The organism is Dyadobacter sp. Leaf189, from assembly GCF_001424405.1.
Taxonomy (GTDB): domain Bacteria; phylum Bacteroidota; class Bacteroidia; order Cytophagales; family Spirosomataceae; genus Dyadobacter.
Genome location: NZ_LMPS01000008.1, coordinates 1 through 57,671, shown reverse-complemented (window position 1 = coordinate 57,671; position 57,671 = coordinate 1). Strand labels below are relative to the sequence as shown.

At 45.9% G+C, this 57,671-nt stretch carries 48 protein-coding genes; 24 read left to right on the top strand and 24 right to left on the bottom strand.

The features are described 5' to 3' along the window. Positions 1-99: 99 nt before the first annotated feature. Complete coding sequence (locus ASG33_RS23335) at positions 100-2,361, bottom strand: TonB-dependent receptor (RefSeq protein WP_056291296.1); 2,262 nt, start codon at positions 2,359-2,361, stop codon at positions 100-102. A 208-nt stretch (positions 2,362-2,569) separates the two neighbouring features. Between ASG33_RS23335 and ASG33_RS23330 the strand changes: the two genes are divergently transcribed. Further along, a complete protein-coding gene (locus tag ASG33_RS23330; protein WP_056291294.1) occupies positions 2,570-2,980 on the top strand; it encodes a DoxX family protein in 411 nt (136 codons plus the stop codon). A gap of 58 nt (positions 2,981-3,038) precedes the next feature. Here the strand turns inward: ASG33_RS23330 and ASG33_RS23325 are convergent, their stop codons facing one another. Next, entirely contained in the window at positions 3,039-4,010 is a 972-nt protein-coding gene (locus ASG33_RS23325) for an aldo/keto reductase (RefSeq protein WP_056291292.1), read from the bottom strand. 153 nt (positions 4,011-4,163) lie between these two features. Between ASG33_RS23325 and ASG33_RS23320 the strand changes: the two genes are divergently transcribed. From ASG33_RS23320 to ASG33_RS23295, 6 genes are all read left to right on the top strand, one after another. Then, a complete protein-coding gene (locus ASG33_RS23320; protein ID WP_056291699.1) occupies positions 4,164-4,928 on the top strand; it encodes a M23 family metallopeptidase in 765 nt (254 codons plus the stop codon). Positions 4,929-4,995: 67 nt separating this feature from the next. Further along, positions 4,996-6,282 carry an aminotransferase class V-fold PLP-dependent enzyme gene (locus ASG33_RS23315; protein WP_056291290.1) on the top strand — a complete coding sequence of 429 codons (1,287 nt, stop codon included), beginning with the start codon at positions 4,996-4,998 and terminating at the stop codon, positions 6,280-6,282. Between the two features lie 198 nt (positions 6,283-6,480). After that, positions 6,481-7,098: a hypothetical protein gene (locus tag ASG33_RS23310; protein WP_056291288.1), complete on the top strand. Its 618-nt coding sequence runs from the start codon at positions 6,481-6,483 to the stop codon at positions 7,096-7,098. Positions 7,099-7,108: 10 nt separating this feature from the next. Then, positions 7,109-8,281 carry a glutathionylspermidine synthase family protein gene (locus tag ASG33_RS23305; RefSeq protein WP_056291286.1) on the top strand — a complete coding sequence of 391 codons (1,173 nt, stop codon included), beginning with the start codon at positions 7,109-7,111 and terminating at the stop codon, positions 8,279-8,281. 244 nt (positions 8,282-8,525) lie between these two features. After that, complete coding sequence (locus ASG33_RS23300; RefSeq protein WP_056291284.1) at positions 8,526-8,858, top strand: hypothetical protein; 333 nt, start codon at positions 8,526-8,528, stop codon at positions 8,856-8,858. Between the two features lie 157 nt (positions 8,859-9,015). Next, positions 9,016-9,759, top strand: coding sequence for an SDR family NAD(P)-dependent oxidoreductase (locus tag ASG33_RS23295; protein WP_056291696.1), 744 nt, complete (start codon positions 9,016-9,018; stop codon positions 9,757-9,759). Here the strand turns inward: ASG33_RS23295 and ASG33_RS23290 are convergent. Beyond that, complete coding sequence (locus tag ASG33_RS23290; RefSeq protein ID WP_056291283.1) at positions 9,753-10,103, bottom strand: cupin domain-containing protein; 351 nt, start codon at positions 10,101-10,103, stop codon at positions 9,753-9,755. The genes ASG33_RS23295 and ASG33_RS23290 overlap by 7 nt on opposite strands. Positions 10,104-10,374: 271 nt before the next feature. On the opposite strand from ASG33_RS23290, the gene ASG33_RS23285 reads away from it, so the two are divergent. The 10 genes from ASG33_RS23285 (at position 10,375) to ASG33_RS23240 (ending at position 23,837) form a co-directional block, all read left to right on the top strand. Continuing rightward, a complete protein-coding gene (locus ASG33_RS23285) occupies positions 10,375-10,785 on the top strand; it encodes a hypothetical protein (protein WP_056291281.1) in 411 nt (136 codons plus the stop codon). A 120-nt stretch (positions 10,786-10,905) separates the two neighbouring features. Then, the gene (locus ASG33_RS23280; RefSeq protein WP_056291280.1) at positions 10,906-13,308 is read left to right on the top strand and encodes a TonB-dependent receptor; all 2,403 of its coding nucleotides are present in this window, start codon (positions 10,906-10,908) and stop codon (positions 13,306-13,308) included. A 3-nt stretch (positions 13,309-13,311) separates the two neighbouring features. Beyond that, positions 13,312-14,277 carry a DUF4249 domain-containing protein gene (locus ASG33_RS23275; protein WP_056291278.1) on the top strand — a complete coding sequence of 322 codons (966 nt, stop codon included), beginning with the start codon at positions 13,312-13,314 and terminating at the stop codon, positions 14,275-14,277. A gap of 90 nt (positions 14,278-14,367) precedes the next feature. Continuing rightward, positions 14,368-14,955: a hypothetical protein gene (locus tag ASG33_RS23270; RefSeq protein ID WP_229238824.1), complete on the top strand. Its 588-nt coding sequence runs from the start codon at positions 14,368-14,370 to the stop codon at positions 14,953-14,955. Positions 14,956-15,087: 132 nt separating this feature from the next. Next, a complete protein-coding gene (locus ASG33_RS23265) occupies positions 15,088-15,642 on the top strand; it encodes a carboxymuconolactone decarboxylase family protein (protein ID WP_056291276.1) in 555 nt (184 codons plus the stop codon). Positions 15,643-15,655: 13 nt separating this feature from the next. After that, positions 15,656-16,231, top strand: coding sequence for a carboxymuconolactone decarboxylase family protein (locus tag ASG33_RS23260; RefSeq protein ID WP_056291274.1), 576 nt, complete (start codon positions 15,656-15,658; stop codon positions 16,229-16,231). 18 nt (positions 16,232-16,249) lie between these two features. Beyond that, positions 16,250-19,021: a TonB-dependent receptor gene (locus tag ASG33_RS23255; protein WP_056291271.1), complete on the top strand. Its 2,772-nt coding sequence runs from the start codon at positions 16,250-16,252 to the stop codon at positions 19,019-19,021. Positions 19,022-19,032: 11 nt separating this feature from the next. Beyond that, complete coding sequence (locus ASG33_RS23250) at positions 19,033-20,250, top strand: MFS transporter (protein WP_056291270.1); 1,218 nt, start codon at positions 19,033-19,035, stop codon at positions 20,248-20,250. A 185-nt stretch (positions 20,251-20,435) separates the two neighbouring features. Continuing rightward, on the top strand, positions 20,436-21,578 hold the full coding sequence (locus tag ASG33_RS23245) for a DUF3179 domain-containing (seleno)protein (RefSeq protein ID WP_056291268.1): 1,143 nt from the start codon (positions 20,436-20,438) through the stop codon (positions 21,576-21,578). 39 nt (positions 21,579-21,617) lie between these two features. Next, positions 21,618-23,837 (top strand): TonB-dependent receptor domain-containing protein, encoded by a 2,220-nt coding sequence (locus tag ASG33_RS23240; protein ID WP_056291266.1) that lies wholly within the window; start codon positions 21,618-21,620, stop codon positions 23,835-23,837. 88 nt (positions 23,838-23,925) lie between these two features. Here ASG33_RS23240 and ASG33_RS23235 read toward each other — a convergent pair whose 3' ends face one another. The 11 genes from ASG33_RS23235 to ASG33_RS23180 form a co-directional block, all read right to left on the bottom strand. After that, positions 23,926-24,495 (bottom strand): hypothetical protein, encoded by a 570-nt coding sequence (locus ASG33_RS23235; RefSeq protein WP_056291264.1) that lies wholly within the window; start codon positions 24,493-24,495, stop codon positions 23,926-23,928. Positions 24,496-25,614: 1,119 nt separating this feature from the next. Beyond that, positions 25,615-26,151, bottom strand: coding sequence for a DUF3997 domain-containing protein (locus ASG33_RS23225; protein ID WP_082489389.1), 537 nt, complete (start codon positions 26,149-26,151; stop codon positions 25,615-25,617). A 101-nt stretch (positions 26,152-26,252) separates the two neighbouring features. Then, complete coding sequence (locus ASG33_RS23220; protein WP_157474934.1) at positions 26,253-26,912, bottom strand: hypothetical protein; 660 nt, start codon at positions 26,910-26,912, stop codon at positions 26,253-26,255. 153 nt (positions 26,913-27,065) lie between these two features. Next, positions 27,066-27,509, bottom strand: coding sequence for a hypothetical protein (locus tag ASG33_RS23215; protein ID WP_157474931.1), 444 nt, complete (start codon positions 27,507-27,509; stop codon positions 27,066-27,068). A 10-nt stretch (positions 27,510-27,519) separates the two neighbouring features. Next, positions 27,520-27,873 (bottom strand): DUF4258 domain-containing protein, encoded by a 354-nt coding sequence (locus tag ASG33_RS23210; RefSeq protein ID WP_056291254.1) that lies wholly within the window; start codon positions 27,871-27,873, stop codon positions 27,520-27,522. 285 nt (positions 27,874-28,158) lie between these two features. Further along, the gene (locus ASG33_RS23205) at positions 28,159-28,419 is read right to left on the bottom strand and encodes a hypothetical protein (protein WP_056291253.1); all 261 of its coding nucleotides are present in this window, start codon (positions 28,417-28,419) and stop codon (positions 28,159-28,161) included. A gap of 388 nt (positions 28,420-28,807) precedes the next feature. Then, the gene (locus ASG33_RS25660) at positions 28,808-29,101 is read right to left on the bottom strand and encodes a hypothetical protein (RefSeq protein ID WP_082489388.1); all 294 of its coding nucleotides are present in this window, start codon (positions 29,099-29,101) and stop codon (positions 28,808-28,810) included. Between the two features lie 6 nt (positions 29,102-29,107). Further along, on the bottom strand, positions 29,108-35,167 hold the full coding sequence (locus ASG33_RS23195) for an FG-GAP-like repeat-containing protein (protein ID WP_056291251.1): 6,060 nt from the start codon (positions 35,165-35,167) through the stop codon (positions 29,108-29,110). A gap of 121 nt (positions 35,168-35,288) precedes the next feature. Next, positions 35,289-36,800 (bottom strand): hypothetical protein, encoded by a 1,512-nt coding sequence (locus tag ASG33_RS23190; RefSeq protein ID WP_056291250.1) that lies wholly within the window; start codon positions 36,798-36,800, stop codon positions 35,289-35,291. Between the two features lie 6 nt (positions 36,801-36,806). After that, positions 36,807-37,379 carry an RNA polymerase sigma factor gene (locus ASG33_RS23185; protein ID WP_229238823.1) on the bottom strand — a complete coding sequence of 191 codons (573 nt, stop codon included), beginning with the start codon at positions 37,377-37,379 and terminating at the stop codon, positions 36,807-36,809. 8 nt (positions 37,380-37,387) lie between these two features. Then, positions 37,388-37,681, bottom strand: a complete 294-nt coding sequence (locus tag ASG33_RS23180) for a hypothetical protein (protein ID WP_056291248.1) — start codon at positions 37,679-37,681, stop codon at positions 37,388-37,390. Between the two features lie 143 nt (positions 37,682-37,824). Here ASG33_RS23180 and ASG33_RS23175 point away from each other — a divergent pair, with 143 nt between their 5' ends. The 4 genes from ASG33_RS23175 to ASG33_RS23160 all read left to right on the top strand — a co-directional run bounded on the left by ASG33_RS23175 (position 37,825) and on the right by ASG33_RS23160 (position 40,821). Beyond that, positions 37,825-38,241, top strand: coding sequence for a pyridoxamine 5'-phosphate oxidase family protein (locus tag ASG33_RS23175; RefSeq protein WP_056291246.1), 417 nt, complete (start codon positions 37,825-37,827; stop codon positions 38,239-38,241). A 62-nt stretch (positions 38,242-38,303) separates the two neighbouring features. After that, a complete protein-coding gene (locus ASG33_RS23170) occupies positions 38,304-39,479 on the top strand; it encodes a dienelactone hydrolase family protein (protein WP_056291684.1) in 1,176 nt (391 codons plus the stop codon). A gap of 64 nt (positions 39,480-39,543) precedes the next feature. After that, on the top strand, positions 39,544-40,581 hold the full coding sequence (locus tag ASG33_RS23165; RefSeq protein ID WP_056291244.1) for an SDR family oxidoreductase: 1,038 nt from the start codon (positions 39,544-39,546) through the stop codon (positions 40,579-40,581). A gap of 12 nt (positions 40,582-40,593) precedes the next feature. Beyond that, the gene (locus tag ASG33_RS23160) at positions 40,594-40,821 is read left to right on the top strand and encodes a hypothetical protein (protein ID WP_056291242.1); all 228 of its coding nucleotides are present in this window, start codon (positions 40,594-40,596) and stop codon (positions 40,819-40,821) included. A gap of 410 nt (positions 40,822-41,231) precedes the next feature. On the opposite strand, the gene ASG33_RS23155 is transcribed toward ASG33_RS23160, so the two are convergent. The 4 genes from ASG33_RS23155 to ASG33_RS23135 form a co-directional block, all read right to left on the bottom strand. Then, positions 41,232-42,866: a murein L,D-transpeptidase gene (locus tag ASG33_RS23155; RefSeq protein WP_056291240.1), complete on the bottom strand. Its 1,635-nt coding sequence runs from the start codon at positions 42,864-42,866 to the stop codon at positions 41,232-41,234. Between the two features lie 20 nt (positions 42,867-42,886). Continuing rightward, entirely contained in the window at positions 42,887-43,468 is a 582-nt protein-coding gene (locus ASG33_RS23150; RefSeq protein WP_056291238.1) for an HdeD family acid-resistance protein, read from the bottom strand. 10 nt (positions 43,469-43,478) lie between these two features. Then, positions 43,479-45,878: a phosphoketolase gene (locus ASG33_RS23145; protein WP_056291237.1), complete on the bottom strand. Its 2,400-nt coding sequence runs from the start codon at positions 45,876-45,878 to the stop codon at positions 43,479-43,481. 236 nt (positions 45,879-46,114) lie between these two features. After that, positions 46,115-48,775 carry a cation-transporting P-type ATPase gene (locus ASG33_RS23135; protein ID WP_229238820.1) on the bottom strand — a complete coding sequence of 887 codons (2,661 nt, stop codon included), beginning with the start codon at positions 48,773-48,775 and terminating at the stop codon, positions 46,115-46,117. A gap of 31 nt (positions 48,776-48,806) precedes the next feature. Here ASG33_RS23135 and ASG33_RS26335 point away from each other — a divergent pair, with 31 nt between their 5' ends. Further along, entirely contained in the window at positions 48,807-49,172 is a 366-nt protein-coding gene (locus ASG33_RS26335) for a DUF6544 family protein (RefSeq protein ID WP_409012547.1), read from the top strand. 167 nt (positions 49,173-49,339) lie between these two features. Here the strand turns inward: ASG33_RS26335 and ASG33_RS26330 are convergent, their stop codons facing one another. The 3 genes from ASG33_RS26330 to ASG33_RS23125 form a co-directional block, all read right to left on the bottom strand. Further along, the gene (locus tag ASG33_RS26330; RefSeq protein ID WP_162242770.1) at positions 49,340-49,558 is read right to left on the bottom strand and encodes a response regulator; all 219 of its coding nucleotides are present in this window, start codon (positions 49,556-49,558) and stop codon (positions 49,340-49,342) included. Between the two features lie 152 nt (positions 49,559-49,710). Then, a complete protein-coding gene (locus tag ASG33_RS23130) occupies positions 49,711-50,133 on the bottom strand; it encodes a response regulator (RefSeq protein WP_056291230.1) in 423 nt (140 codons plus the stop codon). Positions 50,134-50,234: 101 nt separating this feature from the next. Beyond that, positions 50,235-50,483, bottom strand: a complete 249-nt coding sequence (locus ASG33_RS23125; RefSeq protein ID WP_056291228.1) for a hypothetical protein — start codon at positions 50,481-50,483, stop codon at positions 50,235-50,237. A 207-nt stretch (positions 50,484-50,690) separates the two neighbouring features. On the opposite strand from ASG33_RS23125, the gene ASG33_RS23120 reads away from it, so the two are divergent. Beyond that, positions 50,691-50,894, top strand: a complete 204-nt coding sequence (locus ASG33_RS23120; RefSeq protein WP_056291226.1) for a hypothetical protein — start codon at positions 50,691-50,693, stop codon at positions 50,892-50,894. Between the two features lie 1,081 nt (positions 50,895-51,975). Beyond that, a complete protein-coding gene (locus tag ASG33_RS23110) occupies positions 51,976-53,457 on the top strand; it encodes a glycoside hydrolase family 130 protein (RefSeq protein WP_056291220.1) in 1,482 nt (493 codons plus the stop codon). Here the strand turns inward: ASG33_RS23110 and ASG33_RS23105 are convergent. From ASG33_RS23105 to ASG33_RS23095, 3 genes are all read right to left on the bottom strand, one after another. After that, positions 53,446-54,456, bottom strand: coding sequence for a glycosyltransferase family 4 protein (locus ASG33_RS23105; protein ID WP_056291218.1), 1,011 nt, complete (start codon positions 54,454-54,456; stop codon positions 53,446-53,448). The two genes, ASG33_RS23110 and ASG33_RS23105, sit on opposite strands and share 12 nt — an antisense overlap. Then, positions 54,453-56,696, bottom strand: a complete 2,244-nt coding sequence (locus ASG33_RS23100) for a glycosyltransferase family 4 protein (protein WP_056291216.1) — start codon at positions 56,694-56,696, stop codon at positions 54,453-54,455. The genes ASG33_RS23105 and ASG33_RS23100 overlap by 4 nt, the downstream gene beginning before the upstream one ends. Positions 56,697-57,472: 776 nt before the next feature. Next, the coding region (locus tag ASG33_RS23095; RefSeq protein ID WP_157474928.1) for a transposase at positions 57,473-57,671 on the bottom strand (199 nt) is incomplete at its 5' end.

Genomic DNA, 57,671 nt, shown 5'->3' with positions numbered 1-57,671 from the left:
TTCAAATCAATGAATATCAATACTGTATATGTTTTTACTCTTTGAAAAATCATAAACATGCCACTTCTTTCCATTTCCTGACGCGACCATTCAGGTGTTTCAATGCAATGTATAACGCATTCCAAGGAAGACCCTGCGCCCCTGATTCGGAGCGTAAACGTAAGAGGGATCAAAGGTAAGTCCATACGGATTTTCAGGTGTGGCAATCACTTGGCCCCGGTCGTTAAACTGTACTTTCTTGTCAAATGGATCATTGGATCGGGCAATGGAATTCGCAGGTGGCGTGAAGTTTAGCAGATTTTTGACACCTCCGTAAATTTCTATGCCATTGTCAAACTTCTTGGTGGCCTGGATATTTTGCAGAGACCACACCGGCGATCTCCGCGCCCGCGGGTCCATCTCGCTTAATACAGGCAAACGCATTGGTCCATACATGTTTCCGGTATAGTCGAACGAAATTCCCGCCTTCTGGATCTCGTAACTGACCGACCACACAGCCGTAAATTTTTCTGTTAAAACGGGACGGAATTTTGATCCGTTTTCAACCTGGTAATTGTCCATTAAAGTCCCACCCGCGATTATTTTCAGCGGGAACGAAAAGTTGAAGTCCAGGTTCAGGCTGATACCTTTTGACACGGCATACCCGTCCAGATTGTCGTAAATAATCTGGTTCGGATCGGTATCGTAGTCGGGTAAAATGCGGTTGGTGAAATGCGTGTAAAACAGCGACGCGTCAAGTCCGACAAATGAATTTCCCGTCACGATCTTTTTAACGAGGTTAAGATTGGCATTCCAACTCTGCTCCGGATTCAGTGCCTCTTTAACAATCACCTGCCGCGAGCCAGTCAATGCAGCATGATCTTCGGTAAATAAATTGACAATCCGGAAGCCCCGGCCCACATTGAGCCGGACCACGTCCGTCTGGTTAAACTTGAATTTGTAAGCTGCGCGCGGTGTGAAAATGCTTCCGTGGCGACTATTATAATCATACCGCGCTCCCAGCAGCAATGCATGGGCGCCCGCTTTGATTTCATCCTGGATAAAGAAACCCGGCAGGTAAATCTTGTCAGCGTGGTCCTGACCATCCAGGTACCTGGTTGCAGTGGTGTTATCATTATAAAAAGTGTATCGGAAAGGAGAGCCGATCAACAAATTATGCTTGCCGATTTCCTTATCCCAAAGCAGCTGCGCAAATGCGATTTTCTGATCGGCAAGAAAAGGTACATTCCCGTAAACCGAGTTCTGGTGATGCGAGCTGAATGAATATTGAAGTGTGATTTTCTCCTGTGTCGGAAGCTGATAATTGCCAAGTAACTCAAACCGGGAAGTATAAATGCTTTCGCCATATACCTCGTCGCCGCCGCGGTAGGACTTGTTCCAGTTCATCTGTCCACCCCAGCGGTCTTCATAGTAGTACCGCGCGGCAACATTGGCTTGTTTGTTGTTTTTGAGGTTAAAAGACCATTTGTTAAAAACCGAAATCCTGTTTTGCAGGGTAAGATCAGTAAATCCATCGCCATTATTGTCCAGCGGATTTTGATAATTGAAATAATTGAGCCCCAAAATCGCATTCACATTCTGAGCGGGGGAAAGTTTTACACCGAGGTCCAGATTGTAATCCAGCCAGCTGGTACTGAATGCATCTGCCGAAAATACAGGCGCTTTCGAAGGATTTTTCGTGATGATATTGATCAGCCCGCCTACTGCTTCCGAACCGTAAAGTGTTGACGCCGGACCCTTTACAATCTCAACCCTGTCAATCAGGCTGTTGGGGATACCGGACAGGCCGTATACCGTAGAAAGTCCGCTTACCATGGGCATACCGTCGATCAGTACCATTGTGTATGGACCTTCGAGCCCGTTCATGTGGATATCGCCGGTGTTGCACACGTTGCAGTTCAGTTGCGGACGTACGCCGTTTACATAGCTAAGTCCCTCAAAAATGCTTGGTACCGGGTTTTTGTAAATGAATTTGGCCGTAATAATATCCACTGGTACCGGACTATCCAGTTTGGAAACTTCCTTCATCGTGCCGCTTATTACAACTTCATCGAGCGAATTTGCACCGGATTTCAGCACAAAGTTCTTCACCAGGTCACGCTCGATCCGGACATTCTTCTCAACGACCGTCGACATTGAAATGTAGCTTACCCGAATGGAATATACGCCGGAAGGAATGTTGGGAATGCGAAAATTTCCGAGTGTATCGGCAGTAGTACCCGTTTTTAGCTGGTCAATGTAAACCGAAGCACCAAAGGCGGTTTCCTGCCCGTTTTCGAGTGAAATGTTTCCGCTCAATGTATTCTGCGCCCGGGCCGATACACTAAGTACAATGAAAATCAATAGTATGCGTAGCTTCATAAAGTATTCAAAATATTTATTTAACTATCCCTGATCTTAAATTTAGGTAAATCTAAAATTATTACTTGGCATATAAAAATTTGCTAACCAGGCTTCACGAAATTTTTTTAGAAACTAAGTAGTGCCTTTATTCCGTTATTTGGTTCCAAAAAGATATTGACAGCCGCAAAGGATAGCGGCTGTCCGTCATTCACTCAAAAAATTACTTATGCTGAAAAAATTTTTGAAACCCATTAAGCTGCCCGCATCTGCGGATTTCGGAGTATTGATCCTGCGCGTGGGTATCTCCTGTTTGATGTTGACGCACGGTTATGCCAAACTTTCGGGTTTTCTGGGCGGAGATCATTCTTTTGCCGACCCGATCGGGATAGGAGAGGAGCTGTCTTACATCCTGACCATTTTTGCGGAATTCGTATGTTCCATTCTAGTTATTCTGGGGCTGTTTACAAGAGCTGCATTGGTCCCGCTCATTTTTACGATGATAGTAGTTGTTTTCATCGTCCACGGTGCCGATCCTTTCGACAAGAAAGAACACGCAGTCTCCTTTTTGATCACTTACCTTACCCTGTTCTTCACAGGTCCGGGCAAATATTCGATTGACAGCAAATTGTATCGTTAATCCATTTGAATGCACATAAAAAAAACCGCCCTGATATCCGGGTCGGTTTTTTTATGTGCTATTGAGACCACTCTGTTGGCTTCCGGTCCCAGCGATGAATCTTCATTTTTTGGGCTACCTCTGGTGAAAGCAGGTTTCCGTCACTCACAGCTACATTAGAGCGCACGTGCGGCAGCTTCCGCATTCCCGGGATCGTCGTATGTACGTCCGGGTTGTTGAGGATAAATCGCAATGCAAGCTCAGGCATGCTCATTCCTTCCGGTATATCCGCTTTCAAAGCTTCTGCGTGTTCAACACTTGAATGGAGATTTTCGGGCACAAAGTAGGTAGCGCGCCAATCGTCGGCCGGGAATACAGTATCTTTTGTCAAAGTGCCTGTCAATGTACCCTCATCAAAAGGAACCCGCGCGATCACGGCAATATCCAGCTCGCGACAAAGCGGGAAAAGATTGTCTTCCGGTGCCTGGTCAAAGATATTGTAGATTACCTGCACTGCGTCGATCAGGCCGGTTTTCAAGGTTTCCAATGCATTATCCGGCTCCCAGCGGTTGATACTGATTCCCCAGTTTGCCACTTTCCCTTGCTGCGTAAGCTTTTGAACTGCTTCTTTCCATTCATCTTCCTGCGCCCAGGCATCTTCCCAGACGTGGAATTGCAGCAGGTCAATCTGCTCGGTACCGAGGTTTTGCAGGCTTTTTTCGGTATATTCAATAATGTAGTCGGCGGGAAAAACGTCGGCTAGCCTGAACTCAGGCCGGGAAGGCCACTGGCGGTTTTTAGGCGGAATTTTGGTGGCAGCATACAGCTTGCGACCTGCATTCCTTTTGATAAGCTCACCTAATATCCGCTCGCTCAAACCTTCGCCGTAGCCCCAGGCGGTATCAAAAAAGTTAACGCCCGATTCTACTGCCAGTTCAAGGGAATCATCAGTTTCCTTGCGGTCAGAGCCGGTCCAGCCTGCGAGGCCCCACATGCCGTAACCTATCTCACTCACCTGCCAGTTCGTGCGTCCAAAACGACGGTATTGCATTTGATTTCAGTTTTAGTGTTCCGGGTTTAAAGAAAAGCATAAATCCTTTTTAATGTAAATAGAAATACATTTGTAAGATATAATTTGTAAAAACAGGCAACTACCCAGTTGGCACAGGCAGCGGGGAAAGAATTCATGACAAAATTATTTTTGATGACAATAAAAAGAGCAGCGGGCTTGCTGTTGATCATCAGTGTTTCAGCTTTTATCAAAAAAAGTGAGTCTTCCGAAGACCTGGCAGCGTATTGCGCAGCATTTAACCAGATCCAGCTCGATATCAGGGACGGCGCCATTTCACCTGATTCGGCAAGAAAAGCATTTTCCGAAGTAATGGTCAATATCAGAAAGGCTGTGAAGCCGGATACCTGCCGGGGGATAGATTCCGCATATTTCGTTTATCCTGTCAAAGGATATTCCCCACGTGAGTCCATTGGTTCAAGAGGAAGAGGCTACCGGCCAAATGGATTTGATCTTTTCGACCGCGAAGTCGCAGGCAGTCACCCCGCACACGATTTGTTCGTGCGCGACAAGGACCAGGATAATCTCGATGACCGCACCTGGAAACCCATTGATATACTTTCATTTACCTCGGGCATTGTGCTGGCCACCGAAACGGGCTGGAAGTACGATAGTGAGCTGCGTGGCGGCAACTGGGTCTGGATCTATGATCCCTGCCTGGACGGACTCTTCTATTATGCCCACAATAATATCGTCGAAGTACAGCCCGGACAAAGCGTGAAGGCAGGCGACAAAATAGCCGAAATGGGCAGGAGCGGCTACAATGCATACAAACAAAGATCGCCTACGCACGTGCATTTGATGTACCTGCAATTGGATAGTATGGGTATGCCGGAGCCTTACAATACTTATGAATGGATGCTGCAATCTACCGTGAAGAGTGACCCGGAAATGGATTGATTGGGATTGCTGCATTTTATTAATAAATTGTAGCTGACTCAATTACTATTCCCCCTAAGCCACTTTTATGAACAATCGCCGGTCCTTTTTTAAAAAGAGCGCAGCCCTCGGTATGGGCGCTTTTGGTGTCGACAGCCTTTTCAACGAGATCCACGCCGAGCAGTTTAGCAATGCAGAACGGTTCTGGAAACCCGACAGCAACGATAACGAAGATTACTGGTCGGTGATCCAGGATGCTTATACTGCCAGTAAAAGCGAAATCATCATTCTGAACAATGGCGGCGTGTCGCCTTCTCCGATCGCGGTGCAGGAAGCTTTGGAAAAATACAACAAAGCGGCAGCGCAAGGCCCCTCTTACTACATGTGGCGCATTATGGATAAAGGCCGGGAGCCGCTGCGCCAGCGGCTTGCAGGGCTGGCAGGTTGTAATCCTGAAGAGATTGCGATCAACAGAAATGCGACGGAGGCACTGAATACCATCATCTTCGGATTGCCGCTCGAAAAGGGGGATGAGATTATCGGGACCATTCAGGACTATCCGAATATGATCCAGGCCTGGAAGCAGCGGCAAATGCGCGACGGGTTGGTTTACAAGCAACTATCTTTCGATTTTCCCATTGAAAATGACGATCAAATCGTAAAAGCATTCGCGGATGCGATTACCCCTAAAACCAAAATTATTCACGTTACCCACATTATTAACTGGGTCGGGCAGATTATGCCGGTGAAGAAGATCTGCCAGATGGCGCATGCAAAAGGCATTGAAGTGGTAGTGGACGGTGCACATACTTTCGGACTGCTCGACTATAAAATCCCTGATCTCGACTGCGATTACTTTGGTACAAGCCTGCATAAATTTTTGAGTGCGCCCGTCGGCAGCGGAATGATGTGGATCAAGAAGGATAAGATTGAAAAAATTTGGCCGCTGCTTTGCAACAGCCAGCCCAAAAGCGGCGATATCCGGAAATTTGAAACGCTGGGTACCAGAAGTTTTCCCATTGAACAGGCAATTGGCGAAGCGATCAATTTTCAGGAAGGAATTGGTTCAAAACGCAAGCAGGAGCGGGTGCATTATCTCAAAAAATACTGGGCAGAAAAGGCAGCACAGATCCCGGGTGTCAAAATCCATACTTCACTTAAACCCGAATTTTCATGTGCGATTGCCGGTGTGAGCGTCGACGGAATGAAGCCCGAAGAAGTTGACAGCAAGCTGATAAAAGATCACAAGATCCACACAGTGGGCATCAATTGGGAAAATATCCATTGTGTTCGGGTTACCCCCCACGTTTATACCAAATTAAGTGACCTGGACAGGCTGGTAGGCGCATTGGAAAAAATCGCCAAGAAGGCATAGTTCTTTACGTACAAACATGAGTGAGGCACGATCTGGTCACAGGTTGTGCCTTTGTTTTTAACAATAACAAACAGAACCGCTCGTAAAGTAATAGGGGATTTACACACACTCAATCACGCCACTCGCAAGATAATGCACACCGCGGGAGCAGTAAAAGCGTATTTTTAAGAATTGTCAGTAAAGAAACCAAAGGGTAATATGACACAAATCAAAAAAGGCTCTTTCATCAAGCATGTGAAAGATATCAGTATCGGCAGCGCGCTCGCTATCGCATTGCTGTCGGGAATGACATTGGGCAGCTGCTCTTCCAACCGGGATGACGAGGAGGCTTACAGCTATGAAGAGACAAGTTACACCAAAGGTATCCGGTCGCATATCAAGGAAGTAAAGCCCGGTGAGTTCAAGATAACCGATGAGGAAAACGTGGCACCCGACAGCTCAGGCGCGATCGTAACTTACCTTGACGGACATACGGATAAACTGAGCCCCGAAGCAGCGAAGGCACTTATCGATGAGGAAATCCGTACGAATCAGTCTTCCGTGGGGCATCATAGCGGGTTATCTTCCATGCTGCTTTATGGCGGAATGGGTTACCTGCTCGGTCGCAACTCCAGCAATGGGTATATGAACAATTACCGCGATGCAGGCGGGTCAGCGGCGCGGGGATTTTACAGCAATCCGTCTACCTATGACAAATCCCAGAGTACATTCAGGCAGGTCGACGCCTCACGCACCACGCGGACGGTAAGTTCGAGGCCGAGCAGCGGCAGAAAAGGATTTTTTGGAAGATCGTCGTCAGGCAGAAGCGGCGGGTGAAAATTTGATTATGGTTGAGATAAGAACATTGGTGGACGGACCCGAGCGGGCGTTCCAAAAAGCAGGCTGGGATTGGATGTTGGGTACCGACACAGTTCCTTATGTGGTGAATGCGGTAGCGGTAGTCAGTGAAGAGCAGGCTGCGCAGTACTATGCGGCGGCCAATACTTTATACGAAATGTTTGTGGAAGCCGGGCAGTACGTGATCGACAATCATTTATTCAAGGATCTCGGCATTCCTGAAAACCTGATCGAGCTGATCAAACTTTCGTGGGAGGATGAGCGGAACATTCACTTATACGGTCGGTTTGATCTTGCCGGCGGATTCGGGAACGATCAGGTGAAACTGATTGAATTCAATGCAGATACCGCAACCTGCATTCCGGAAACTGCGGTGGTACAATGGGCACATTTAAGAATGAACGGGCTTGACGAGGCACAGCAGTTCAATACTTTATATGAAAGCCTGGCAGATCAGTTCAGGTACCTTAAAGAAGTGAACCCTGACCTGACTCCTTCTATACTTTTTTCGACCATGCGGGATTATCCCGAGGACGAAACAAACGTGGCAGTACTTGCTGCCGCCGCACAGGAAGCAGGATTTGATACCGAATTTGCGTATATCGATGATGTTGAATTTTCAAATGGCGAGGGAATCTTTTTTCAGGATCCTACAACCGGCAATTTCATACGATTCGATTTTTGGTTTAAGCTGGTGCCCTGGGAGTACATTGGTTTCGATGAGCCCGAGCTGGCGACCATGCTGACTGAAATTGTCAGGAACCGGAAAGCAGTGGTACTGAACCCGGCGTATACATTGCTTTTTCAGTCCAAGTACATTTTGAAGGTGTTATGGGACCTGTATCCGTACCATCCTCATCTGTTGCAGACCGAACGCTATGCGATCCCGCACAAGCAGTCGGTAAGCAAGGTGTTGTTCGGCAGAGAGGGAGCGAATGTATCGATACTGGAAAAAGGCGGTGACGTGATAGAAACTGCGGCAGGCGAGTACGGCGAGCAGAAGAAAATCTACCAGGAGTATTTTCCATTCCCGACGGACGAGGAAGGAAAGAGTTACCAGGCGGGTGTTTTTCATGTGGGGGAAGCGTGCGGACTGGGCTTGCGGCGCGGTGGAAAAATCCTCGATAATACAGCGCAGTTTATAGGTCACATTGTTGAGTAAAAAATATTTTAGCGGCTGTCAGTCAATTTGTTGTGTATGTTTTTTAACCAAAACTTCCTGAAAATTTGCCGCTGGCTAACATATTCTACCGTTGGCTAAACTTTTTGATGGAAAACAGCATCGTGTGGTAATGTTTGTATTAAATATAATTCACTGGCTGGTACGGATATTTTGATAAAATATTTGGGTTTTTACGTCGCCGCCAGAACATTCAACCATTCCGAAATTCTTAAACGCAACCGTTATGATACACGAGAAGATTTTTTACCTTAAAAGTGGCAGAGAAGTTAAAGTAGTAGTGAAAGGGTACTTCCTTAATGACAATCCGCAATTCAACACTGAATACGAAGTTTTAATCAAAGAACCCAAAGAGAAGTTCTTTCGCACACCCATCGGAACAAATCATCCTCAGTACTGGAAAATGAAGCGTTCCACAGCCCAACAGGCAAAAATGCTGCTCCTGGAATATAGCGGTATCTCGCAACGGCAGGTGAATCAGGCGGTTTCAGAATTCAACAAAGTAGTGAGCTTCCCTTCTGCACAGATCGGATTGCAATACGAAAGCGAGCTGGTTTAATTAAGGAAAGTCGCATTTCATATATACCCCACCGGATCCAAAAACAGGAGCCGGTTTTTTTGTGCCAAATCTGGATTATACCAATAGGGGCGGGATAGTAAAAAAAGTGTTATTTGCACTTATAAAAGGTCTCCTAAAATTCAACATTACCCTCAACATGCTTCATTTCAAGTCACAAGTAGCTGTTATTACAGGCGCGGCCTCCGGTTTGGGGCTGGTAATTGCGCACAAACTCTTAAATGAGGGTGCCAATGTAGGGCTACTGGATATGAATGAAAGTGGACTTTTAGAACATTTTGTCGGAAATCAGGAGCAAGAGGAAGTAGTAGGAGTGGATGTGACCGACGAAATGCAGGTGCAGCAGGCCGTGGAGAAAGTAATAGCCCGTTTTGGAAAAATAGATATCCTGATTAACTGTGTCGGGATCACAGGGATAACCCAGGTGAAAAGTCACGAAGTGAGCAGCGAGAACCTGAGGAAAGTGATGGATGTGAATTTTATGAGCGCATTCTATACCTCAAAGGCGGTGTTACCCTATATGCTGGCCAGCAATTACGGCCGGATACTGCATGTTGCTTCCATTGCCGGGAAGGAAGGGAATGCAGGAATGCTGGCCTATTCTGCATCAAAAGCGGCAATAATCGGTATGACGAAAGTGCAGGGGAAAGAGTATGCCGAAACGGGTATTACGGTAAATGCACTGGCGCCGGCGGTAATTCAAACGCCCCTTGTAGCCGCGATGCCGGAGGCGCAGGTGCGGTATATGACAGATAAAATCCCGATGAAACGGTGCGGCACACTGGAAGAAGCTGCAAACATGGCTGCATTCATTGTTTCTCCTGAAAACAGTTTCACCACCGGCTTTACTTTCGATCTTTCAGGCGGACGTGCTACTTACTGATCCTGCTCCGTTTTTCTTTCCAGTTCAATAAAATCCTGGCGGGCAGGAGTGAAGCAGTCGATAACCTTGCATTGCGTATGTGCGACTGCGGAGTGGGGCGCATTCGAGGGAATGTAGGCCGTCATGCCGCTTTTCAGCAGTTTCTTTTCTCCGAGTATCTCAAATTCAAGTTCACCTTCGAGCACGTGGCACCACTGTTCGTGAAAATGGCTGTGCTCAGGCAGTACAGTCCCGCTGTCAATCGTGAAATGACCAAACGTTTGCTGTTCCGAGTGCGCCAGCGTCCCATAAATCCCATCCCATAATTTGACTACTCTTTTTGTGTTGAAATCGACGAAAGGCATGATTGTGAGCTGGATAGTTTCATTAAAGGTCACATAATGTACAGAACTTCACCTGATCGGGTAATTAGTTCAGCAGTGTAAATGTCAACAAAAATGGGTGATTTACCGATCGTTTGACGCGACCAACCTTTAAAAAATTGAGTCTGCAAATAGGTGAGCAAAGGCATAGGAATGTATGATAGAGCACCAAATCAAATCTGTTTTTTTAAGCTGTACTAGCAGAGAGAAATAGAAATGGTGGTTTTCTATTGTTCAACAAAACTAAAATGAAATGAAAGCAAAAAAGTTAATGCTCGCACTATCCGCTTCGATTTTGCTGGTTGCCGGCTGTAAAGACAATGAAATAGATGCTGAGGACTCACAGTACATCACGATGACTTCACCGATGAAAAATCAGGAGGTACAGGATAGTGACAGCATCCGCGTGGATGCGACTATCAAGCCAAATTCAGGAGCAGTCGCGAGCTACCAAGTTTATTTGCTTGATAAAAAGGGCAAGAGAATGCACGAGACAAAAATAATGTGCGGCTGTGCAGACAAGGGCAACGTTGCCATCGACCTAGCATTTATGTATGATGTTAAAAAGACAAGTGATATGTACATACAGGTACAGGCCGAGCTTGAAGACGGAACACGCATCCACGAAGAAATGCCATTCAGGCTGGTAGACACCAAGAAATAGAGAAATTTTCATACTCAATAAAGCACAGCCAATCTTCAATTGCCTGCCGGACAGCGCATGCACATAGGGTATGTGTTGACCGGCAAAAGCAACACTTTTTCATCAAACACACTCTCAATTATGAAGATACATACTGTTGTATGCTTGTTTTTCATTTCTCACTATGCACTTGCGCAGGAACGTATAACAATCAGCGGTTTTGTTAAAGAGCAGGGAAGTGAAGAATTGCTGACCGGAGTGAATGTTTATATACCCGGAACTTCGGCGAATGCAGTTACTAATAACTATGGTTTTTATTCACTGACTGTACCACCAACTGATTCCGTGACCATTTCCTATTCACTTGTTGGTTATGAAAAAACCGACCGCCGCATTCAGGCTGATCGGAATATGGAGGTTAACGTTTTTCTTTCCTCGGCCCGGCAGCTGGAAGAAGTAGTTATTTCGGCGAGGAAGCAGGAAGATTATGTCAGCAGGTCTGCACGGATGAGCTCGGTGGGAATTCCAATTGACCAGATCAAGAAAATGCCTGCGCTGTTTGGAGAAAAAGATGTTTTGAAGGGGCTCCAACTCATGCCAGGCGTTCAAAAAGGTACCGAGGGTCAAACAGGCTTGTACGTCCGTGGCGGCGGGCCGGATCAAAACCTGATCATACTTGACGACGCGGTTGTTTACAATGCAAGTCACCTGTTCGGCTTCTTTTCCGTATTCAATAGTGATGCGATTAAGAATGTCGAATTAACCAAGGGAGGTTTTCCCGCGCGCTATGGCGGCCGGTTGTCTTCCGTAGTCGAGATGAATATGAAAGAGGGCAGTAAGGACAAGCTGCACGGAGAAGGAGGAATAGGATTGATTGCATCGCGGGTCACATTGGAGGCGCCTTTGGCCAAAGGCAAATCGTCTTACATTATCTCTGCAAGAAGAACTTATATCGATATTCTGGCTGCTCCGGTGATCAAACATTTGAATAAAAAATCTGAGAACACCTTTCAGCCGGGTTACTACTTCTATGACCTGAATGCAAAGATCAATTATGATCTTGGGCCAAAAGACAAGGTTTACCTGAGCGGATACCTCGGGCGTGACAACTTCTTCGTCAAAGAAAAACTGCCGGACTTTCAAATGCGGGCAGATATGTCCTGGGGCAATGCGACAGCGACAATGCGCTGGAACCATATTCTGAATAGAAAACTGTTTGCGAATACATCGCTCATCTTCACCGATTTCTATTTTAATACAAGCAGCAATTTCAAGGAGTATACGGGACAAGAGCGGACGCTGAGCGAGTCAGGTGTTGCTTACAGCTCGCGCATCAGGGATTTAAGTTTCAAAACCGATTTCGATTACTATCCTGTCGCTGCCCACGCAATTAAATTCGGCTTGCAAGGTACCTTTCACAAGTCGATACCCTCAGCAATGAACGTGCAGGGGGCATTTGGCGACGAGCCGATTGCTCCGAAAAAAGAGCAGGTACATTCACTGGAAGGTGGTGCGTATATTGAAGATACCTGGCAGGCATTTGATGCTTTAAAGATGAATGCGGGTTTTCGTCTCAGCTACTTTCGGGCGCGTGAAAAGGATTATATCCGCCCCGAACCCCGCTTTTCAGCAGCTTTGAGGCTCGCGCCGGATTTTTCAGCGAAAGTGTCCTACGCCAGAATGAACCAGTATGTTCACCTTTTATCGAATACGGGGTTGGGATTGCCGACAGATCTTTGGGTAACAAGTACCGACCGCATTAAACCGCAACAATCCAGTCAGTTTGCATTCGGCTTTGCGAAGGATCTTGAAAAGCCAGCGCTCACATTTACGCTCGAAGGATTTTACAAGAATATGAATGACATTCTTGGATATAAAGAGGGAGCAACATTTATCGGAATCACTGGTGAGAATGCAACGGATGTCAAGTGGGAAGACAATGTGACATCTGGAAGCGGCTGGTCTTACGGCGCGGAATTCCTGGCGCAGAAAAAGAGCGGACGCTTTTCAGGCTGGGTAGGGTACACATTGTCATGGATTTACTGGAAGTTTCCCGAGCTGAATAATGGAAAGGTATTTCATCCGCGCTACGACCGGCGCCATGATTTATCCATTGTGGGCATTTACGAGCTGAGCAAACGGGTTACCTTATCTGCAACCTGGGTATATGGAACCGGCAATGCGCTCAGTGTGCCAGCATCTACATATAATGCGATGGAAATGAGTTTTTTCAGTCGGTATAACCCTTCCGAAACGGTGCTTAACCGCAACATAGACGGAATGAACATTTCGCAGTTCGACAGCAAAAATGATTTTCGGGCAGAAGCCTTTCACAGGCTTGACTTCTCTGTTCAGTTTCACAAGAAAAAAAGACGGTACGAACGAACCTGGGAGGTTAGCGTGTATAATGCATATAATCATAAAAATCCCTTTTTCTATGATTTAGCGCAAAATGTCACGCCTGCGGGAGTAACAGAGCGCAGCCTGAAAAAGTATTCCCTCTTTCCGGTCCTTCCTTCCGTAAGCTACAACTTCAAATTTTAGGCCATGAAAAATCTGAAATTATATCTCTGCCCGCTCTTGTTGGCTGCTGGGTGGCTATTGACAGCCTGTGAATCTTTTGTGAACGATATTCAGGATGCAAAGCTTCCAAAAAGTGAATCAAGGCTGGTAATCAGCTCTGTAATTGCTCCCCATTTATCTCATATCAATGTCATAGTTACGGAGTCTGTCCCTTTATTTTCTAAATCCGGAGCAACGGGAAAAAGGCTGGAAAATGCGGTTGTCAGGATTACCAACGGTGTGAAGGAAGCAACCATCCCTTATAATGCGGAAAACAACCTTTATAGTTTAGAGCAATCAAAGTTTCCCATTGAACCTGGGAAAACATATACATTGTTAGTTTCAGATGGGAAAAGAAGCGTGACGGCACAATGCACAGTGCCTGCCAAGGCGCCGCAAATAGCATCCTATGTTTTTGATACATTGGTCTTTGAAGAAGAGACTTACAAAGACACAGCCATCACATTGAGAATGACCTGGCGCGACATTCCCGGCGATACGAATCAGTATCGGGTTGATGCAGTAATGGACATCGAATATAGTGTTCTGATCAAAGAAGCCTCAGGAAAATTTACTGAAAAGCGGGTAGCTTATCCGTTTCAATTTAATTGGGAATGGCAGCAAGGTAAAAATGCGCTCCAAACTGATAAATACCAGGACGGAGCACTTTTTACATCACCGATTGGAAAATTAGATTTGCCAGAAGTCCGTGAGCGAGAGCAGGACGGTAAGAAGATAACATTCTACCCCAAAACCAAAATCAGCAATGTGGTTTTGGAGGTAATGAATGTAGATCAGCATTATTACAAATATCAACGATCATTGGAAGCAAGGAACAATGCAGACAACCCGTTTGCCGAACCTGCCACGGTATATACCAATGTAAAAGGTGGATTCGGCTTCTTTGCGGCATATAATTCTGCTCAAATCAAGCTGAGTAAGTATCAGTAAAGGGTTCATTGAAGATTCCTCACGCATTTGCATTAGAAATTTTGAAAAAATCCTCTGGTATATATAAATACTTCCAGAGGATTTTTAACTTTGCTAAGTTCAATCTTTCTTCCTATTCAAACATTGCGCGGGATTTTATCCATAATGCTGCTCGGGCTTTTGCTCTATAATATGGTGGGCTATTCGATAGTCTACCTGTTGGAAGAGCGGCATGAGATCAGTGCAGTGAATACGGATCTGATTCAGCAGTCGGCCAGCTCGGCGGATATTGTCATCAAAGTGCCTGTGGCTGTTCCTTATCAGACCAACTGGGAAACGCCGGAAGCTGTGGAAGGACAGATCCGGCATGAAGGCAGGTTTTACCAGATGAAAAGCCAGCAGCTGCTAAACGATACCATGTACGTGCATTGTGAGCTGGACCAAACCGCTCGTGACAGGTTTACCGATTTGGTTTCCAAGATCAATGATCAGGTTACCGGCCAACAGTCTGACAATGCCAAAGATCAGCATTCCAGCATTCTCAAAAATTTCCTTAAAGAATACATGGGCCAGGGTAGAAAGCACGTCTTTTATGTGCTGGAATGGACTCCCTCCCATTTGATTATTCCTTCATCAACACCTGCCTTTACATCCGACAGGCACTCTTCCATTCCCGCGCCGCCACCCGATCGCGCATAGTAAATCCATTTATCCCATTCCGAAGATCTGAGCCAAGATTTTGCACAAACGACCGCGTTTATGCACGATTGTTGATGTTGCGATCTGCCGGAAGGGACAAGTAACTATTTACTATAACCGATTCATCCGAAAATGGCACATATTACCCTGCCCGACGAATCACTTCCGGGCATTGTCGGACTTTTCAATTTCAGGCCGGAAACGGCAGCACCTTTGCAGCTATTAGCCGAAACTTTACTCAGGAGCAGCTCTTCACTGACCAGTGGCGAAAGAGAGCTGATCGCAGCTTACGTTTCACATCTTAACAATTGTCATTTCTGCCACACTTCCCACGCCGCTGCCGCCATGGCGCACCTGGAATGTGACCTGGCTTTGGTTGACGATATCAAAAATGATTTCAGACAAATCGAAGTATCTCCCAAACTGCGCGCTTTGCTCCGTATCGCTGCCAAAGTGCAGCAAAGCGGAAAAGAAGTGCGGGACGAAGATGTAGCAAATGCAAGAGCCGAGCAGGCGACAGACCAGGAAATCCACGATACCGTGCTGATCGCCGCAGCTTTTTGCATGTTTAACCGCTATGTCGACGGACTGGGTACCTGGGCACCTCAGGAAAACGAAGCCTACCGCGAAATGGGTCAACGTATGGCCCACACAGGTTACGTCAGGTTCCCGGTTCTTCAAGACTAAAAGCACTCTCAAAATGCCACATATACCACTGCCTGACCACTTGCCAGGCATTACCGGCTTGCTGGAATACAGCAAGGAAACGGCGCACCCGATCCGGTTACTGACCCAGTTTCTGCTTCGCGGAGAGAACAGTCTGAGCGAAGGCGAGCGTGAGTTGATCGCGACCATCGTGTCGCACAATAACGAATGTAAATTCTGCACGGCGGCACACACCGCCGCTGCGGATATTTTACTGGGCGAGAACGAAACCTGTGAAATGGTGAAACAGGATATTGATACTGCGCCGGTAAGTGAAAAGATGAAGGCGCTCCTGAAAATCGCCCGGCTGGTTCAGGTCAGCGGAAAGGCGGTGACGCCGGAAACGGTAACCTATGCACGCAATGCAGGCGCTACCGACTTGGAGATCCACGATACCGTACTGATTGCCGCCCTGTTTTGCCTGTACAACCGCTATGTGGACGGAACGGCGACTGTCGCTCCCACTGATCCTCAATTTTATCTTGGCCTTGGTCAGCGACTTAAAGACCATGGCTACAACAGATTGCCAAATGGTTACGATCATTTGAAAAAACAAAATCAACCTTCCTGACTATTTAAATAGACGTGTATGAAAAAACATTTACGCTTCGTAATGCTCCTGTTCTGCATTGCCGCTTCACAAATCGCAGTCGCGCAATCAGCTAAAATCAGGGGGCAAATTATTGACAATGAATCCCAAAAGCCGCTTTCCGGAGTGTCGGTTTCGGTGAAAGGAAAAAATACGGGTGCAGTCACCAACTCCGAAGGTTCATTTGAGCTGAATACTTCATTGCCTGCAACGCTGGTGATTTCACTGGTAGGCTATGCCCGCCAGGAAGTGGAAGCGGTTTCTGACCAGAACCTGAAAGTTAATCTGGCGCCCGCCATTGAAGAGTTGAGCCAGGTGGTTGTGACTGCGTCGCGGGTGGAAGAGAGTATCCTGCGGTCGCCGGTCAGTATTGAGAAAATGGATTCGCGCGCCATTCAGCAGACACCGTCGGCTAACTTTTACGACGGTCTGATCAATATGAAATCGCTGGATATGGTAACGAGCAGCCTTACTTACAAGCAGATCAACACCCGGGGATTCAACACAACAGGCAACAGCCGGTTCTTGCAGCTGGTCGACGGTGTGGACAACCAGCCTTCCGGACTTGGTTTTGCAATGGGCAATTTGTTTGGCCCTCACGACATTGATGTGGAAAGTGCAGAGTTAATTCCCGGCGCCGCATCTGCCTTGTACGGTCCGATCGCGTTCAATGGAATGCTGAACACACGTACCAAAAACCCGTTTGAATACCAGGGGCTCAGTGCACAGACCAAATTCGGAGTAAACCATATTGACGACGGCACCGGGCTGGGCGCCAAGCCGATGTACGATCTGGCAATCCGTTATGCCAAGGCGTTTAACAACAGGTTTGCCTTCAAAGTCAATGCATCTTACCTGAAAGGGACTGACTGGTATGCCAACGATTACACGGACATTGATCCTAATACTCCGGAAGCAAACCGAGGCCCGAATAACCCTGGAAAGAACCAGCTGAATATTTACGGGGATGAAGTGGCCCAGACACTTCCGAACATTGGGCGGGTATCGCGTACCGGCTATGAGGAGAAAGACCTCGCTACCTACGGGGTATACAGCCTCAAACTGAATGCGGCACTGCATTATCGCATCACCGACAAGCTGGAAGCCATTTATCAGGGAAATTTTAACCAGGGAACTGCGCAGTATACAGGCAGTAACCGTTTCGTTATCAATGATTTTAAATTTATCCAACACAAACTCGAACTCCGCGGAAGTAATTTTTACGTGAGAGCTTACACCAACCAGGAGCTTTCGACCAACTCATACAATACCCGCGCACTCGGCCAGCATATCAACCGCACCTGGGTTAAGGACCTGACGGGAGCAACCGTATCGCCGGATAAAGCCGACGCAGCCTGGTTTGAAAGGTATGCGGCAGCTTATAATGGAGCACTTGGGGGCATTGTTTCAAAAGATCACAATGCAGCCCGCACCTTTGCCGATCAGGGGCGTATTTTGCCGGGCAGCTCAGAATTTGATAGCGCGAAAGATGCATTGATCAAAACCAGAGGCTTGGCAGGCGCTGGTATCCTCAGCGAATGCAGCCTGCGCCACGTTGAGGGAATGTACGATTTCAGCTCTGCATTGAAGATCTTCAATTTGCAGGTTGGAGGAAATTACAGAAAGTACTTCCTGAAAACTGGTGGGACGCTTTTTGACGATAAAGATAAGAACCTGACGAATGAAGAATATGGCGTTTTTGCACAAGCTTCCAAATCGTTGTGGAAAGATCATTTGAAAATTACATTGTCAGGCCGGTATGACAAGAACGAGAACTTCGACGGTCGCTTTACGCCCCGTGCGTCCGCCGTTTTTTCCCCAACAGAAAATCACCATTTCCGCGCCTCATACCAGACCGGATTTCGAAACCCAACCGTCAGTGATCAGTTCATCAAGCTGAATGTCGGGCCGATCATCATTTTAGGTGGCGCGCCGGTCAATTCGCAGGGGCTCAACGCTTATGAGAATTCAGTTACCATTGCTTCATTCTCAGCGTTTGCAAATGCATTTGGTGCAGATATGCAGAAGGGTACGCCATTTCCTCAGGCAGTTGCGAACAACAAGGATAAGCTGGTAAAATCCGATGTGCCTTACATTAAATCTGAAAAAGTAAAAAGCTATGAGATTGGCTATAAAGGTTTGTTAAGCAAGAAGTTGTTGTTTGATGTCAACTATTATTACAGCCAGTATACCGATTTTATGATCAACACCGTGGTAGCTCGGGCAAAGTCGGATATCCTGCTGCCGGATGGATCGGTAAACCCTGCCGCGGCGGCCGAATTGCTGGGTGCCGACAGGCAGCTTTTTCAATTGTACACCAATGCGGCTGACCAGGTTTCCATCCAGGGTGTAAGTGCCGGACTTACTTATTCTCTGCCCCGGAACTTCAGGCTGAGCGGCAATGCAACCTGGATCGACTTCAATATCGGAGACGCCGACGCCAACAATATTCCCGCATTTAACACACCCGAATGGAAGTCGAATGTAGTTTTTGGCAACCCAAAACTGACCGATAAACTGGGCTTTAATATAGCCTGGCACTGGCAAAGCAGCTTTGACTGGTATGGTACATTCACCGAAATGCGCCCCGGCAAAGTGCAGGCTTACAACCTGCTCGATGCCCAGATTAGCTATCGCATTCCGTCGCTGAAAACCACTGTCAAAATCGGCGGGTCGAACGTCACAAACAAGTATATCGTGCAGGCTTACGGTTCGCCGGCTGTGGGCGGGCTGTACTATGTGAGTTTGAATTTCGATCAGCTATTCAGATAACCGCAGGAGCTATGCAAACTCTCGAAATAACAGGTACTAAATCGAAAAGCGTTTCCGGAAAATGGCTTGCATTCGCATTGTGTTTTGTGAGCTATACATTCAGCGGGACAGTTTCAACACTGATGTCCGTGTTCTTGCCGGTAGCTATTCCCGAATTGAATGGCGGCCCGGTAAGTGAATCCGCAATGGGAGAGATAGGCGCTTATATCAATGCATTGTACCTGTACGGCTGGATGTGCGGCGGTTTGTTTTTTGGCGTTGTGAGTGATCGCATTGGCCGGGTGAAATCACTTACGCTGGTCACCGCGCTTTACGGAATTTTCACCTGCCTGGTTACCATTGTTCCAAACTTATATGCCCTGATCGCATTCCGTTTCTTCGCAGGGATGGGCGTAGGCGGCGTTTTGCTGATCTCCACGGTTTACATTTCCGAGATTTGGGATGACAAAACAAGGGCTGTTATGCTAGGTATCCTGGCAGTTTGTTTCCCTGTCGGCATTGTTACAACCGGAAGCCTGAACCTGATTTTCTCTGATTGGCGGAACGCATTCGGCATTGGTATCATTCCCGTGCTAACCGCAGTGATCATTTTTATATTCGCTCCTGAATCCGCCAAATGGCGTGACCTCAAAGATGCAGGGAAGAAACCGCGGCAGTTGCTCTCTGGCGAAAACCGGCGGAACCTCATCTCAGGCTCTGTCATATTCGGATCGGTGCTGATTAGCCTCTGGGGTATATTCTCCTGGCTTCCTACCTGGGTGCAAACTTTAATTCCAGCCGGAGAAAACGGACAAAAGGAACGGGGGCTGATCATGATCCTGCTCGGTGCCGGCGGCATTCTCGGTGGTGTTTTTTCGGGTGTTCTGCTCAATCGTTTTGGTAAAAAGAAAACGTTGACCGCCGTGTTCACGGGCTGCCTGATTATGTGCTGTATTCTGTTTTTGACAAATGACACTTTTTCCAACATCGTCTATCTCGAAACAGCCGTGCTTTCATTTTGCTTCGGGATTAGCCAGGGTGCATTGTCAAGCTACATTCCAGAGCTGTTTCCTGTACAGGTACGCGGCACTGCAACGGGCTTTTGTTTTAACATAGGAAGGTTTTTTACCGCGACAGCCGTGTTTTTTATTGGCTCTCTGGTGAGTGTGCTGGGTGGTTTTGGAAATGCGTTGCTCGTCTTCACATTCCCATTCGTAATTGCATTGCTTTTTACAGCGCGCAGTAAGTAACAATTTAAAAGTGAATATCATAGGTTAATATATTAGGCAAACGGGTTTGCCATCTGGCGAACCCGTTTCTTTGTTAGTTGTCACCCTGAGCGCAGTCGAAGGGCGTTTCTTTGTTAATTGTCACCCTGAGCGCAGCCAAAGGGCGCTTCTTTGTTTCTTCTGTCAATCAAGAAATTTTTATATCAATGAAAAAGCTCTTCTATCTGGGTGTAATCGGGATTATAATTTACGAAATAGCCAAAGTTTACTTCATCATGCCAATGCCTGGCAGTCAACGCATGAACAGCATTGACCTGGCCTACTTTCTGCATACCTGGCGCTGGGTTTTCCGGATTACGTTCTGGGCGCTGATCCTGGTTGGTTCAGTTGCCGTTTTCAAGACTAAGATGAAGTGTCCGGCTGGCTTGCTGCTGCTGGTGGCATTCGGGGTTACTTATGCCGCTAACTATGAAATGGCAGCGGATACGATGTTTTATCAGCCGGGTACCTTGTTAATGCAAAATGCAGCCGCCAACAAAGTGAGTGCCGACAGGCTGGTGATCGGTGCGGTCGTCAATGGCGAAGCAAAAGCGTATCCCATTCAATTTATTGGTTATCACCATCAGGTACGCGATAGTTTGGGTGGGAAACCCGTGATGGTTACCTATTGCACGGTCTGCCGGACCGGAAGGGTTTTTGAGCCTGTTGTAAACGGTAAAACCGACAATTTCAGACTTGTGGGTATGGACCATTTCAATGCAATGTTTGAGGATGAAACAACAGGAAGCTGGTGGAGACAAGCCAATGGAGAGGCCATTGCGGGCGAGCTGAAAGGCAAAATGCTCCCTGAAATTGCCAGCTCACAAACTTCATTGCGACAGTGGCTGAAATTGCATCCAGACAGCAGGATCATGCAGCCAGACCCGGCTTACCAGGCTAAATACGATTCCATGAGCCGGTACGAAAGCGGGAAAAACAAGTCGATGCTGACCCGCAGCGATTCACTTTCATGGAAGGATAAATCGTGGGTAGTAGGTGTCAAAACCCGTGACGGAAGTAAGGCTTTTGACTGGAACCGGCTGAAAAAGGAGCAGCTTATCATGGATCAGGTCGGATCGGCTCCGGTAGTAGTCATGCTCGCTGCTGATAAAAGGAGCTTTTTCGCTTTTGAAAATCCGCATAAGGAGAATCTCCGGCTGCAAAACGATACGCTTTACAGCGACAAAGCAGCCTATAACTTACTCGGCAATCGCATTGCAGGTACCGGCGACGATCTGAAACCCGTCAACGCTTATCAGGAATATTGGCATAGCTGGAAAACTTTCCATCCCGAAACGGGGCAGTATTGACTTGCTCTTCCATTGATAACCAATTGTATATAGCTGATAATGAAATCTGGTTTTTACCTTCTGATCCTGTTTTTTACAACTCTTACTTTTCATGTAAATGGACAGGATGAAAAAAAGGATACAAAGGATTTTGAAAAAGTACTCGACCTGAAAGAAGTCACAATCGAGCAGCGCAGGAACATCATTCATACAGAGCAACTCCCGGATGTGCATAATACCTACATCATGGCCGGTAAGAAGAGTGAAGTGATCCGGATGGAAGGTGTGAACGGGAATATCACCGAGAAAACGGGCAGGCATATTTTTGCAAAAATACCTGGTGTTTTTGTGTATGATATGGACGGAAGCGGCAATCAGGTGAATATTTCAACGCGTGGCCTCGATCCGCACCGTTCCTGGGAATATAATATCAGGCAAAATGGCGTGATCACCAACTCCGATATGTATGGTTATCCGGCCAGTCATTACAGTCCTGCCATGGAATCCATCCAGCGGGTGGAGCTGGTGCGTGGTACTGCGTCGCTTCAATTCGGGGCACAGTTTGGCGGTATGATCAATTACATTACCAAAGATCCTGATACGACACGCGCTATCACATTTGAAACAATCAATTCAGCAGGCTCTTTCGGCCTTTTCAGCTCTTATAATGCAATCGGGGGCAAGGTAGGCAAGCTGACTTACCAGGCATATTATCAAAACCGGCATTCAAACGGATACCGGAAAAACGCGCGTTCTGATGCGCAGTCGCAGTTTGTCAGTCTATCCTACGAAGTAAGCCGCTCATTGCGGATCAAGGCGGAGTTGGGCAGGTCTAAGTACATTTACCAGATACCCGGTCCGCTGACGGACGCGATGTTCGGGGCGGATCCGCGGCAGTCAACACGTTCGCGTAACTATTTCAACCCGGATATATACATTCCTTCTTTCACGGTCGACTGGAAGATCAATCCCGCTACCCAGCTCAAATTCACGGCTTCCGGCGTTTACGGCGCACGGAACAGCGTCATGTTTGATGCATTCGCCAATGTACCCGATACGATCAGTTCCACCACCGGATCGTATCGCGCCAGACAGGTGGATATTGATAATTTCCGCAGTTTCACTTCCGAATTCCGGCTTTTGCACCAGTATCAGTTTGCCGGGATCAGCAATGTGTTTTCTGCGGGCGTGCAGTTTATGCACAATAACCTGCGGAGGCGGCAGCTGGGCAAAGGTACCACGGGCAGTGATTTCGATCTGACATTAACTGATCCGGTATTCGGCCGCGATCTTTACATGAAGACAAAAAATACAGCCGCATTCATTGAAAACCTCATTTTTATCACTCCGCGATGGACACTGTCGCCCGGCTTTCGGATTGAGAGCGGCGCAACGGATATGACAGGTAAGATCAGCTATTACGATCCGGGCAACCTTCCCAACAGCATCAGGCACAGGTTCCCGCTTTTCGGGATCAGCTCTCAGTACAGGATCAGCAGCAACAGCCGCGCCTATGCCGGATTTTCACAGGCTTACCGGCCGGTGGTTTTTAAAGATATCATCCCGGCTTCTGTGCTGGAAAGGGTAGACAAGAACCTCAAAGATGCGTACGGGTATAATCTGGAAGCCGGTATCAGCGGGAATGTAAAAGGTATTTTGAAGTACGATATCAGTGTGTTCCAGGTGTTGATCAACCACAGAATGGGGACCGTATCCATGCGTGATGAAAATGGAACAGCCTATCTGCTACGGACCACAACCGGCGACAGCCGCACCCGCGGTCTGGAAATGTATTTGGAAGCAACACCATTTAAAACAGATGATGAAGCTGCCTCCGCAGGACTACTTTCCTTTTTTACCTCAACTTCCTATTTCGACGCCAGGTATATCAAGGGAAATGCGGTGGTGAGTAATGAGAATAAAAGCGTGGCGGGCAACAGGGTTGAGGGTGTACCTGCGTGGATTTCGCGGAATGGGGTGCAGCTGGAATACAAAAAGCTGTCGTCTACATTGCAGTACAGTTATGTCAGTTCCAATTTTGCAAACCCGCTGAATACAGTCGAACCTTCGGCAAATGGAACCATTGGAAAAGTGCCGGGCTACGGACTTTTGGATCTGAATGCAACGCTCCGCCTTGGTAAAGCCTATACTTTGCGACTGGGGATCAACAACATGACCGATAAGCAATATTTTACCAAAAGACCGACTATGTATCCCGGAGCGGGTGTCTGGAGTTCTGACGGGCGGAGCTTTCTGCTTTCGGTGGGGATAAAGATTTAAATAAAAGGGAATTGAGCTATATCAGTAATTGATGAGGATAGCAAAATGAGTCCCGAAATTTTATGAGTGTAATAGTCGCTGCAATGTGCTAAAAGCAATCCTGTTCTAAATTCGGCTTGCGACCATCTACGTTACCTTCATCAGTGGCTTGGGTGGGGTAAAAACAGCCCTCTTTTGTTTTAAAAACAACCATTTCTTTCTTGCAGGGAATAGCGCAGGCCCAACCTTCAACAATGCTAAGTTTTCGCTCCTGATCCATTACCTCCATACCATATACGAAAGGGCCGCTGTAAACACTTCCATCATTCCAGTTTTTTCCATTCCAGGCATATTCACGCATCTGCGAAATGTCGAACTTAACAGTACGGTATAAAACAGTATCCTTCCCTGGTGTTAAAATTGTGAAGTTGATGAGCGTCAATACTTCCGAATTAACAAACGGCGCAAATGTATCATTGATACCATCTCCATTAGGCGTAAAAACATTAGGAACATAGATGCTTGTTTTCCGGCTATTAAAAACAACAGGCTCGATTCCGCAGCAGGATTTAAACTCTTCAGGAATCGGCTGCGCAGGTTCGGTTTGTGCAGTGCAGGATTCGAGCTTCAATATGAAGATCGACAGCAAGATGAATGGGAGGGTGTTTTTAAGATTCATGTAATGAAGCCGGTTTTATTGGGTAGTAATTAAAGTGTGTTTCCTGAAATGCCAGATTATATTTCTATGATCATCATTTTAGGTAAGTGTTTTCAGCTTCAATTTATAAGTGAGCTTGTAATTCACACCATAATCCCTTTTTAGCGGGTAGGGAGAATTTTTTAACGGTATGTAGGCAACCCACCCTAAGCCAATTTTGGTGAAAGTATTTCTTCAAGGTTCGGAGAAATAGGAGCCATGCTGTTCGAATTCATATAATCCTCGATCGATTGTAGCAAGTTGAGAATATAGGCGCCTTATGGTTATGTCACGGTGAACAAGCCCATCTGGCCGATGTGACAAACCTGTTTTTGAAAGTTCCTCCCTGTATTTAGGAGGTTGCTCCTCCAAATGCACCGTGGGCTGCGGCTTGCACTGCCAGGCGGACCAAACCACTGGAAATTCCGGCGGTTGCACCTCCAATTACGAAAGAAACGCCTGATGGTATAAACCTACCGCCACGGATACGCCAAACTCTCTCCAATCCCAATTTTTGAATCTACCATTGCTAAAACCAATACTAAGCGAAATGAGCTATTTTATTTGTTTTCTCCTTCCAACTTCAAACTAGCCGGCACTTTTAATTCTCTTCTCTTTGCCAGGTAATCAATTTTAGCTAACGGACCGTACACCTTTTTGTTCTTGTGAGATATAATCCAATAGTTTACCTCGTGTAAGAATATTTTTGATAGTACGGATCATGAATAATGATACTATCTGCAACTAATTCACTGTCAAGCATTTCTTTTTCCGAATTCGTTGGGTAACGTTTTCGATCGGCGCTTCGGAGTTTAAAAGAAATTTGAGATTCATGACCTTTTTTTGGTTGGTCGTTGAATTGCAATAATGAAATCATCATCATATGCGTAGCTCGTAACGTCGCCATAAATACTTTTAAATGAATTTATTGATGGAGATTGGATGATATTTAGTACACCGCCATTATTTACATAGATAAAACCTCCACTTAACTCTTCAGTGTAATTGGAAATGCCACCTCCGCAGCTTATACATGCCGTTTAAAAAAATAGTTTGAAGTTACTCATTCTACTTAAAGATACTCTTAATAAAAATGACATGTTATTCATTTCCCTCTTCCAACTTCAATTCATCTGGTACCTTTAATTCTTTTCTTTTTCGAAAGTATTCCTCTTTTGTTAATGGCCCGTACATTGTTTTATTCTGATGTGAAATGATCCAGTAGTTGGTCGTATTTGCGAAAATGCTTTTGTAGTAAGGGTCGTTCAAGATGAGACTATCAGCGACTCGCTCACTTTCTATCCTGTCATTCGTTGAGTTATATTTATACTTCACGCGATCAGCGTTTCGTAACTCGTACGCAATTGAACCGTGGTATATTTCTCTACTTGGTTGCTGAATAGCTAGTATGAAGTCTGCATTGAACTTATATTCCATAACTTTTCCATAGATGTTTTTTTGACCGCGTATTGGCGTCCGTATATTTTTGAATTCCTTTCCGGAGCTTTCATAGAGAAATCCGTTACCAAGATTTTCTGAATAATCAGACATACCCCCGCATCCTGTAGGTAGCATAGATGAAAAGGATAGGAAATAGATTTTAATTCTTCTAGCAAGGCTTGTGTAGTTCGTATTCATTTGTGGCTTTTTGTTAATATTTTACATTGTGTAGCTGCAATCACTGGGAATATTGAGTTCTTTTACCTGACAAAAATTAATGGGGTAACATCTGCTCAGGACTAGTAAGGTTTATATAATTTGTATAGATTTATCAAGGCTGCACCATTGTAATTTATCCAATAACTTCTACCTGCGGATGTTCCGAAATTGGAGGCAAACCATCCACCTATAACCGTAAAGGTGTTTCTTGAAAAATTGTCAAAATACTTTCGTATTTGTTCAAAATCGTAAAGTCCTCGCTCGATTGTTGCTCTCTGCGCATTAAAACGAGTCATTGTCATCTGACCATGCACCAACCCGTCTTCCGAGTTGTAAAGCGATTGGACCTGTTTAACTCCATTGACCCATCCCTCATCCTTAACCCATCCTAAATCCAGTTTACTAGCATCAATGGTCAATTCTCTACCGCCGCCTTTGCGAAACCACTCATTCGCCTCCCCTAAACTAAGCCTCCCATCCGCTAAAATACGTTTCTGTAATCTGGCCGCCGCACGCTCATCCAATGCATGTGCCGCATGGTTAAATCCTGCGATAATTCCAGCCTGTGCAGCTCCTTTCCAGAAATTACCACCACTCAATTCTGAGACAACGCCGCCAAAAGCTGCGGATGCGCCAATTTGCAGGCCGGTACCTAAACCGGCAGTTGCCGATCCCATTAATGAACCTGCGGCCCCGGTAATAAATCCGGTTTTGAAGGTTCCTCCCTGTGCGTAAGACATTGCTCCTCCAAAGGCGCCGTGTGCTGCGGCTTGCACTCCTGCGCGCACCAAATCAAATCACCCCGCTATCTTCTTATACCCCGCCATTTCAATAGTAGCGCATGTACGCAGAGTGCTACAGAACTAATGCTCCTAGAGGGCATTACTTTATTTTTATTCGGGCTGTATATTTGTTTTCGACTTTCCTAAAATTGGATATTGATCACGAATTTTGTTTACATCATTTATTAGATGGTCAATAAGTTGAGAATCACTTTCAACAGTGAATTTTAACTGGTTTTTAGGTCTTCCCACATTTGCTATTCCTTCCCATAATATCTGACCTGTGGTCTGTTTAGTTCCGATCAGGTACAATCCTTCTTCTATGGTATTGAATTCTATTGTGGCTCCTTGATCGATCGTCGCTATCCGTAGACTTTCATAGAAATACAGGAGATCATCTGTTCTTAAATAAGTTTTGTAAAGTGCCTGGAAGCCAGGTACTACTACTTTAACTTCTCCATCAAGCCAATCTATATCCGAATCATCATCACTTTCGGGATAGCTTCTTTTAAGAATTTTTATTTGAACAAATTTACTTTCGGATCCAATTTTCATATTCATTGTTTTAATTTCTTATAACGGTCATGACATCACCAATTTTATTTGTGATGACCTTTAGGTTATCTTTTATAAATACCGAAGTACCAGGTCTGTTTCCCGGAAATGTAGCTGACGGGTTTTTGATAACGTCAAGTACAGCAGTTGGAGATAGTACACCTCTTAATTGCATTTGATCTAGCGCATGCCCGGTAAATTTGGTTCCATTTATTGTTGCGGGCAAATTTTTGCTGATGATGTTTAATTCGAACCCTCCCCTTCCCACAGGAGTAGAGCCATAGGAGACAACATCTCCGGTACTAGCTCCCCCAAAAGAATTTACAACTGTACCATTCGCCAGCTCTGCATTTACAAAACTCAAATCACCTCCTGATCCGGCAAAAAGTCTCCATCCTTCCGGAGTTTTAACAAACTTTGTCTTTCAAAACCTTGGAAATGCACCCGTTAGACTATTATCGCCTGATCCATTTAAGACATTTTTGCCCTGTAGCTTTGCGGCTATTCCACCGGAAATCCCCCCGGTAATACCTCCAATTGCAGAAGAAACGCCGGATGATATAAACCCTACCGGTATACCTGAGTCCTGATGTTATACTAAATTAGTTGCGAGTCACTTATAAAGGCATTGTAAGTATAGTTTGCAAGTTTACTCTTTTAGGTATGCAATGATTTCTTGTAAACGCTCCTTTGTTAGCTCTCCATTTATTTCTGGATTAGCTAATTCAAATATCATCTCTTGCATCTCTGCTACTTCAAAATCTAAGTCATCCCTTGGCTCGATGATATTAGCCCGTTCTACCAAATTCTCAAAGTTCAGGTTCTCAATAAACCTTTTTAAGAGATTGGTGAAATTGAGCTTACTTATATTTAAAAGTGGCTCATCTGCGTCAGGAGAATATTGTAACAATTCCTTTTGAAACTCTGATAAATCTCCTTTTATGATAACTAAATCAGTTAAATTTATTTTTCTACTTCTCGTGCAACATTATTTAGGTTTAATGTGAATTATACTAACATCGAACGTAAAGGTGGTTTTCCACATCTTCAGTGTTTCCTATTGGATTAATCCGCTTTTGATGAACGTCACTTGACCCCGGTACTTCACCCGGTGATGTAGCTTGAAATAGATAATTTCCGTCGTCCAACAATTGATAGGTTGAACTGCCTTAGTTGAAGTTGTTAGATGCGCATAGGCAGTGAAATAATGACTTGGATAACTCATCCATACATATGTATTGATGATTTTTTTTTCTTTCAGGTCATCTAATGTAGGTAGGGTAAAGTGTACTTTTATTTTAGGTTATTTGATCTTTTGTCATTCTTGCATCAGAATAATATTCCATTTTCACATCTGACAACTCCTTTTTAATTTTATAAGCGATCTCTCTTCCCTCATTATCAAGCTCGGATATTAAAAGGTCATTTTTGAATCCGTCATAATGGGCTTCCTCATACTTTTTTAGCCATTTTCTGAGACTTTCTATAACTGTCGAACTCAATAATAGATCCTCTGGATCAATATAGCCACCACCATAATAATCTCTTATTCCTGTTCCATTCAGCGAAGCATCAACTAGTAGGTATTTCATAAATAATTATCTATTTGGTCTAAAAAATCTGTGATCAATAATACGGTTTGGTGTAAGGCCTATTTCAAAAGTTCCTGCTTTGCCATTCATAGATCCATCCATTTTGAATATTTGGTATCCATTAGTTTGTGTAGAGGGAGTAGTTGATAATATCGTATCATCGAAACTATAAGGGAAGTTATGACTGACGGGATCTTGCACACCTCTCATTCTCACTCTTGGGGCATATTTGAAATTATGTGAAAATGCTTTTATACTAAAGTTGCTTCCTGAGCTATTACTTCCATATCCAACAATCTCCCCCGAGTTAGCTCCCCCAAAAGAATTTACAACTATACCATTCGACAGCTCTGCATTTACAAAACTCAAATCACCTCCCGATCCGCCAAAAAGTTTCCATCCTTCCGGAGTTTTAACAAACTTTGTCTTTCCAAACCTTGGAAATGCACCCGTTAGACTATTATCGCCTGATCCATTTAAGATATTTTTGCCCTGTAGCTTTGCGGCTATTCCACCGGAAATCCCCCCGGTAATACCTCCAATTGCTACTCCAGTGGCCCAATCCTTAAAGGAATAAGGGTCATTAAAGTATGCTGCATTTCCAAGTCCTTGAACGAGTCCACCAGTCGCAGATCCTGCTATTCCCATCACTGCACCACCAGCTACTCCCGTCGAAGCTGCTGCAACCGCAGTAGAACTGAATGCCCCAGCCAGAGAACCAGTAGTTGCATAAACCGAAGCTGCTCCGCCGGTTGCTGCTGTAATAGCACCTGCCGCCGCTCCAATCCCAAATGCAACCAAACCATCCTTGAAGCTACCTATCTTTCCATTGAACGCTTTCAATCCCAGATTAATAGCTCCTCCAACAGCCGCGCCAATAACAATGTGTACCCACTGCCCATCCGGATCGCTATAGACCAGAGGATTATTCTTCGCATAAGAATACCTGTTATAATCCTGCGTACCAAATGCATCCTGCACATAATTATCAACACTCAAAACTCTCCCCACTACCGGATCATACATCCGCCCATTCATGTTGATCAAATTGAAATTCGTCAAATGTTCGTGGCCTGTAAAGCCGCGGTACAAATAGCTGGTAGGTGCCGGCACATTGACAAAGTCCCAGTTGGCGGGGTTACGCAACCTGCCCCAGGCGTCGAAGTTCTGGTCGAGAATGACGGCCCCATTGAAGGCTGTCAATGTCAGCAAGGATCCGAGGTGATCGGTGTAAGTGTAGTAGTATTGGTCGGCGCCGTTTTCGCGGATTACGATGGCGATCAATCCAGCCGGGGAGCTGATGTAGTGCAGGTGCTTGTCGGCGATACCCGGTGTTACGTCCTTTTCATAAGAACCGAAATAATAGTGGATGTTGATCAGCGCAGCATTCTTTTTCATTACTCCTTTCAGCCTCTGGTAATCGGCTCCGTAAGTATAAGTAAGCTCGTAAGGTTGCCCTGAGCCATTTTCGATCAGTTTTTCAGGCTGGTTGAACGCCGTGTAGGTAATTTCCTGCGTCAGCAGCGATATCGCTGTTGTCGGTGATACCACTCCGGTCAATGCATTGGGTTTCGTGGGATGGTAGCTGAATGTGAGGCCCGCATCGCTTTTGGAGCTGATGTTGCCCGATGGCTGGTAAGTGGTTGTCTGTGCAGCTTTGCCTAAGACCGTCGCGGTGAGCAGGCGATTCAGGTTATCGTAGGTGAAGCTTTCTTCTTTGTTTTTGATTGCATCCTTTCGTTTGTCGAGGTTGCCTTTCGCATAATCCCAGATCAGTTCCAGGTTTTGAACGCCTGCCGTGGTAAACTGTTTCGGGATTCCGTAATGGTAAGTGATCGTCGAGGTTTTGCCATTACCCAATGAATAGGCGGTGTTTTGCCCCAGTCCGTTCATGCCGGTATTGGTGTAAAGCGTTACCGAACCGTTGCCGTTTTTAATGGTGGTCGGGTAACCGTTTGCATCATAGGAATGCGTGGTTCCGAAACCCGACGGGTAAAGTACCGAGGTGACGTCGCCATAGCTATTGTACCCGTAAGTAGTAGTGTAGGGTGTTGCATCCACAGTTTGTTTGGACGTCTGCATCCTTCCGAAATTATCGTAGGTAAACTCTTCCAGATTGCCTGCAAAGCCGGTTACCTTTTTAAGCTGATTAGTAGAGGGGCCGCTGCCTGATGGATAGAATTCGTAAATGGTTGCGCCTTCCGGGCCTGTCCGGTTGAACATCCGGCCCAGCAGGTCGTACTGCATGGTGTGGGTTTTGTTGTTTGCATTGGTTTGAGAAGCCAGCTGGCCCAATGCATTGTAGTCGTAGGTGGTTGTTCCGGCGTTCAGATCGGTCAGAGCAGTTTGTCGCCCGTGCACATCGTATTGGCTGCTGGTAATGACCGCTCCGTTATTTACTTCTTTCAGTCCGCCGTGACTGTAATAGGTATAAGTTAGCGCACCGCCATTATCTGCTGCGCTCACGGCTTTGCCCGTTGCATCGGTGCTGGTTGATGTTGACTGCCCGGCTGTGGTGCTGGTCGTGGTCAATATGCCAGCATTGTAGGCGTATGACAATGTGGTGCTGGTTAATGCATTCGAAGTGCTTTTGAGGCGGTTGTAGGGATCCGTTGCATGATAGGTGTTCGTAGTCGTGAGGACAGGTTCACCGGGCTTGACGGGTTGTGTTGCAGTTGCCACATTCCCGCGATTGTCGTATGACGTGGTTTGGGTACTCCATCCGGAGGGGAATGCCTCGGTTTGCTTTTTGATCTCCCTACCCAGCACGTCAAACCAGGTTTTTACATCGGGCTTGCCAGTGTGTGTTACCAGGTTGAACCAAATGGCCCCACTGGCAACATCCCAGCCAAATGAATTGACGACGGTATATCCTTCCGGGAAAACGGTGGTCGCAGCCCGGCCGAAGGCATCATAGGTGAAACTGGTTACCAGGCCGTCGACACCTGTTGCGGTCAGCGGCTTTCCCCATTTGGGATCGTAAGTAGCAGTAGATACCTGCCCAAGTTCGTTGGTCGAAAATTCGGCAAAACGACCTTTGGCATCATACACCATGGAGGTGGCGCGGGCAGCGAGTACCGACGGCGTGACGGTTGACTTTTTCAGATTTCCCAGCGGATGGTATTCTAAAACGGTGTTGACGCTTTTGGGTAATCCGGAGAAATCGGTTTTGGAGGTAAGCTGACCCAGATTGTTGTATCCCATTCCGGTCGTTACGGAAAATGCAGCCTGCCCGCTCCTGGTTTTGCTCGTGGTGACGGATGTAGGCTTGTTGGGGATTGTGCCGGGATAAGCACCATAAATGGTTGTCGTCACGGTCGTTTCGATCCCGTTGTTGTTGACCGTATTTTGGGTTACGTTTCCATAATTGTCGAAGGTGTTGTTAACCAAACTAGCAGTTCTGCCTTCAAAATCATTGTTTTCAGAGCTGCTTTTAACCCGGTGCAGATAACGTTTGCTGCCAGCTGCGCCTTGTTGGACGAATTCATTTATAATGGTGCTTTCGCTGATCAATGTGTTCCCTGCCGTCCAGTAGGTACTATTTTTCTTGGGAGCAGCAACATAGTAGGTTGTATTGAATTCATATTCAGAAACTGAATTTAAACCACTGACCAGATCGAAGCTTGTCATTTTTGTAAATCCAATCAACCCTTTCCCCGCGCGGTGCATTTTAGCGCCTTCGTAGCTGTATACCGAGGTATTTTCACCGCCAATGCCATTTGGAACCACAAATTGATAGACCGCATACGCGGGAAGCTGGACATTGTTGAGCGGGAATGCCGAACCCACTCCTTTGGTATACAGAACCCCGCCATTGGACATCAATTTATAGTCCCACGCAGAGATATGGCCGACCCCATTTGCGGCTTTGTGAAGCAGGTTTTCCTTGCCAGCCGGCTTGAATTTGAAATGTTTGAAAGGATGCGCAAAAAACGATACGCTTATAACTTCGGCGCGGCTGTCGCCATCCAAATCAGCGATGTAAGAAGGGGAGGAAGTAACCGATTCAGCCAGGTCACTCTGAATGCTGAAAAAGTCGTTGCCTCTGCTGTAATAGATATCCAGTTTTGAAGCGCTGAAATTGGCATTGTTTTTACCGTGATAAATATCCGTTTTCCCATCCGCATTGAAATCAGCGAGGTTCACATGATGGTTTTTGTAAGCTTCATTGGTAATATTCGGAATTTGAACCCAGGTAAAGACGGAGGAGATGAAGCCAGCTCCCGTTGACATTGATTTGGTCCACGTAGCTGCATTATCGGTTAATGAACTGCGGGTCAGCAAATCCGTTTTCCGGTCGCCATTGAAATCCCCGAAGTAAACCAGGTGGTTTTTGGTGGGAAAATTGGATGTGTAAATGCGCCTTGCGGCGTTGGCATCCATTGTGAATATTTCGCAAAGATTGTCCTTGATCAGCATCAGGTCACTTTTACCATCGCCATTGAAATCCAGGACATAGATTTTGTCTGCATTAGCCCAATCGGCCACCGGAAATCCAGTCGCCCCGTTGATCGCGATACTTCCGCAGGCACCGCCTTGAATGTAGTTGGTACACAAAAATGGCAGGTAGTTGTTGAAGTCGTTACCGAGAATTGTGATATACTCGTTGATCCCGTCACCGTCAAAATCGCCAGGGAAGAAGTAATTTGCTTTGGGATGTATCTTAAAGTAATTGGGCTGCACACTCCGCCGGTGCTTGACGAATGACTGTGCTGCATTGACGCTCTCATAAATGATCACACTATCCAGCTTCTGGTACGCACCTGCGTTGGTAACTTTCAATGTAAGAATGTCATCCAGCCCGTCGCCGGTGTAGTCGCCAGCCAGAATGTTGTAATCATTAGGGATTTTCTCTCCACGGATCAATGAGTAATTGGGGCTTAACTTGAATTTTGGTCCTTTCGAAAGCAGCGGCGTATTTGGCTGCGATAAATAAAGGGAAAGAGAATCATGGTAATTGACATACGGAATCCCGGAATTGACTGATTTGGCCGTGAGCGCGTCTGATTTTCCGTCGCCATTAAAATCCCCGAAGAAAAGATCATGTGAAGCAAAGTTCCCGCTGGTAGAACTCGCATTTTCAAACGGGACAGGAGTGTCCCCATATTTAAAAATAGTCGAGTTGAGGCTGCTTCCGTCGGATCCTGACTCAATCACTTCCCGCAAATACGAATTGATATTGTCCCAGCTATACTTGAACAGATAACTCTTGGAAACAGCGCCCTCTGCTGTCACTGTTATTTTGTCGAGTAAATATTTACTGGTAACAAGTGAATTCGCCAGGAACTGACCATTGATATCCGCCCTGACTTTGTATTCAAATTTTATTTTATTGTAAGGCGCGAGTCCTGTTACCGTATTCCCGGTGTAGTTGATTTCATCTATTCTGGAATCGCGGTCCGTGAAGAGGTATTTGAAATCAATGTAGTTGCCGTCGGGATATTTAATGCGGTTCATCCGCCAGAAAAGGATATTCGTATTCGTCTCGTCCATTGCCCGGGAATCGGCCGTATTGCCGTATTCCATTTCGATCCCTTCTTTGGTCACTACTTTGAACCACGCAGGGCCGGTGCCGATGATGCCATTGGACGTTACTACCGAGAAATCCTGGCTTTCGCTTCCGTAAGTTGCGCCGCTGGCGCCGTAAACGCCCGATATGCCCATGAGCATCTGGCCATCCAATGTGAATCTGTCGTTGTCAGATAAGTCCACCGCTGTGACCTGACCATGGTGGTAAATGGTCTGTCCCGCGCGGGAGATGATTGACAAACCTGCGATGTTCCAGCCACTTCCCAGAAGTCCGTTTCCGACAGAAGATTGATAATCAATGGAAATGGAAGGCGCCACCCCGTTTGTGCCAGGCGGAACCGCAACGGGGATGGAATAGGTCGCACCGCCGGAAGACGAAACATTGCCACTGCCTGGCACGCTACCCACAGGTAGCGCCGGATTGATTATTTTCGTAAAGGTCTGACTGGTATAGAGTGGGGTAGTGTAGTCTACATTTTGCGAGAATGCGTGATTTTTAAAGAGTAGAAGGAGAGTTAACAGGTAGATTTTCTTCATTTCTGTGCATGTTGTCTAAAGAGATTTGACTGGGACTTAGTCCATGCACGGAAATAACAAAAGCGGATTAAAGTATTTTTAAAGAATGAACACGCGGCAGGATTGAACGATCCTCCGGCTTTTACAAAAACATAAACCGCACGAAAAGCTGTCCATTCAATGCTTTAACAGCAGAACCCTGGAAGCGGGAAATGTTGGTAACTGGTAAAATCACATTGAAGCCCGCCTGTAAACGTTTCGCATTGTGACCGGGCTGAAAAAGGAGACCGGCTTTTAATGTGACTTGTGAAGGTTTCATAAATCCTTCGACCTCCTTTTTCGTGGAAGGAATTGCAAGCGGTCCGTTCCATTCGCGGTTTTGCCAGTTCCGGGTGGTCTGCCTTATTAATGCACGTGAAAAAAGCGTATAACCCACGCCGCCGCCCAGGGAGAATGCGCCTGCTATGCGGTGATGGTATTGAAGGGAAAACTGGATGCCCGTGGCTTTGATCAGCTTGTAGTTGTAATAAATGAGAGACGAATCGCCAAAAGCAGGATCGATTACCTGCAATGCAGTTTTGTTGTTTCCAAAATAGGTTTGCCGCGCTGCTGCCGTGAAAGTCAGCTGCTGCGAATTCCACGATCTGGAAATTACAAGCGCCGGGATCAGCAGATTTGCCGGTTTACTCACAGAATCTTTTCCCGCAAAAAGATAGTCTGTCTTCGCAAACGGGCTGTTAAGGCTCCATTCAAGTCCGACGTGGAAACTGCCGGGTTCTTTCTCTTCTGGTTGAACAGGTTTTTTTGCTGTTTGCCGAACCGCTATTCTGCTATCCAGGTTGAGCTTCTTACCATCAAAATGTCCCTTTGTACCAGAGATCTGGCGGATATTGATAGCCAATCTCGAATTGTCTGCAGGCTGCTCTGGGTTACCCGGGGCTTGGTCTAGTAAATTTCCGTTGCTTCGATAGCGGTCGTTTTGCTGGCGTTTCCTGGTTACATACACCGGATTGGCGCTGTTTACGAAAGTACGTGAAGCCGGGCTTGAAGCAGCAAATGCAGGCGCATTGTCAGGATGTCTTCGAGCAGGCTTGATGTTTTTTTGCCGCTCATTCAAAGCAGGTGCATTGGTAGTTCTTTCAATTTGAAACTGAGTCTTTTCCGAAGATTTTAGCTGGGATAGCTTTTTATTTTCGGGTGTTAAACTGCTGCTTTGCGGATTTGCTTCTTCATTTTGCCCAACACGCACATCCGGGTTCATTTGTTGAACAGCTACGGGTTTTTCATTGCTATCTAATGTAGTTTGCTGCTGGGTTGAAACGGTATCTTCTGTAGTCCTTATTTCGGCAGGTTGCGCTTGTTTGAATGTAGGTTTAGTATCAGCGACATTGGGGGATAATGCGAGTTTTACGACCAGCACAGCGGTGATAGTTGTGCTGGTCAGCGCAATAGCTGCCCATTTTAAGCCTCCGAGCAGCTTGCCGCCAGTCGCTCCGCCGGCAGGTGAAATACCACCATTAGCAGGAGCTGAACCGCTGACAGGCGCAGCGCCGAGCATCCCATTCAGGTTTGCCCATGCTTCGTCAGCCGGGATTTCCGGCTCGGGCAGCTTGTCCGTCAGGTACTTGTTGATATGTGCGTTTTTCTTGCTCACAACTGCTTACAGGTATTTTTCCAGTATTTTCTTCAACCGCGTCCTGCTTTCGCTTAAATGCCATTTAACAGTTCCGGTACTAATTGCCAGGGCTTCCGAAATTTCTTTTACCGAAAATCCCTCAAGATAAAACAGCCCGCAGATCCGGCGTGTAGCCACAGGCAATTGGGCAAGATAAATTTGAATGTCGTTTGCGGATAAGGTTTCAAGAGGGTTATCTGCGGATTCAAAGCCCATGCGGTCATCAATCTCATCATAGTCAAATTGCTGCGTTTTCCGGTTCCGCAGGAGTGTTAATGCCGCATTTCTGACAGCTGTGTAGATCCAGTTGAACAGCTCGCCTTTGGCCGCATCGTATTGGTCAATATTCTGGAAAACTTTCATCATCCCATTGTTCAGCGCTGTAAGTACATCGTGTTTTTCGTCAAAAAAATTCTTACATAACGCAAAAAGCACAGGGTAAAAACGCCGGTAGAGTTGTTCCTGACTCTGGCGATCCCTGCGCCGGCAACCGGCCAATATTTGATCCAGACTATTCAAATGAAATAAATAAAGCAGGGCGCAGCATTCGCGGCCCACCGCACTGACTATTTTTTAAGAGAATCGGTTGCAATGGAATCATTTCGAACCGAGTCTAACGGAATAGAATCTGTCGGGATTGAGTTTGTAGGAATTGAATCTGTTGGAATAGAGTCTGCCGGAATAGAATCCACCGGAAACGTTGGAATACTATCAGGGTTTGCCACGCCCGAAGAATCCTCCCGATTAGCGCGCGCTGCATCTGCCGACGGCGTTACCTTGTTTATTTCATTACTGTCGCAAGCCGCCAGGTTCAACAGAAAAAGTGCTGCTGCAAACACAAGAATTTTTTCAGTTTTCATGATCAATATTTTAAGGTGTGTAAAGATGATCAGGTGTATCCTGTCAATAATATAAACTACAAGGCAACGGGCGGAGGTTGGGTGCGGTTGAAAAAAATCTCTGGCACTATTTTGATATCTGATATCAGAAAACAACTAAAAACATGGCAGATAAGACTTTGAAAGATGTAGCCGAGATCATGAAGGATCTTGACATATGTATGCTCACAACCACTACGACCAATGGTATGCTGGCTTCCCGGCCAATGAGTAATAATCGCCAGGTGGAGTACGACGGCAATTCCTACTTTTTTACGTGGGAGGGTTCGAGGATGGTGAGTGACATTGAAATGGATAGTGGGGTAAACCTCAGTTTCAATGGGGACGACGATATCTATATCTCAATCGCCGGCAAAGCAGATGTTACCCGCAGCCGCGAGAAAATGGAAGAACATTGGGTTGAAGAGCTGGAAATGTGGTTTGAAGACGGGCTGGATACCCCGGGCATTGCGATGATTTCAGTCGCTGCAAAACAGATCAAATATTGGCAGGGAGAAGAAGAGGGCGAGTTGAAGTTGTAAGTTTTTCAGTAAATATGTCAAAGGCGGTGGTTTTCTTAAAAGAAAGAAAATCATCGCCTTTTATGTTCAGATACCTGCCCATATTCCTCCTTTTTAGCTGCCTGACTACCGGTCGCGCGCAGAACTACGACGAAACCAAGGTTCCCGCCTACACCCTTCCGCCTGTTTTACAAACGGCAGCAGGTAAGGAAGTAAAAAACAAGAATACCTGGGAGAAGTCGCGGCGACCTGAAATCCTGAGGTTGTTTGAAGATAACATTTATGGACAAATGCCCACTGCTATCGATAGTAGCAGGTATTCGGTGGTTAAAGAAGACAAGACCGCAATGGGCGGAAATGCCACTTTGAAGGAGGTGACCATTGATGTTTTTAAAAATCGCAAATCAGTCAGGATCAATCTGACGCTTTTTGTGCCGAACAAACGAAAGGCTGCTTCTCCGGTTTTCCTGCTGATCAACAACCGGGGGAAGAATCTGACCGATCCTACCCGTGAGAAAAAGAGCGAATTCTGGCCGGCGGAAATGGTTATCGACAGCGGATTTGCAGTGGCCGCATTTCACGTAAGTGACCTGGCACCAGACGATAAACAGGATTATGTAAATGGTGTTTTGCAGTTGTACCCCGACCAGCTTGCAGCTGATAATGGCATGAAAGCAATCGGTGCCTGGGCATGGGGCGCAAGCCGGGTGCTGGACTATTTTCAAAAGGATCCCGATATCAATGCAAAGAAAGTTTACGTATTGGGGCATTCCAGAGGCGGAAAAGCCTCATTATGGGCGGCAGCACAAGACCAGCGTTTTGCAGCTTGCATAACAAACTGCTCAGGCAACACAGGCGCCGCACTTGCGAAAAGGCAATTCGGAGAGCGGATCAGCAAGATCAATACTACTTTTCCACATTGGTTTAACAACAACTATAAGAAGTTCAATGACAAAGAGAGCGAGCTGCCCGTGGATCAGCACATGCTAATCGCGCTTGTTGCGCCGCGTCCGGTATATGCAACCAATGCGTCGAAAGATCTCTGGGCTGATCCTACCGGAACATTCCTCGCCCTCAAAAACGCGGAGAAAGTGTACGCACTTTATGGTAAAAAGTCTGCGTTGCCAGCGTCTCCGCCCGCAGTTGAAAAAGTAATTGCCACGCCGCCACTTGCCTATCACAATCGCGAAGGAATCCATGATATGACAAATTTCGACTGGATGAACTTCATTGTCTTCGCCAAAAATCTTGAAAATTAAAGCGGAACTACCCTGCGGCATAGATATTTAGCCGGTTGCTGTTTCATCAAGACATTTTTTCAAAATGGATCAGCAAACAAAATTGATTTCCGATTCGGGAAAACTGGGTTTATATGCCATTGCTGCAGTAGGTCTTATCGCAGCCGCCAGGAGTGTGTACAAGCGGGTTACCCGTTATGATTTTACTGGAAAAACGGTCATTATTACCGGCGGAGCGAGGGGGTTGGGCTTGCTTCTGGCGCGCGGCCTGGCAGAAAAGGGAGCTAATCTGGTGATTTGTTCAAGAAACCCGGAGCAGCTCAAAGATGCCGAACGTGAACTGACCGGACTTGGCGCCAATGTACTCGCGATTACCGCCGACCTAAGTGAACAGCAGGATGCCCAGCAAGTGGTAGCAGCGGCAGCTGAAAGATTTGGGTCCATCGATGTGTTGATCAACAATGCGGGTACTATGATCGTCGGTCCGCAGGAATCAATGGAAATCCAGGATTACAAAAAAGCAATGGATGTGAATTTCTGGGCGGCATTGTACATGGTCAAAGCTGCATTGCCGCATTTGAAGCAATCCGAAGGCCGGATCGCCAACATCTGCTCCATTGGCGGAAAGATTTCAGTACCGCATTTGCTGCCTTATAGTGTTAGCAAGTTTGCTATGGTCGCGCTGTCGGAAGGTTTGCACGCGGAATTGAAGCGGGATAAAGTGACGGTAACAACCGTGATACCTAATTTGATGCAGACCGGGAGTACTAAAAACGTATTCATAAAAGGTGATCACGAAGCCGAATATGCGTGGTTCAAAACAATGGCTTCTTCTCCGTTATTTTCCCAAAAAGCGGAGAAATCGGCAGCGCAGATTATTGAAGCGATTGAATATGGAGAAAATGAGGTCATATTAACGGCAAGTGCGAAACTGGCAGTTGCATTGCAGGGCGCTAACCCTGGACTGGTTTCTGCACTTTCGGCTTCTGTAAACAATTTTATGCCCAAAATGACCGAAGATGGATTCGAAACCAGGAAGGGTTCTGAGTCAGAATCTGAAATATCGGAATCTGAAGTAAATTGGCATACAGATAAAGCAGCAGCAACGAACAACGAACTTTAACCCGGTCAGGCTATGAAAAACGGCAATCTCCCCGAAGACCAATCCCTGGTTCTTTTTACGGACATGAATGGAATTCCACGCGAAGGAATTTATAAAAAAGGCTCAAAAGCTTTCGTAGAAGCAGTTGGCGACGAAGGTCCCGAGGATACGGGCAATATCTATCCAGAGGAAGATATCGTATCATGGGAATACCTCGAAAAGCGCGATAAGCCTAACTCTGATATTATGGTGATTCTGTAAAACAATCATCCAATTCAGCAAAAAACGGACTTAGCATTAAAGCCAAGTCCGTTTTTTGATTTAGCGGGCCCACCTGGAATCGAAGCGGATCGCCGCCCCGGCAGTCACCTAATGATTATGAGTACAATAAAAAGGACTCACAAGTTTTATAATCTGTATTGCAAGTTTATTGCAACCACTACCAAATGACAAGAAATCATGGGTGCTATAACAGTCAATTTATTCCTTGATAAACGTACTTCAAGGAGATTAGCTTCGAGTTGTTTGCACACGAGATAAGCACCAGCTGCCCCGCGCAGTTTCCGAGCTACACCAAAAGCTGGATACTATCCAGGACCTTCTTTTAGAATCCCGACAAATCCTACCGGGAGCCATCCAGCTCATAACGATTTCCCAAGCAGCTGATTTTCTTAACCTTTAAGTGAGTCGAACAACCTTTCGGCCATTTTTTGATCGTGCCCATAAATGTCCTTTCGGAAATTAACTTTGCCGTTGTGGTCGACCCAAGCAGTAAAGTAACCGATGAAAACAGGTATTTCGTTGCTGCCACGAAGACGCACATATTTCTCTTTGCCGCTATTCATCGCTTTGGTTATTTTGTCGGTTGTCCAGGTTGAGTCATTGCGCAGCAAAAACTCCGCCAGTTTTTTGGGCTCCGATAGCCGGATGCATCCGTGGCTGAATGCGCGCTGTGATTCTGCAAACAAGTTTTTCGAGGGAGTATCATGCAAGTAAATATTGTAACTGTTGGGAAATAGAAACTTGACCAGCCCTAAGGAATTGGACTTACCCGGCTTTTGCCGGACACTGCCTCCGTTCCACTCCATATTGTGCCGCGCCAAATAGTTTTTATTGCGTTTGATGCCAGGCAAGATTTCATTTTTCAATATGCTGGGTGGAACATTCCAGTAAGGACTAAATACGATCTGGTTTAGCTTGCCCGAAAAGATGACCGTGCTATGTGCCTGTGAGCCTACCACAGCATTCATACTGAATGCCAGCTGCCCTTTTTCATACATATGCAGCCGGTATTCAGGAATATTAACCAGTATATAATCTGTCTCAGGAGCCGCCGGCACCCATCTGATCCGTTCCATATTAATGAGCATTTGGCGGATCCTTTCATGCACGGGCACATTCAGTTCCTTGAAGAACGCCGCGCCGATCTGCCCCGATGCTCTAAGCCCCATTCTGGTTTGAAACGAACGTACGCCATGAAAAAGGGTGGAATCAAAAAGATTGGTTGAATCTGCCTGTTTTAGGTCTTGGAGCAATGCCAGCCGTCTCTTGATTTCAGGTATTTCTGCGGATGAATCGCCTAATTTGAGCGTTTTAACTGAATTTAAAACTTTCCAGTCTTGATTGGCAAGCGGATGATAGATTTTAAGTTGCTCTGTAAGCAGGTTATACTGGCGATTGACCGGTTCATACGAAGCCAGATTTGCCCCTTTGTTTTTCAGCAGGGAATCCAAAAATTCAGCTGGATTAACCTTTTTACGGGGTATAAACCAGTCAAGGTCCTGAATGTTGATACTCCTGTCGCCTGAATAGGCCTTTTGGGTATACTTGAAAAAATGTTCCGTTAGTGCCAGTTCAGTCTTAATTACAAGCGTATCTGATGGGATGATGTGATTTCGTAATCCCAATGAATCAATGCTTGCCAAAAGCGCCGGATCATAGAGAGAGCTATCACCTGAAACGTAGATATAGTCATTTTGCAGGGCCAGAAATGTAGGCACAAACTCGGCCATCCCATCAGGGAAAAACCAGGCAAATTGATAGTTTCGGCGGTTATAAAAGCTCTGTAATTTGTTGACCAGGCTATCATCCGCGCTATGTGATTGAACAAAGTTAGCCAATGCAGTAGTGTCAATGAAAAGTTCAGTAAATGAATTCTCAATTTTGATTGACGTGTCCCTTTTGGCAACTTCGGGCTGCTTTTTCTCTTGCTTTGTCTGACAGGAAGCGAGCATCATCAGCATCATCACAAAAACGGGCGATGCGTTTATGCGGCTAACTAAACGTACTGGAATTTGGTCCCACATATTATTAAAATCTCCGTCGTTCAGGTGTATATTTTATCATTGATCCACCATTGAGCATTCTTAATGAGCATACCGAAATGGACGTAAAATGCTCCTACTGCCAATAAAGCAAATGCTGTCCAGATAACCAACCTGTCCTCGCTGAACAAAGGATTATATATATTTACCACCGAAAAGAAACCTCCCGTTATTGCCCAAAGCGATAACCATGGCCAATCATTTAGCCTTTTCTTTTTGGCTTGAAAAGAACGGGCAATCAGCAGCACACTGCGCATCAAAAGCCAGACTCCTGCAAACAACGGAAGAGAGATAGCGGCCAAAATGGGGTTGGTTATAAAAATAAGTCCTAATATAAGATCCAGAATTGCTCCTGTCAGAAACCATCCCCAGCCTTTGAAATACCTTCTGTTCTCTATGCAAAAGGAGGCTTCACAAATCCCACTGATCAACAGCATAGCAGAAAAAAAGATGCTCAGCTCATCGTAGGTGACGGACGGGTTCCGTGCCACATATACGCCGGAACCAATTAAAGCAATTCCCGAAAACATGAATATCCACCAGTAGTGAATGGGGTGCTGAGCTTGCTTGATAATATTTGTCATTCCTGTAATTTTATTCTTGTTTTCCCAGTGTAGCCGGATTCCATTTCCAATCTAAAATCTCGGGCATATCTTGTCCATGCAATTCAATGTAGGATTTGTGATCCAGCAGTTTATCTCGGAGAAATTGTTTGAGATAGGCACCTTTTGTTCCTAATCCGGGCAGACGATCGATTACGTCGCTTACCAGATGGAAGCGGTCCAAGTCATTAAGCACGACCATATCAAATGGCGTTGTCGTTGTGCCTTCGCCTTTGTAGCCCCTCACATGCAAGTTTTTATGGTTGGTCCGGCGGTAGGTCAGGCGGTGGATCAGCAGCGGATAGCCGTGAAATGCGAAAATGATGGGCTTATCCTGTGTGAATAGCATGTCGAAATCTTTATCATTCAAGCCATGCGGATGCTCGCTTTCTGGCTGCAGTGTCATCAGGTCTACTACATTGATAACCCTTACTTTCAGTTCCGGTAAATGTTCCCTGAGAATCTGAACCGCTGCGATGGTTTCAATCGTAGGGACATCTCCGGCGCAGGCCATTACTACATCGGGTTCAAAGCCTTCGTCGTTGCTCGCCCATTTCCAGATGCCCAGACCAGCCGTGCAATGTTTGATAGCAGCTTCCATGTCCAGCCATTGCATTTCAGGCTGCTTTCCTGCGACGATCACATTAATGTTGTCGCGGCTTCTGAGGCAATGATCTGTTACAGAGAGTAATGTGTTGGCATCCGGCGGGAGATAAATGCGGACAATTTCTGCCGTTTTATTTGCCACAACATCCAAAAATCCCGGATCCTGGTGACTGTTTCCATTGTGGTCCTGTCGCCATACATGCGAGGTCAGCAGATAATTCAGTGAGGCGATCGGCTGGCGCCAGGGCAGGTTCCGGGAAACTTTCAACCATTTGGCGTGCTGGTTAAACATTGAATCCACAATGTGAATGAATGCTTCATAACACGAAAACAAACCATGTCTCCCAGTTAGCAGATAGCCTTCCAGCCAGCCCTGGCAAAGATGTTCGCTCAAAACTTCCATCACCCTGCCGTCGGCCGAAATGTGGTTATCGCCCTCTATAATTTCAGCCGTTGATGTTCTTCCGGTAATGTCAAACAAATGCGAAAGGCGGTTGGAGGAAGTTTCATCCGGCCCGAAAATCCTGAAATTGCGTTCGTGCCAATTGGATTTCATGACATCCCGAAGAAATGCTCCCATAATCGAAGTTGCTTCCGCTTCCATGGTCCCGGGAGTCGGCACAGCCACGGCATGGTCCCGGAAATTCGGCATTTTTAAATCAATCAATAGCGAGCCGCCGTTGGCGCTTGGGTTTGCGCCCATTCGTCGGTTTCCTTCGGGTGCCAGTTCGGCCAGCTCTCGGATCAGCTTGCCATTTTCATCAAAAAGCAATTCAGGCTTGTAGCTTCTCATCCAGGCTTCCAGCATTTGCACATGCTCAGGTTTAGTGGCCAGTTCAGCCAACGGAACCTGGTGCGCGCGCCATGTTCCTTCAATTTGCAAGCCGTCAACAGTTTCAGGGCCCGTCCAACCCTTTGGCGTCCGAAAAATAATCATGGGCCAAACTGGTCTTTCCTTGAACCCATAAATCCGTGCATCGCTTTGTATCAGTCTTATCTCTGCTACGACAATGTCCATGATTGAAGCCAGCAATTCATGCATAATTTCCGGATCATCGCCTTCAACAAAGTAGGGATTATAGCCGTAACCTCTAAAAAGCTGCTCTAACTCATGTTTTGGAATTCTCGCTAACACAGTTGGATTGGCAATCTTATAACCATTCAAATGCAGGATAGGAAGCACAGCGCCATCGTGCACGGGATTAAGAAATTTATTGGAATGCCAGCTTGCGGCCAATGCGCCGGTTTCGGCTTCACCATCGCCGACAACACAGGCTGCTATCAGGTAAGGGTTGTCAAAAACTGCCCCGAATGCATGCACCAGCGAATAACCCAGTTCGCCGCCCTCGTTAATGGAGCCGGGTGTTTCCGGCGCAACGTGACTGGGAATGCCGCCGGGAAATGAAAACTGTTTGAAGAGTTTCTGCATTCCGGTTTCATCTTCAGATATGTCCGGATACACTTCGCTGTAAGTGCCTTCCAGATAAGTGTTTGCCACGAGTCCGGGTCCGCCATGGCCGGGGCCAGCCACATAAATGATGTTCAGGTCATTTTGCTTAATGATGCGGTTCAGGTGAACATATATAAAATTCAGCCCCGGCGTAGTGCCCCAATGTCCCAACAGGCGCGGCTTAATGTGTTCCAGGGTTAATGGCTTTCTCAGCAACGGGTTGCCATACAGGTATATCTGGCCCACGGACAAATAATTGGCTGCCTGCCAGTAAGCATTCATTTTCCTTAACAGCTCGGCAGATAAAGTTTTCACTTCAGCATCTTCCTTTTCCATAATCTTTATCGTTTAATGACTTGCGGCTCCTATTTCCATTACAATCCTACCTTGGATCGTTCCCGCTCTCATTTGATCAAATACAACATTGATATCTTCCAGCCTAGCCGTATGGACTGTTGTAAGGTCCGCTCCCAGGCTCTTTGCCAGATCCAGCTTGTCCTTACTGACGTCTATAAAGGTGACGCTATTTAATTCAGCAATGGTCATTAATTACAGATAATCAAGCAACTAAATCATTTTGGTATAAACAGGGCGCGTAGGATCTGATTTACAAGAAGAGGGATGAAACCAGCTGACAGAATCAGTTCCAGCGCTTGCAAGTCAAGCTTTTGGAGTGATAGTATCTGTCTCAGAAAGGGAACATAGTTGGTTAAAAGCATAATCAGCACGCACAGTATCAAGGCCATCCAGATGAATTTGTTCCGCGTAATCTCATTGCTGAAAAACCGGAGCTTTCCCGAATACAAATTGAATACATGCAGCAATTGGGCCAGGGAGAGTGCATAAAAAGTGATGGTGTTACCGTATTCAGCGCTAAGCCCTAGCTGATCGGTGGCATACCAGTACACACCCAGCACGGATGCAGTCATGACCAATGCGTATAGCACAACCCGTTTCCAATCGGCAATTTGCAAAATGGGCTGCTTGGGATCGCGCGGCTCGGACTTCATCAGGTTCTTGTTATCTTTTCCTACGCCCAGCGCCAGAGCAGGGAAAACGTCCGTAATAATGTTGATAAAAAGGATTTGCAGCGGTAGGAGTGGACTCCCGACATTAAGGAAGCCCGCAAAAGTGACAACGAAAATCTCACTCATGTTACAGGATAAGAGGAACACAATGAATTTTCGGATATTTTCAAAAATAACCCTTCCCTGCTCAATGGCGTGTACGATAGAAGCAAAAGAGTCGTCCTTCAAGACCATATCAGCCGCTTCGGCGGCAACTGCGGTCCCGCGCAGTCCCATGGCAATGCCAATGTCAGATTTTTTCAATGCGGGAGCGTCATTCACACCGTCACCGGTCATGCCGACAATGTCTCCTCGTTTTTGATAGAAATCTATCATATCCAATTTTTGAGCCGGATTGACCCTCGCAAATACACGGCACTCCATCATTTTTTTCTGATCTGTTGCAGATGAAAAATCAAATGATTCGAGGTCTTTTCCGGTCAATACGAGTTGCTCATCAGCTTCTACAAGATTAACCTGTTTAGCTATTTTAAGGGAAGTAGCCGGATGATCGCCGGTTACCATAATGACTTTGATTCCCGCTTCATGACACGCATTAAGCGATTTGATCACTTCCATACGGGGCGGATCTAGAAAGCCGATCAGTCCGGCATAATTCAGTTTCTCTGTTTTGGTAAAGTCTTCTCCAGGTTCATCACTGGTTTGCTTATATGCGAAAGCAAGGGTCCGCAGCCCGTCAGCGGCCATTTGTTCCGAAATTTCCAGTTCTTTATCCCGATCTTGCGGACTGTCCCAATTGCAAAGTGCAGACACTTCTTCCACGGCACCCTTAACGCCAATGAAATAATTTGCTCCAATCCGGTGAAGCGTAGCCATCATGCGGGTGTCGGAACTGAATGCTTGTTCAGCCTGTCGCTGGTAGTCATGATGCAATTGATGCAGATCAATGCCAGCAGCCCTGGCGTAGGCAAGCAGCGCAATCTCTACGGGATCACCCAATTCCTTCCGCTCGGATTTGCTTGAAGACAATTGCGCATTGTTTACCAGCGCCCCGACTCGGGTAAGCATTTCGAATTCAGCTGAATAAACTAGTTCCGGGTCACCTTTCGTGAATTCTAATGTTTGAGCGCCATTGGTGGCAGCATTAAGGCGAACCGTAACGTCGTTTCCGGATACCCGCAGCGCCTGGACCTCAATTTTATTTTCAGTAAGGGTTCCTGTTTTATCGGTGAAGATAACGTTCGTTCCTCCAAGCGTTTCAACCGCAGACAGGCGTTTGACAATCACTTTTTTCTCAGCCAAACGCAGCATTCCATAAGCCAGCGCAACGGTCGCAACCACTGACATTCCTTCCGGAATGGCGGCAATGGCCAGTGCAACAGCAGTTTCAATCAATTGTTTAACCTCTTGCCCTCTCAGCAAACCGACAATCAAAAACAGGCTAGCCATCCCCAGCGTGACCCAGATCAGCACTTTTGCGAGAGAATCAAGCTTGGCTTCCAAAGGGGTGGCCGTTCGGCTGGCCTCGCTGACCATGGTTGCAATCTTGCCTAATTCCGTCGCTTGTCCGATATTAGTGACGACAGCTTTACCATTGCCATTGGTAATAGCTGTTCCTTTAAAAAGCTGGTCGTGGCGGTCTCCCAGAGAAGCATCTTCCGATGAGGGTTCCGTCGTTTTTGCGGATGGGACGGACTCGCCCGTGAGGGCAGACTCATCAACGGTAAGCTGGTTAACCTCCAAAATCTGAGCATCCGCGGGTATCAAGTCGCCTGCTTCCAGGATTAGAATATCGCCGATTGTAACCTGTTCGGATGGGATCTCTACAATCAGTTTGTTACGCAAGACCCTGGCTGGCGTTGTATCCAGCTTTCGCAATGCCTCCATGGATTGCCGTGCGTTGTATTCGAGAACAAAGCCGGTAAGGGCATTGATTAAAATAACGGCAATCACAGCATAACCTTCTAGGATATCACCCAGGAAAAAAGACACTACCGCCGCAGCTGCCAGGATCCAGACAATGACACTATCGACCTGACGCAACAAAATCGACCAGATACTTTCAGGTTTTACCTGTTCCAGTTCGTTCAGACCGAACTGCTGAAGTCTCGAATCGGCTTGCTGACTGGATAATCCAATCTTTGGATCCGTTAATGTAAGTTTGCCTGGCTCCTCAGGAACATTTCGGCGGGGTATTTGCTGCACGGTTTGCGGGATTAGATAACTTACTGTTTAAATTACACATAACAGGCAAGCTTCTCTAAATCAATTATTCAATCGGCATCATGAAAACCACATAATGATGTTTAAATTGATTGCTGCAATTGCCATTGAGATACTGACGCCGTCTTTACTGGTCGCTCTCGCCGGGTTGATAACATGGCTGACCGTGCAAAGCAACAGTGTAAATGCATCATTCACGAACGGCGACCTCACGATTTCTGCCTGGTTACAATTCAATGAAGAAGGTCTACTTCTCAAGTCAAGTTTATTTCAAAGGACCGTTATTCTGCGGATGCTCTTACTTAACGGTATGTCCTTGCACCTGCCTCAAAGGTCACGGAAGACACCAGCATGTTGGAAATACAATCTTCGGCAATGATACTGGAACAGATTTTTGCGGCGTGATCATCAGTGTCATCATCGATCATCACAAATAATCCTTTGTTTCCCATAAGTAATAGCCAGTTATTAAATTACAATATTTACGATGGTTTTCGTGTTTAGCAATTCTATACCGCCTATGTTTTTACGTACAGATAAGGATCTCTAATAATTCTTCCGATCAAAGGCAATCATATCTGGATTCCGAGATATCGAAAGCATAACTGTTGGTAAGGAAGTTAAATGAGGAATAATTCGCAGATTTGATAGCGTTTCTAAGCCGTTCATTTTCGGCATGTTCATGTCTAAAATAATGAGACAATTATCCGATATTGTCTGCGACTGGAGAAACGTGAGGAGTTCCTGCCCATTCTTTGATTCCACAATTTTAATACTTGATCTATGGCTTTAATCGCCTCGTTCATTAAAAGGCGATCATCAGCGTCATCGTCTGCCAAAAAGAAAGTGGTGCTTCCAGCCATAAGCAAAAATAAAAATGTTATCAACCGCGTATTCTCCCGCCACGGAATGGAACCTTAAAAGTTATTAGGGGCTGCACACCTTGTCCAATATTCCATGATCACTCGAATGGTCTTTTCCAATTCTGAAAATGAATTCTGCTTAACAAAGAACCCTTGCGCCGAAACGCTATATGCGTCAATCACCATTTTCTGGTCAATTGCAGTTGAAAAGAAGAGATAAGGGATACATTTAAGTTGTAATTCTGAATCGGTATGCAATTTCTGTCTCAGTTGAAACCCATCCAACTTGGGCATGTTGATGTCAGATAGTATCAAAAAGGGCACATTATCTGTTTTTTGTAAATAATCCAATGCATCCTGCCCATCATGAAAATATATCCGTTTGTTAGGGTAATCAAGTGATTTAAAGACTTCTTCCAGCAAAAACCGATCATCGGCGTCATCTTCGATGATGACGATTTCGCCTTTCTTATTCATAGCGCAACGTTTAGGGTGAAGTCGGTCTTTGTCGATTGTGCCAACGTATTCAAATATACTTTCAAAAATACCGGAAACCCGATAAATCTTTATCCTTGGATCTAAGTTAGGATATATTGTGTTTTGTAAACGACTTGCGCATTGTGAGCACCACTTACTTTTGACCAGGATGACTGCTTTGTCTCTACATCAAGCTCCCAGCCACCCTCACGTGCTATTCGCCCCTCCTCAGAAAGTAAAAACTCACTTTTGGCCAGTTTCTGCTCCACAAGCTTTCTTTCATGTATTTCTTTTTCAAGCTCATCAACGGATCGTAGGGATAAATCTGAGGTAGGTAGTCGAGATTGCATGTTTGGCAAGTTTAAAGTTAGATGGGACTGTCCCAGCGGTTACTGGTTGTAGCCACTATACCCCTCCGCTAGCATAGTTTGGTGTCACCGCCATTTGATCAAAGCCGGTTGTGGGAGAAGCGCCGTGCCATTGCCAACCAGACAAGCCACGTAACTGAAAAACCGTTTTGAAGTAGTTATGTTGGCTTAAATAGGTTACCTTAGTGTATGAAAATCAAAATATTAGCAAAAACCGATCTTCCACCGCCAAATTCAGCATTGAAGTTTAGGATCAAAAATACAACTAACTGGCGCGTTGGCTTTAGCGATAGCGAAACCGGTGATTTCGTTCAACAAGTAGGAGGGGTCACTTACAGCTATTCTTGGAACCAGATTGATGAATATTTTTTAACTACGCATGTTTTGCCTTAGCATGGCGCTTTTTTTCTCCGCCTTGTTGCGCATGTATTGTCCCGCCAGGAAGCCTTTTTGCGCTCCAAAAGCTAACACCAGGATTATTCATTAAATAATGAGAACGTGCTACATGCGTTTAGCAAGCTTTCACACAACAAAAGCGCACCCAGTAAAGATTATGCAACTACTTGCGACTATTCGACATTAGGATCAGCGCTTTTAAACAAATGAGTCGTGTGGTCGAAATTATTCATGGCAGGCAGTTCAACGCCTTAGCTGAATGGATAGAGCGCGCAGAGAACGGGTATTCACAATCATAAAGAAATAAGATGGAAGATAGTGAGAGGGCGGCAAGAAAGATCCAATTATATCATGAAATATGGGATAGCAATGGCTGGTCCTTACAGTGTGAAACCGGGCATGTTTATAAGTTGATTTCAGACACGGTGAATGCAAATCAGAGCAGCTCCTATGAGCAAGTCAGGCTTAAATTTAAAGCCTTGCTGGATACAGTTCCAGTTGCGGGTAGAATACTCACCTTGGAATAAGTTTAGAAAAGCCTGACTATGACCATTTTGGGTTAACCGATCGTAAGCGGCAAAATGACAGGCAAGGCTGAGCTGGAACCCATCCGTGTGCCGGGGCCGGATACAATCACACGGTTTACCGATCGCTGTTGATGCCCGCTTTTTGATCTAATACTACAGCGATAATATAGGAATGGTACCAGGTTTGCCAGCAAACCTTATTGGACTGCAGTTAAATGCCATTTGGCCCTTTTGACTTTGATAATTCGTTGGGATTTTGGAAAGCCAGATCACCAACGGTTTAGCAAATGGTTTTGAGAGCGTTAACTCAGTTCCGTTGCACCTGTGTGGTAAACCATTTAGCCTAATCATGTCGGTTTCTGGGCCATATTGCTTGCTTGAATTCGAACCGGGTGCCGGTTATTTGAGCCAAAATGTGAGTCACACGATCGGACGCTCAATCATGTAACCGTTGAATTAAATACTAAACAGCGTACACCTGCAATCAACTTAGCTATAAATATTATAGCTCAAATTCCGGATTAAAGGCTCACCTTGCTGCAAAACTTCAAATGTCAATCTACATAACTAGGAAGGACATTGTCTTTCAACCAGATTCAAGCCGGGTAATTGCCCGTTTTATGTTCAGCAGTGAAGAAAGGGCCAGGCAATTGATCACAATGATCCTGAACCTTTCCCAGGAGCAGCAAAAACAGGAGTTAAGCAATGTCCTGCGCAAATATGCCAGGCGGCACCGCAATATTCTAAAAATATTTGAACGGCATTTTCACCGGCTTCATACCCTGCTAAGCTCGATGGACATTGATTTGAAACAATTAGGCACCACCGAGGAAATGTTGATAGGTTCTTATTTTACGATGGAATATTCTATTGAAGCTGCTGCATTCTTTAACCCTTCTATTATTGACGATCCGGACCAGTCCCGAATGGGTTTTGGGGAGCGCAGGGTTATTCTAAGTTTCCGTGCAACGGGAGAAGGCCATATTTCTTCGATCGTTTTCAGATCGGCCATCATAGATGGGGATAACCTGATCACTGTTGAGCCCCCTGGCCGAATGCTTGATTCGCCGGCACATGTCCGTAACCATGTGTACAAAAAGAAGTCTTTCCTGGCAAAACTTGGCGAAATGCAGAACCTTGAAAACGCTGCTTACCCGGTTATCGAGCAAAAACTGACCGAAACCTTTACGTATGAGGAGTTGAAACGCTATGTCGATGAGACCAGCAAAGTCATTGAAATGGACGAACCGTGCCGCATTTTTCTGAGGGAAATGATGTGGCTGGCGTCATCGCATTACGAAATGGATTTTTCCTTAGATACTGATATTTCCGAACGCGTAATCTTTCCCATTGCTGATACCGAAAAGCGGGGCATTGAAGATGCCCGGTTTGTTAAATTTATACAAGGAGACAATGAGCCAGTTTACTATGCAACTTACACTGCCTATGACGGAACCTCGATCCTGCCCAAAATCCTGATGACTAAGGATTTTTATCATTTCAAAGTGTTGCCGATTCATGGCGAAATCGCTCAAAATAAGGGAATGGCACTTTTTCCGAGGAAAATCAATGGCAAATATGCCATGCTTTGCCGGATCGACGGGGTCAATAATTACATTGCTTTTTCCGACAACATCAGTGTGTGGCGACAAGCGACCATAATCCAGTCGCCTCAATTCCCTTGGGAATTCGTGCAAATTGGAAACTGCGGATCGCCATTGGAAACAGAGGCTGGCTGGCTGGTTCTGACACACGGAGTAGGTCCTATGCGTGAATACGTTCTGGGAGCGTCCCTTTTTGAGCTGGATAAACCTGAAAAAGAAATCGGAAGACTGAGCCAGCCATTGTTGATCCCAAATCGCAAGGAACGGGAAGGGTATGTTCCCAATGTTGTGTACTCCTGCGGCGCGCTTATTCACAATGAGAGCCTGATTATTCCATACGCCATGTCAGATTACGCATCAACTTATGTAGTTGTGGACCTTAAAGATTTATTAAAGGAGCTGACACAAAATGCAGGATTAGCTGCTTAAAATTGATTCATAAACAGCTAGATAGCCATCCACCATCTTATCCTTGGAAAACATGGACTGTGCCCAGTCGGCGCAGTCCTTTCTGTTGATCTTTTTTACGAGCCCCACGGCTTCTACTGCCTCGGGCACCGAACATACTAAAAACCCTGTTTGACCGTGCTTGATCAATTCAGACATTGATCCGCGATTAAAGGCGATCACGGGCGTTCCACAAAGCATCGACTCAGCCACACTTAGTCCAAAAGGCTCTTCAAAACTGATTGGATGCAGCACTGCGTACGCCATGCCCAGCAACGTGCTCCTCCTTTCTGGCCCTACATTCCCGCAATAAAAGACATTTTTAGAGTCAATATGCGGCTCCACCTCCCGCTTGAAATACCCTTCATCCTGGACCAAACCTGCTATAAGTAGCTTCCTTCCACTTTTCCGAGCGATCTCAATTGCCTCACTTGTACCTTTGTCGGGGTGAATCCTTCCAAAAAAGAGCAAATAATCGTTGGGAAAAGTAATGTAGGGAAATGCTTCTTCGTCGATACCATTATAGACTGTTGCCTTGTAATCCAGATTCTCATCCCGATCGGCATTGCTAATTGAAACATAATGTGTCTCATCATTATATTTCCGGTAAACCTCCTTGATCTTATCCGACGAAAAACCGTGTATAGTAGTTAGCATTGGCGTCTTGATCAGCCTGGAATATGTTAGTGGGAGGAAATCAAAATGATTATGAATTAAATCAAATTGATCCGCTTTTTCCATCACATTACTGATATGCAGGCATTCAACCACCTTAGGGTCAACGTTCCGATCTTCCGCATAAGGGATATTACAAGTAGCATCCAATTTTCCTTTTGTAATTGAATCTGCAGTTGCGAATAATGTCACATTGATCCCTTTTGCAAGCAAACCTTCTGCCAGATAGGACGCTACTTGCTCCCAGGGGCCGTAATTGCGGGGCGGCGTGCGCCAGGCAATGGATGATAAGATAGCAACTCTCATGGTTGAGCTGCTTTTAACTTGGTCAGCTCTTCAAATGCTTCCAAAACGCTTAGATGAGAAATTAGATAAGCCAACGTGCTTTCCGCTCCCTGGTTCCGGTTTACGCCATATCTTTCCAGGCCATCACAGCAACCCTTAGTTTCAAAGTCATAAAGACTGATACGGAGATCGTTTTCACCTAAAAACCACATAAAACATGTATTCAGCTGTTGGACATAAGCTTGATCGCTTGTCAGCCGGAATGCTTGGTGGAACATGAGCACCATAGCCAATGCATCCAGTGGCTGTTGGGCAAACATTGAACTTTCGCCATCTTTGAGATACCACTTTTCATTACCTACGATGGAAAGATAACCGTTCTTTAAAGTGATTTTCGAAAGAAATTCCATGCTCTCCAAAGCAACTTTATTGACTCTTTCATCATTTAAAAACTCGGCAGCGTGCAGCATCGCGAGAGGCAAAAAGGCATTATCATAAGCCAGGAGCGATTCATACCAATGCCAGTCAGTGGTCCGGTTCAGGTCATAATCCACCATTAGGCGGTTTGTCAATTGCCGCAAAACCTCAATCATCCCTTCGTCCGATGAGTTGCTTTTTAGATAATGGCATATGCCTACGATGGTGTTGGCAATGCTCCGGATGGATCGCAGCTTCACAAAATTAGGGGAAGCATCGAAGAAAATAGCCCGCCCGGTTTGATAATAAGCGTCATTAGGTGCATTTCCTAACAGATAACCCAATGCCCATATTGTCCTGCCAAACGAATCTTCTGAACCCACTTCATCCAGGAAATTACGGTTGAAACTCAGGAAGTTCCGGAACGCGCCGTCCGGGTTTTGCATGTAATTGATATAGCTCAGGTAAGTAGGTGATAATTTAAGCGCCAGGGGGTTTTTATTCCTTTTATAGGTCATTAGGACCATCAAAAGCGCCCTCGCATTATCATCCAGACAATATCCTTCTTTCAAGTTTGGAATTCCATATTTGGCGTGCTGAATGATTCCTGTATCGTCGGTGAGTCTTTGCACATGGTCCAGCAAAAATGGAGGCAAAGCCAGCAGATCCAGGATAGTTTCCGCTTCTACATGCACATACGGCTGTTCCGCCACAATTTTTTCTGCGAGCTTCGCATATTTTGCGCCGATCTTGGGCCAGGTAATTTCTCGTCCGTAATTGTATGCGTTATTACGTAATCTCGCCATTGTATCCGGGTGATCAAGCAAATCAAGGAATACATCACTTAAAGCTTGCACATCATTGAATGGGAACAACCTGCCTCGGCCTTCAGAGAGCAATTCGGCAGCATGCCAATAGGGCGTAGAAATCACCGCAGATCCTGCGCCAATGGCATACGACAATGTTCCGCTTGTGATCTGTGCCTCATTGGTGTAAGGGGTAATGTAAATGTCAGAGGCGGAAAGATATTTAAAAAGCTCAGTCTGGTCGACAAACTCGTTCATGAAAATGACATGCTTTTCAATGCCCAGCTTTTTCACCAATCCTAGTAGGAAAATTCGGTATTCTTCACCTGAATGCCGAATTACATTGGGGTGCGTTTTGCCTAGAACGATATAAACCAGCTGCGGATATTTTGCAACCACCGCAGGCAGGGCTTTCAGCACAATTTCAATGCCTTTGTTTCGGCCAATAAATCCGAATGTGAGAAGGACTTGTCTGGATAGAAGTTTGAATTCTTTTTTGGCAGACTGTTGATCAAATTGTATATCCGGAACGCCGTGCGCAATCTGCTCGATTTTACTTTCGGCAACGCCATATTCTTCCATTAACATATCTACCGCCTTCCTTGTCATTACGACGACGCTTTGGGCGATTTTGCAGATTTCAATCATCACAGCCCGCTCATTATATGAAGGATTTTTCAGCACTGTGTGCAAAGTGACGATCAACGGAATCTTCAGACGGTAAAGGAACGGGAGTATGTAGATGCCATTTTGCCCGCCGAAAATCCCGAACTCATGCTGCAAAACGCAGATATCCGCCCCGCTGATATTGATAAAACTTGCGGCTTCCAGATAATCAGCTTGTTCTTCTTGCCGAATGGTCAGTTTTACCTCTTTCGGATAGTCATAATGCTGCCCATTGTCATCCATTGCAACCACTAGCGCAGTATTCGGGCCATCTGCCCCTGGTGCGGAGGTGACAGCATCATACAAATTTTTGGTAAAGGTGCCAATTCCGCATTCCCGTGGCGGGAATGTGCCTACAAACGAAATCTTCATAAAGTGCGGAGTTGATTTCTTCTAAGTTAACCCTATTATCCCGCATTGTTAGGTTGAAAAGCAATTGTAAAGTAACCCCGGCTTCTTGATCAGCTCTATTAATGGCTTCCAGCACCGAGAATTATGATTAAAAACTCGGTTGGTAAAGTGAAATTTGGACCGTTGTCAAAAAAGCAGGTTTGGGATTGATGAATACCTTTAAAGTTCGATTTGTGCACCGCCTATGTATTTTATACCGGTCAGCGGTGGAGATCTGAATTGAAAGCAATGCTGGGGTCGAGCTGCTACTGGTACATGATGTCCAAGCGATTGTTATCCTAACTTATTCACGACAAGATATACTGGTTCGAAATTGTCAATGCAGGCCTCAAGGAGAAATTCAGTTGCAATAAAATAGATGCTCAGGAAAGTTTTGTTTCGGCGTCGTGCACACCACTTCCCTAAGAAAAGCTATTGCAACCTTTATCGCAACAAAAAGAAGAGGGTGTCTCAATTTAAAACCGTGGCACCCTCTTTCGTTTGAATTATTCGGGCAGAAAATTATCGGTCGATATCCTTCATCAAAAGCTAAAAGGCTTTCTAAGCTATTATTTAGGAACCGCATTTTACCTACATGAGCGATCAACACGTTGATAAACCCGTAATCNAAGAGGGTGTCTCAATTTAAAACCGTGGCACCCTCTTTCGTTTGAATTATTCGGGCAGAAAATTATCGGTCGATATCCTTCATCAAAAGCTAAAAGGCTTTCTAAGCTATTATTTAGGATTTAGCCTGCCTAGGCTGCTCTTTTTCTGATATTTTGGGCGATTGCGATCAACCCCCATTCGATTTCCACCTTTTGTTTGCCGCGAAGCATAAACCTACGAAAACCGTGATTGGCTTTTATATTACCGAACACAGGTTCGACATCGAAGCACCGCTTCTTTCGTTTGGCAACCCCTTCTTCACTTTTAAGTAGCTGTTCGGCTTGCTGC

Excerpts from the sequence above, each read along its gene's own strand:
- ASG33_RS23310 (WP_056291288.1), top strand. The coding sequence starts at position 6,481 with ATGACACAAATCAAAAAAGGCTCTTTCATCAAGCATGTGAAAGATATC.
- ASG33_RS23105 (WP_056291218.1), bottom strand. The coding sequence starts at position 54,456 with ATGAGAGTTGCTATCTTATCATCCATTGCCTGGCGCACGCCGCCCCGC.
- ASG33_RS23110 (WP_056291220.1), top strand. The coding sequence starts at position 51,976 with ATGTCAATCTACATAACTAGGAAGGACATTGTCTTTCAACCAGATTCA.
- ASG33_RS23225 (WP_082489389.1), bottom strand. The coding sequence starts at position 26,151 with ATGAATACGAACTACACAAGCCTTGCTAGAAGAATTAAAATCTATTTC.
- ASG33_RS23195 (WP_056291251.1), bottom strand. The coding sequence starts at position 35,167 with ATGAAGAAAATCTACCTGTTAACTCTCCTTCTACTCTTTAAAAATCAC.
- ASG33_RS23170 (WP_056291684.1), top strand. The coding sequence starts at position 38,304 with ATGTTCAGATACCTGCCCATATTCCTCCTTTTTAGCTGCCTGACTACC.
- ASG33_RS23300 (WP_056291284.1), top strand. The coding sequence starts at position 8,526 with ATGATACACGAGAAGATTTTTTACCTTAAAAGTGGCAGAGAAGTTAAA.
- ASG33_RS23280 (WP_056291280.1), top strand. The coding sequence starts at position 10,906 with ATGAAGATACATACTGTTGTATGCTTGTTTTTCATTTCTCACTATGCA.
- ASG33_RS23220 (WP_157474934.1), bottom strand. The coding sequence starts at position 26,912 with ATGTCTTACGCACAGGGAGGAACCTTCAAAACCGGATTTATTACCGGG.
- ASG33_RS23265 (WP_056291276.1), top strand. The coding sequence starts at position 15,088 with ATGGCACATATTACCCTGCCCGACGAATCACTTCCGGGCATTGTCGGA.
- ASG33_RS25660 (WP_082489388.1), bottom strand. The coding sequence starts at position 29,101 with ATGAAATACCTACTAGTTGATGCTTCGCTGAATGGAACAGGAATAAGA.
- ASG33_RS23320 (WP_056291699.1), top strand. The coding sequence starts at position 4,164 with ATGACAATAAAAAGAGCAGCGGGCTTGCTGTTGATCATCAGTGTTTCA.
- ASG33_RS23235 (WP_056291264.1), bottom strand. The coding sequence starts at position 24,495 with ATGAATCTTAAAAACACCCTCCCATTCATCTTGCTGTCGATCTTCATA.
- ASG33_RS23275 (WP_056291278.1), top strand. The coding sequence starts at position 13,312 with ATGAAAAATCTGAAATTATATCTCTGCCCGCTCTTGTTGGCTGCTGGG.
- ASG33_RS23145 (WP_056291237.1), bottom strand. The coding sequence starts at position 45,878 with ATGGAAAAGGAAGATGCTGAAGTGAAAACTTTATCTGCCGAGCTGTTA.
- ASG33_RS23175 (WP_056291246.1), top strand. The coding sequence starts at position 37,825 with ATGGCAGATAAGACTTTGAAAGATGTAGCCGAGATCATGAAGGATCTT.
- ASG33_RS23290 (WP_056291283.1), bottom strand. The coding sequence starts at position 10,103 with ATGCCTTTCGTCGATTTCAACACAAAAAGAGTAGTCAAATTATGGGAT.
- ASG33_RS23155 (WP_056291240.1), bottom strand. The coding sequence starts at position 42,866 with ATGTGGGACCAAATTCCAGTACGTTTAGTTAGCCGCATAAACGCATCG.
- ASG33_RS23305 (WP_056291286.1), top strand. The coding sequence starts at position 7,109 with ATGGTTGAGATAAGAACATTGGTGGACGGACCCGAGCGGGCGTTCCAA.
- ASG33_RS23130 (WP_056291230.1), bottom strand. The coding sequence starts at position 50,133 with ATGAATAAGAAAGGCGAAATCGTCATCATCGAAGATGACGCCGATGAT.
- ASG33_RS23255 (WP_056291271.1), top strand. The coding sequence starts at position 16,250 with ATGAAAAAACATTTACGCTTCGTAATGCTCCTGTTCTGCATTGCCGCT.
- ASG33_RS23250 (WP_056291270.1), top strand. The coding sequence starts at position 19,033 with ATGCAAACTCTCGAAATAACAGGTACTAAATCGAAAAGCGTTTCCGGA.
- ASG33_RS23245 (WP_056291268.1), top strand. The coding sequence starts at position 20,436 with ATGAAAAAGCTCTTCTATCTGGGTGTAATCGGGATTATAATTTACGAA.
- ASG33_RS23160 (WP_056291242.1), top strand. The coding sequence starts at position 40,594 with ATGAAAAACGGCAATCTCCCCGAAGACCAATCCCTGGTTCTTTTTACG.
- ASG33_RS23120 (WP_056291226.1), top strand. The coding sequence starts at position 50,691 with ATGAAAATCAAAATATTAGCAAAAACCGATCTTCCACCGCCAAATTCA.
- ASG33_RS23240 (WP_056291266.1), top strand. The coding sequence starts at position 21,618 with ATGAAATCTGGTTTTTACCTTCTGATCCTGTTTTTTACAACTCTTACT.
- ASG33_RS23295 (WP_056291696.1), top strand. The coding sequence starts at position 9,016 with ATGCTTCATTTCAAGTCACAAGTAGCTGTTATTACAGGCGCGGCCTCC.
- ASG33_RS23325 (WP_056291292.1), bottom strand. The coding sequence starts at position 4,010 with ATGCAATACCGTCGTTTTGGACGCACGAACTGGCAGGTGAGTGAGATA.
- ASG33_RS23335 (WP_056291296.1), bottom strand. The coding sequence starts at position 2,361 with ATGAAGCTACGCATACTATTGATTTTCATTGTACTTAGTGTATCGGCC.
- ASG33_RS23315 (WP_056291290.1), top strand. The coding sequence starts at position 4,996 with ATGAACAATCGCCGGTCCTTTTTTAAAAAGAGCGCAGCCCTCGGTATG.
- ASG33_RS23215 (WP_157474931.1), bottom strand. The coding sequence starts at position 27,509 with ATGAAAATTGGATCCGAAAGTAAATTTGTTCAAATAAAAATTCTTAAA.
- ASG33_RS23100 (WP_056291216.1), bottom strand. The coding sequence starts at position 56,696 with ATGAAGATTTCGTTTGTAGGCACATTCCCGCCACGGGAATGCGGAATT.
- ASG33_RS23260 (WP_056291274.1), top strand. The coding sequence starts at position 15,656 with ATGCCACATATACCACTGCCTGACCACTTGCCAGGCATTACCGGCTTG.
- ASG33_RS23150 (WP_056291238.1), bottom strand. The coding sequence starts at position 43,468 with ATGACAAATATTATCAAGCAAGCTCAGCACCCCATTCACTACTGGTGG.
- ASG33_RS23165 (WP_056291244.1), top strand. The coding sequence starts at position 39,544 with ATGGATCAGCAAACAAAATTGATTTCCGATTCGGGAAAACTGGGTTTA.
- ASG33_RS23125 (WP_056291228.1), bottom strand. The coding sequence starts at position 50,483 with ATGCAATCTCGACTACCTACCTCAGATTTATCCCTACGATCCGTTGAT.
- ASG33_RS23285 (WP_056291281.1), top strand. The coding sequence starts at position 10,375 with ATGAAAGCAAAAAAGTTAATGCTCGCACTATCCGCTTCGATTTTGCTG.
- ASG33_RS23330 (WP_056291294.1), top strand. The coding sequence starts at position 2,570 with ATGCTGAAAAAATTTTTGAAACCCATTAAGCTGCCCGCATCTGCGGAT.
- ASG33_RS23180 (WP_056291248.1), bottom strand. The coding sequence starts at position 37,681 with ATGAAAACTGAAAAAATTCTTGTGTTTGCAGCAGCACTTTTTCTGTTG.